59 protein-coding genes (2 of these 59 only partly in view) are annotated in these 56,041 nt (G+C 70.5%); 16 read left to right on the top strand and 43 right to left on the bottom strand.

All coding sequences use genetic code 11. The annotated features are described in order from the left end of the window. The 6 genes from ABEA77_RS03395 to ABEA77_RS03370 form a co-directional block, all read right to left on the bottom strand. Positions 1–1,861: the 5' portion of a hypothetical protein gene (locus ABEA77_RS03395; protein WP_237277130.1), read on the bottom strand. The gene continues 293 nt to the left of window position 1, outside the view; only the first 1,861 of its 2,154 coding nucleotides appear in the window; its start codon is at positions 1,859–1,861; its stop codon lies beyond the left edge, outside the window. 200 nt (positions 1,862–2,061) lie between these two features. Continuing rightward, entirely contained in the window at positions 2,062–2,409 is a 348-nt protein-coding gene (locus ABEA77_RS03390; RefSeq protein WP_019548546.1) for a helix-turn-helix domain-containing protein, read from the bottom strand. Next, complete coding sequence (locus tag ABEA77_RS03385; protein ID WP_256859228.1) at positions 2,406–3,575, bottom strand: tyrosine-type recombinase/integrase; 1,170 nt, start codon at positions 3,573–3,575, stop codon at positions 2,406–2,408. Before ABEA77_RS03385 ends, ABEA77_RS03390 begins: the two co-directional genes overlap by 4 nt. A 75-nt stretch (positions 3,576–3,650) precedes the next feature. Next, a complete protein-coding gene (locus tag ABEA77_RS03380) occupies positions 3,651–4,412 on the bottom strand; it encodes a Mom family adenine methylcarbamoylation protein (protein WP_345640884.1) in 762 nt (253 codons plus the stop codon). After that, the gene (locus ABEA77_RS03375; RefSeq protein WP_345640881.1) at positions 4,409–4,936 is read right to left on the bottom strand and encodes a hypothetical protein; all 528 of its coding nucleotides are present in this window, start codon (positions 4,934–4,936) and stop codon (positions 4,409–4,411) included. The genes ABEA77_RS03380 and ABEA77_RS03375 overlap by 4 nt, the downstream gene beginning before the upstream one ends. Before the next feature lie 314 nt (positions 4,937–5,250). Continuing rightward, positions 5,251–5,958 carry a hypothetical protein gene (locus tag ABEA77_RS03370; protein WP_345640878.1) on the bottom strand — a complete coding sequence of 236 codons (708 nt, stop codon included), beginning with the start codon at positions 5,956–5,958 and terminating at the stop codon, positions 5,251–5,253. Positions 5,959–6,169: 211 nt separating this feature from the next. On the opposite strand from ABEA77_RS03370, the gene ABEA77_RS03365 reads away from it, so the two are divergent. Together ABEA77_RS03365 and ABEA77_RS03360 are read left to right on the top strand one after the other, a co-directional pair. After that, on the top strand, positions 6,170–6,961 hold the full coding sequence (locus tag ABEA77_RS03365; protein WP_345640875.1) for a hypothetical protein: 792 nt from the start codon (positions 6,170–6,172) through the stop codon (positions 6,959–6,961). A 123-nt stretch (positions 6,962–7,084) separates the two neighbouring features. Next, positions 7,085–7,315, top strand: a complete 231-nt coding sequence (locus ABEA77_RS03360; RefSeq protein ID WP_345640872.1) for a P-loop NTPase family protein — start codon at positions 7,085–7,087, stop codon at positions 7,313–7,315. A 37-nt stretch (positions 7,316–7,352) separates the two neighbouring features. Here the strand turns inward: ABEA77_RS03360 and ABEA77_RS03355 are convergent, their stop codons facing one another. The 8 genes from ABEA77_RS03355 to lexA form a co-directional block, all read right to left on the bottom strand. Beyond that, positions 7,353–8,132: a glycosyltransferase gene (locus tag ABEA77_RS03355; RefSeq protein ID WP_345640871.1), complete on the bottom strand. Its 780-nt coding sequence runs from the start codon at positions 8,130–8,132 to the stop codon at positions 7,353–7,355. Between the two features lie 51 nt (positions 8,133–8,183). Further along, positions 8,184–8,618, bottom strand: coding sequence for a hypothetical protein (locus ABEA77_RS03350; protein ID WP_345640868.1), 435 nt, complete (start codon positions 8,616–8,618; stop codon positions 8,184–8,186). A gap of 46 nt (positions 8,619–8,664) precedes the next feature. Beyond that, the gene (locus ABEA77_RS03345; RefSeq protein WP_345640865.1) at positions 8,665–9,924 is read right to left on the bottom strand and encodes a PTS transporter subunit EIIC; all 1,260 of its coding nucleotides are present in this window, start codon (positions 9,922–9,924) and stop codon (positions 8,665–8,667) included. 110 nt (positions 9,925–10,034) lie between these two features. Next, on the bottom strand, positions 10,035–11,294 hold the full coding sequence (locus tag ABEA77_RS03340; RefSeq protein WP_345640863.1) for an ATP-grasp domain-containing protein: 1,260 nt from the start codon (positions 11,292–11,294) through the stop codon (positions 10,035–10,037). 14 nt (positions 11,295–11,308) lie between these two features. Beyond that, positions 11,309–12,565 carry an MFS transporter gene (locus tag ABEA77_RS03335; RefSeq protein ID WP_345640860.1) on the bottom strand — a complete coding sequence of 419 codons (1,257 nt, stop codon included), beginning with the start codon at positions 12,563–12,565 and terminating at the stop codon, positions 11,309–11,311. A gap of 254 nt (positions 12,566–12,819) precedes the next feature. After that, positions 12,820–13,197, bottom strand: coding sequence for an SH3 domain-containing protein (locus tag ABEA77_RS03330; RefSeq protein WP_345640857.1), 378 nt, complete (start codon positions 13,195–13,197; stop codon positions 12,820–12,822). A 532-nt stretch (positions 13,198–13,729) separates the two neighbouring features. Further along, entirely contained in the window at positions 13,730–14,671 is a 942-nt protein-coding gene (locus ABEA77_RS03325; RefSeq protein WP_345640855.1) for a hypothetical protein, read from the bottom strand. 170 nt (positions 14,672–14,841) lie between these two features. Beyond that, positions 14,842–15,528, bottom strand: a complete 687-nt coding sequence (lexA, locus tag ABEA77_RS03320) for a transcriptional repressor LexA (protein ID WP_345640853.1) — start codon at positions 15,526–15,528, stop codon at positions 14,842–14,844. 177 nt (positions 15,529–15,705) lie between these two features. On the opposite strand from lexA, the gene ABEA77_RS03315 reads away from it, so the two are divergent. Next, on the top strand, positions 15,706–16,485 hold the full coding sequence (locus ABEA77_RS03315; protein ID WP_345640851.1) for a hypothetical protein: 780 nt from the start codon (positions 15,706–15,708) through the stop codon (positions 16,483–16,485). Positions 16,486–16,509: 24 nt separating this feature from the next. On the opposite strand, the gene ABEA77_RS03310 is transcribed toward ABEA77_RS03315, so the two are convergent. From ABEA77_RS03310 to ABEA77_RS03285, 6 genes are all read right to left on the bottom strand, one after another. Then, on the bottom strand, positions 16,510–16,689 hold the full coding sequence (locus ABEA77_RS03310) for a hypothetical protein (RefSeq protein ID WP_345640849.1): 180 nt from the start codon (positions 16,687–16,689) through the stop codon (positions 16,510–16,512). An 84-nt stretch (positions 16,690–16,773) separates the two neighbouring features. Next, on the bottom strand, positions 16,774–17,235 hold the full coding sequence (locus ABEA77_RS03305) for a hypothetical protein (RefSeq protein ID WP_345640846.1): 462 nt from the start codon (positions 17,233–17,235) through the stop codon (positions 16,774–16,776). 42 nt (positions 17,236–17,277) lie between these two features. After that, entirely contained in the window at positions 17,278–18,303 is a 1,026-nt protein-coding gene (locus tag ABEA77_RS03300; RefSeq protein ID WP_345641038.1) for a DNA polymerase Y family protein, read from the bottom strand. A gap of 5 nt (positions 18,304–18,308) precedes the next feature. Continuing rightward, positions 18,309–21,731, bottom strand: a complete 3,423-nt coding sequence (locus ABEA77_RS03295) for a DNA polymerase III subunit alpha (protein WP_345641035.1) — start codon at positions 21,729–21,731, stop codon at positions 18,309–18,311. 288 nt (positions 21,732–22,019) lie between these two features. Further along, positions 22,020–23,378: a hypothetical protein gene (locus ABEA77_RS03290; protein ID WP_345640845.1), complete on the bottom strand. Its 1,359-nt coding sequence runs from the start codon at positions 23,376–23,378 to the stop codon at positions 22,020–22,022. A 339-nt stretch (positions 23,379–23,717) separates the two neighbouring features. Further along, a complete protein-coding gene (locus ABEA77_RS03285; protein WP_345640843.1) occupies positions 23,718–24,380 on the bottom strand; it encodes a lysophospholipid acyltransferase family protein in 663 nt (220 codons plus the stop codon). A gap of 196 nt (positions 24,381–24,576) precedes the next feature. On the opposite strand from ABEA77_RS03285, the gene ABEA77_RS03280 reads away from it, so the two are divergent. Both ABEA77_RS03280 and ABEA77_RS03275 read left to right on the top strand, forming a co-directional pair. Then, positions 24,577–25,248 (top strand): 3'-5' exonuclease, encoded by a 672-nt coding sequence (locus ABEA77_RS03280; protein WP_345640841.1) that lies wholly within the window; start codon positions 24,577–24,579, stop codon positions 25,246–25,248. A gap of 94 nt (positions 25,249–25,342) precedes the next feature. Further along, complete coding sequence (locus ABEA77_RS03275) at positions 25,343–26,206, top strand: ATP-dependent DNA ligase (RefSeq protein WP_345640840.1); 864 nt, start codon at positions 25,343–25,345, stop codon at positions 26,204–26,206. 54 nt (positions 26,207–26,260) lie between these two features. Here the strand turns inward: ABEA77_RS03275 and ABEA77_RS03270 are convergent, their stop codons facing one another. Both ABEA77_RS03270 and ABEA77_RS03265 read right to left on the bottom strand, forming a co-directional pair. After that, positions 26,261–27,061: a GNAT family N-acetyltransferase gene (locus tag ABEA77_RS03270; protein ID WP_345640838.1), complete on the bottom strand. Its 801-nt coding sequence runs from the start codon at positions 27,059–27,061 to the stop codon at positions 26,261–26,263. 135 nt (positions 27,062–27,196) lie between these two features. Continuing rightward, positions 27,197–27,535, bottom strand: a complete 339-nt coding sequence (locus ABEA77_RS03265; protein WP_345640835.1) for a hypothetical protein — start codon at positions 27,533–27,535, stop codon at positions 27,197–27,199. A gap of 200 nt (positions 27,536–27,735) precedes the next feature. Between ABEA77_RS03265 and ABEA77_RS03260 the strand changes: the two genes are divergently transcribed. Continuing rightward, on the top strand, positions 27,736–29,535 hold the full coding sequence (locus tag ABEA77_RS03260) for a hypothetical protein (RefSeq protein WP_345640832.1): 1,800 nt from the start codon (positions 27,736–27,738) through the stop codon (positions 29,533–29,535). Positions 29,536–29,553: 18 nt separating this feature from the next. Here ABEA77_RS03260 and ABEA77_RS03255 read toward each other — a convergent pair whose 3' ends face one another. From ABEA77_RS03255 to ABEA77_RS03205, 11 genes are all read right to left on the bottom strand, one after another. Then, complete coding sequence (locus ABEA77_RS03255; protein WP_345640829.1) at positions 29,554–30,177, bottom strand: hypothetical protein; 624 nt, start codon at positions 30,175–30,177, stop codon at positions 29,554–29,556. Positions 30,178–30,238: 61 nt separating this feature from the next. Further along, positions 30,239–31,165 (bottom strand): alpha/beta fold hydrolase, encoded by a 927-nt coding sequence (locus ABEA77_RS03250; protein WP_345640827.1) that lies wholly within the window; start codon positions 31,163–31,165, stop codon positions 30,239–30,241. Between the two features lie 2 nt (positions 31,166–31,167). Then, positions 31,168–31,701, bottom strand: a complete 534-nt coding sequence (locus tag ABEA77_RS03245) for a GNAT family N-acetyltransferase (RefSeq protein ID WP_345640825.1) — start codon at positions 31,699–31,701, stop codon at positions 31,168–31,170. A 118-nt stretch (positions 31,702–31,819) separates the two neighbouring features. Beyond that, positions 31,820–32,014 (bottom strand): hypothetical protein, encoded by a 195-nt coding sequence (locus ABEA77_RS03240; RefSeq protein WP_345640823.1) that lies wholly within the window; start codon positions 32,012–32,014, stop codon positions 31,820–31,822. Positions 32,015–32,034: 20 nt separating this feature from the next. Further along, a complete protein-coding gene (locus ABEA77_RS03235) occupies positions 32,035–32,427 on the bottom strand; it encodes a WhiB family transcriptional regulator (RefSeq protein ID WP_345640820.1) in 393 nt (130 codons plus the stop codon). Continuing rightward, complete coding sequence (locus ABEA77_RS03230) at positions 32,424–32,597, bottom strand: hypothetical protein (protein ID WP_345640817.1); 174 nt, start codon at positions 32,595–32,597, stop codon at positions 32,424–32,426. Before ABEA77_RS03230 ends, ABEA77_RS03235 begins: the two co-directional genes overlap by 4 nt. A gap of 56 nt (positions 32,598–32,653) precedes the next feature. Further along, complete coding sequence (locus tag ABEA77_RS03225; RefSeq protein ID WP_345640814.1) at positions 32,654–33,523, bottom strand: DciA family protein; 870 nt, start codon at positions 33,521–33,523, stop codon at positions 32,654–32,656. Continuing rightward, positions 33,520–34,815: a helix-turn-helix domain-containing protein gene (locus tag ABEA77_RS03220; protein ID WP_345640811.1), complete on the bottom strand. Its 1,296-nt coding sequence runs from the start codon at positions 34,813–34,815 to the stop codon at positions 33,520–33,522. The genes ABEA77_RS03225 and ABEA77_RS03220 overlap by 4 nt, the downstream gene beginning before the upstream one ends. A gap of 183 nt (positions 34,816–34,998) precedes the next feature. After that, positions 34,999–35,451, bottom strand: a complete 453-nt coding sequence (locus ABEA77_RS03215; RefSeq protein WP_345640808.1) for a hypothetical protein — start codon at positions 35,449–35,451, stop codon at positions 34,999–35,001. Continuing rightward, positions 35,451–36,296, bottom strand: coding sequence for a sortase (locus tag ABEA77_RS03210; RefSeq protein WP_345640805.1), 846 nt, complete (start codon positions 36,294–36,296; stop codon positions 35,451–35,453). Before ABEA77_RS03210 ends, ABEA77_RS03215 begins: the two co-directional genes overlap by 1 nt. Positions 36,297–36,408: 112 nt before the next feature. Next, entirely contained in the window at positions 36,409–37,596 is a 1,188-nt protein-coding gene (locus tag ABEA77_RS03205; RefSeq protein ID WP_345640802.1) for a SpaA isopeptide-forming pilin-related protein, read from the bottom strand. Positions 37,597–37,900: 304 nt separating this feature from the next. Here ABEA77_RS03205 and ABEA77_RS03200 point away from each other — a divergent pair, with 304 nt between their 5' ends. Continuing rightward, positions 37,901–38,782 (top strand): helix-turn-helix transcriptional regulator, encoded by an 882-nt coding sequence (locus ABEA77_RS03200; RefSeq protein ID WP_345640799.1) that lies wholly within the window; start codon positions 37,901–37,903, stop codon positions 38,780–38,782. Positions 38,783–38,793: 11 nt separating this feature from the next. Here the strand turns inward: ABEA77_RS03200 and ABEA77_RS03195 are convergent, their stop codons facing one another. From ABEA77_RS03195 to ABEA77_RS03185, 3 genes are read right to left on the bottom strand one after another with little or no spacing between them, the layout of a single operon-like run. Continuing rightward, the gene (locus ABEA77_RS03195) at positions 38,794–39,246 is read right to left on the bottom strand and encodes an NUDIX domain-containing protein (RefSeq protein WP_345640796.1); all 453 of its coding nucleotides are present in this window, start codon (positions 39,244–39,246) and stop codon (positions 38,794–38,796) included. A 35-nt stretch (positions 39,247–39,281) separates the two neighbouring features. Beyond that, positions 39,282–40,562: an MAB_1171c family putative transporter gene (locus ABEA77_RS03190; protein WP_345640793.1), complete on the bottom strand. Its 1,281-nt coding sequence runs from the start codon at positions 40,560–40,562 to the stop codon at positions 39,282–39,284. After that, positions 40,555–41,061 carry a hypothetical protein gene (locus ABEA77_RS03185; RefSeq protein ID WP_060880442.1) on the bottom strand — a complete coding sequence of 169 codons (507 nt, stop codon included), beginning with the start codon at positions 41,059–41,061 and terminating at the stop codon, positions 40,555–40,557. Before ABEA77_RS03185 ends, ABEA77_RS03190 begins: the two co-directional genes overlap by 8 nt. Before the next feature lie 942 nt (positions 41,062–42,003). Here ABEA77_RS03185 and ABEA77_RS03180 point away from each other — a divergent pair. From ABEA77_RS03180 to ABEA77_RS03165, 4 genes are all read left to right on the top strand, one after another. Further along, positions 42,004–42,492, top strand: a complete 489-nt coding sequence (locus tag ABEA77_RS03180; RefSeq protein WP_086755041.1) for a hypothetical protein — start codon at positions 42,004–42,006, stop codon at positions 42,490–42,492. 75 nt (positions 42,493–42,567) lie between these two features. Beyond that, positions 42,568–43,092: a hypothetical protein gene (locus ABEA77_RS03175; protein WP_234374020.1), complete on the top strand. Its 525-nt coding sequence runs from the start codon at positions 42,568–42,570 to the stop codon at positions 43,090–43,092. A 15-nt stretch (positions 43,093–43,107) separates the two neighbouring features. Further along, complete coding sequence (locus ABEA77_RS03170) at positions 43,108–44,328, top strand: MAB_1171c family putative transporter (protein WP_345640782.1); 1,221 nt, start codon at positions 43,108–43,110, stop codon at positions 44,326–44,328. Then, positions 44,325–45,896 carry an amidase family protein gene (locus ABEA77_RS03165; RefSeq protein WP_345640780.1) on the top strand — a complete coding sequence of 524 codons (1,572 nt, stop codon included), beginning with the start codon at positions 44,325–44,327 and terminating at the stop codon, positions 45,894–45,896. Before ABEA77_RS03170 ends, ABEA77_RS03165 begins: the two co-directional genes overlap by 4 nt. A 163-nt stretch (positions 45,897–46,059) precedes the next feature. Here ABEA77_RS03165 and ABEA77_RS03160 read toward each other — a convergent pair whose 3' ends face one another. From ABEA77_RS03160 to ABEA77_RS03150, 3 genes are all read right to left on the bottom strand, one after another. Continuing rightward, on the bottom strand, positions 46,060–46,302 hold the full coding sequence (locus tag ABEA77_RS03160; protein WP_345640777.1) for a DUF397 domain-containing protein: 243 nt from the start codon (positions 46,300–46,302) through the stop codon (positions 46,060–46,062). Next, entirely contained in the window at positions 46,299–47,201 is a 903-nt protein-coding gene (locus tag ABEA77_RS03155) for a helix-turn-helix domain-containing protein (RefSeq protein WP_345640774.1), read from the bottom strand. The genes ABEA77_RS03160 and ABEA77_RS03155 overlap by 4 nt, the downstream gene beginning before the upstream one ends. A 225-nt stretch (positions 47,202–47,426) precedes the next feature. Beyond that, positions 47,427–47,801 (bottom strand): hypothetical protein, encoded by a 375-nt coding sequence (locus ABEA77_RS03150; protein WP_345640771.1) that lies wholly within the window; start codon positions 47,799–47,801, stop codon positions 47,427–47,429. 25 nt (positions 47,802–47,826) lie between these two features. Between ABEA77_RS03150 and ABEA77_RS03145 the strand changes: the two genes are divergently transcribed. From ABEA77_RS03145 to ribD, 4 genes are read left to right on the top strand one after another with little or no spacing between them, the layout of a single operon-like run. After that, positions 47,827–49,176: an NsdA family TPR-like regulatory protein gene (locus ABEA77_RS03145; RefSeq protein ID WP_345640769.1), complete on the top strand. Its 1,350-nt coding sequence runs from the start codon at positions 47,827–47,829 to the stop codon at positions 49,174–49,176. 28 nt (positions 49,177–49,204) lie between these two features. Then, entirely contained in the window at positions 49,205–49,963 is a 759-nt protein-coding gene (locus tag ABEA77_RS03140; protein ID WP_345640767.1) for a 2'-5' RNA ligase family protein, read from the top strand. Positions 49,964–49,998: 35 nt separating this feature from the next. Next, a complete protein-coding gene (locus tag ABEA77_RS03135; protein WP_345640765.1) occupies positions 49,999–51,405 on the top strand; it encodes an NsdA family TPR-like regulatory protein in 1,407 nt (468 codons plus the stop codon). Between the two features lie 10 nt (positions 51,406–51,415). Beyond that, a complete protein-coding gene (gene ribD, locus ABEA77_RS03130; protein WP_345640762.1) occupies positions 51,416–52,303 on the top strand; it encodes a bifunctional diaminohydroxyphosphoribosylaminopyrimidine deaminase/5-amino-6-(5-phosphoribosylamino)uracil reductase RibD in 888 nt (295 codons plus the stop codon). A gap of 505 nt (positions 52,304–52,808) precedes the next feature. Here ribD and ABEA77_RS03125 read toward each other — a convergent pair. The 4 genes from ABEA77_RS03125 to ABEA77_RS03110 all read right to left on the bottom strand — a co-directional run bounded on the left by ABEA77_RS03125 (position 52,809) and on the right by ABEA77_RS03110 (position 55,380). Then, positions 52,809–53,864 (bottom strand): aldo/keto reductase, encoded by a 1,056-nt coding sequence (locus ABEA77_RS03125; protein WP_345640760.1) that lies wholly within the window; start codon positions 53,862–53,864, stop codon positions 52,809–52,811. Further along, positions 53,861–54,349 carry an ATP-binding protein gene (locus ABEA77_RS03120; protein WP_345640758.1) on the bottom strand — a complete coding sequence of 163 codons (489 nt, stop codon included), beginning with the start codon at positions 54,347–54,349 and terminating at the stop codon, positions 53,861–53,863. Before ABEA77_RS03120 ends, ABEA77_RS03125 begins: the two co-directional genes overlap by 4 nt. 249 nt (positions 54,350–54,598) lie before the next feature. Further along, on the bottom strand, positions 54,599–54,739 hold the full coding sequence (locus ABEA77_RS03115; protein ID WP_345640755.1) for a hypothetical protein: 141 nt from the start codon (positions 54,737–54,739) through the stop codon (positions 54,599–54,601). 410 nt (positions 54,740–55,149) lie between these two features. Beyond that, positions 55,150–55,380, bottom strand: a complete 231-nt coding sequence (locus ABEA77_RS03110; protein ID WP_345640752.1) for a hypothetical protein — start codon at positions 55,378–55,380, stop codon at positions 55,150–55,152. Between the two features lie 283 nt (positions 55,381–55,663). Between ABEA77_RS03110 and ABEA77_RS03105 the strand changes: the two genes are divergently transcribed. Continuing rightward, a protein-coding gene (locus tag ABEA77_RS03105) for a sensor histidine kinase (protein ID WP_345640749.1) crosses the window boundary here: on the top strand, positions 55,664–56,041 show its beginning. 1,134 nt of this gene lie beyond the right edge of the window; 378 of the gene's 1,512 nt are visible here — the first part of the coding sequence; it begins with the start codon at positions 55,664–55,666; its stop codon lies off the right edge, out of view.

Here is a 56,041-nt window from a genome sequence, read left to right as displayed (position 1 = left end):
CATCGGCGAGGGCACGGGTGAACTCCTCGATGTAGAGGGTGTGGCGCAGCAGGCCGCGGCGGGCTTCGAGGGTGCCGTGGGCGAGGTTGAGGTCGCAGGTCAGCAGCGTGGGGATCTCGTGACCGGGCAGGGCATGAACGGCGGTCAGGGCGATGACAAGCCGGCCGAGCGGGGTCGTGGCGCGGTCGAGGAGCCCGGCGAGGAGGTCGGAGGGCACGGACTTCGGGATGCCCTTGAGGTCGCCGACGGGAAGGTTGCGGGTGGGGTCGCGGAAGACGACGCGTTCCTGGCGCAGGGCTTTGAACAGGCTGCGCAGGCTGATGGCGAGCTGTCGGCGGGGGCTCCCGGTCAGGTCGTCGATGGCGGTGGTGGCGTGGTCGCTGGTGATCTGCCGCAGCGTGGTGATGCCGCTGCTGGTCCAGGCGGTGAGGATCGGATCGAGGGCGAAGAGGTAGCGGCGGATGCCGTCGTAGCCGCGGGCCTCGTGCTCGCGCCGGCCTTGGCCGCGCAGGACCTGTACCCACAGACGGACCTCGTCAGCGACGGTCGGCGGCAGCGTGCCGATGGTGGCTTCGATCCACACCTGGTCCGTGTCCCGGTGCAGTTCGGGTGCTTCGACCAATAGGCCGCGGGCGGCGAGGAACTGGCAGACCCGCTTGGCCCCGAGGTTGGGGTCGAGCAGGGCGAGGTCGTGGACATCCCGCTCCTGGAAGACCGTCTCGGCACCGAGCCAGTACACCAGGATCGTCAGGGTGCGGATGTCCTTGCGGTACGCGGGGTCCTGCCGGCCGCGGCGCAGCCGGTCCAGTTCCTCAGTCAGTGCACGGGCCGCGGTGGTCAACGGCAGGTCCCTGTAGCTGCGACGGCGCAGGCGGGCCATGACCGGCGACCAGTCGCGCCGCATTGCGAAGAGCGGCTCCTGCCCGCGGGCGGCATGGAGGGCGGACACGGCCTTGTCCTCGTCTTCTGCCGGCGCGGGTTCGGCGGTCGGGATCAACTGGGCCTGGCCGGGAGCCCCGTGCGGAAGGTCGATGACCAGCTGGGTGGCGCGCACTGCGGCGGGGCCCGAGTCGTCCAGGTGCTGGTAGAGGCGGCAGGTGCGGCACCGACTGCCGCGCAGCGGCAGGTCGCTCCGCAGGCACCGTACGCACTGGCCCACGGGGTGCAGCTCGCGCCAGTGACGGCACGGATTGCAGCGGGATCCTCGTTTTCCGCTGGCCATCCAGGCATCGCAGTCGCGGCATGACCGTGCCACCGGCAGCGGCAAAGGCGCCGGAGCGGTGATGTAGGTGGTGGTGGGCTGGTTGGTGGTGGAGAACCGCATCGGCTCCGGTGCCTGGTCGAGCAGACCGGCCCGCAGCAGGACCAGGCGCACCGCGTCCCCGTTGGACGGCAGGTCCCGCAGTATCGCCTCGGGCAGCTGTACGGCGCCCTCCGCCTCCCGCACGGCCAGCGCGAGGCGAACCATCTCGGCGATTGCCCGCTGCCAGCCCACGGACAGGCCGTGCTCGGCCGCCATCACCTCGATCACCAAGCGGCATTCCTCCCACCCGGCGACCGGCCGGCCGACGATCGCGCTGACCGTGGCGTCGGTCAGCAACCTGGGCACCGTGAAGAGCGCAAGCTGACCGCACACCTGCGCCTGCAACACCGGCGGCCCGGCCGGGGCGGCCCGCTGCTTCCGCAGCTTGATCCACCACTGCTGCCCTACCTTGAGCCCGGACTTCGCGGGCCGGCGCAGCGGCCGGGCGTCCGCCGACCGGTCGCCGTACATCCCGCCGACGATCAGCTGGACCGGCTGCGGCCGTGCCTCCTGTAGACCCAGGGCCCACTCGGCGTCCTCCTCGGCCCGAATCGCCATCAGACAGGGCTTGCACAGCCCGTCCGTGTTCAGATGGCCCTCGTGCCGACACCGCGGGCACACCCCGACCTCGGGGTACCTCCTCGCCCAGGGCCGGCACCCGTCGCACACCCGATACCAGTGCACCACCAGCCAACCCAGACACACCGGACAGCTCCGCGCCAACCCCTGACCACGATCCTTCGCCACCGCCCGGCCCCTCAGTTCGGCGGGAGCGAGCGCGGCCCGGCGCCCCGACGGCTGCGCGGCACCGGCCGGACCGGGCCCGCCGTCGGCCCCTCCTCGGCACCGACCGCCCGTTGGCCGGACTCCGGCACCCCCTGGGCATCGGCAAGCGGCTCGGCCTGGAGCAGGTCGGCGACCGTGCAGTTCAGCGCGGCGCACATCTTGTCCAGGTCCTCCAGGCGCACGGTGACCGGCGTACCGCCCCACAGGGCCGCGACCTTGCTCAGCGAGGGGTTGAACCCCACCTGCTGGAAGGCGGCCAGCACCTCGGTCGGCCGCCACAGGTCCCGTTGGGCGGCCACCATCCGAAGGTTCCACTTCACCGTAGGTTCCCCTTGTCCATCACCAGTCGTTGAGCCGCCCGGGAGCTCGCGGTCAGGTTCGCGTGCTCAGGGTCGGCGTGAGCGGTCGCCATATACCGAAGTGTCGTGGTTGCCCAGTCATGTCCGAGGACCTTCTGCACCTCCCACAACGTCATTCCGCGCTCGTAGTTGTGGGTCGCGCAGGCATGACGCAGCAGGTGCGGAAAGAGATCGGAGACCGGGCCGGTCAGGTAGCTCGCGGCCGCCGTGTGCAACGCCTTGCGGAACGTGGACGGCACGATCGCCGGCGCGATCGGCAGGTTCAGCGAGGAGACCGCGGTCGGCTTGCGCTCCGAGGGCCACAGCGGTGCCCGCGGGTGCTCGATGTCGTCGCCGAACTCGCCCCGGATCTCCTCGATGTACCACCACAAGAGGGCGCGGCCCTCCTGGAACATGTACGCCTCGCGCGGCCGCGGCCCCGAACCGTGAGCGCCCTTGCCCAGCACGACGAAGCGACCCCACTGGCCGTGCTCCCAGTGCAGATCGCCCATGCACACGCCGCACAACTCCGCGGCCCGGACGCCGGAGAGGTAGGCCACCTTGGTCATCACGTAGTCGCGGCAGGCGACCAGATACTTCCGCGCGTTGGGCAGGTCCTCGCGCCACCGGCCCAGGAAGTCCCGCATCGCCGCCTGTGACGGCGGGATCCGCAGGCCGAAGTCTCCGCGATGCCGCGGCCGGTTGAACGGGTCGATCGGCGACTCCACGGCCGCCCCGAAGCGCCGCATGATCTCGCCCGCGTATCGCTGCTCGAGGAACGCGAAGTACGCGTCGATCTTGTTGATCTTCCCGCGCAGTGTCGATGGCGCCCGCTTGCCCGGCCCGGCGAAGTAACGGTCGACCTCCCGCGGGGAGAGCTGCCACGGCACGGTGCCGTAGTACTCACAGACTTCCACCACTGGCTTGAGCAGGCCGTCGAGCGTCGTCGGCGCCAGGCCGGCAGCGTCCCGGGCCCACTGGTACTCCGAGAGCGTGTCGAGGAAGAAGCTCTCCTCATCGACGGCGGAGATGCGGGCCTGGCGGCGCCGCTGCAGGGTGACGACGTCCGCCAACCCCGACTCCACCGACACCGCGGCCGGGTCCACCACCGCGCTGGCATCGGCGCCTGGACGCACCAGCGTCAGCACGCGACTTTCGGAATCTGACACGAACCGGGAAATTACAGGGACTACACGCAGAATCTGCGAGTTACTGCCGAGATCTCACACCAACGAGTGAACGCCGCCGAAGGCGCGATCTGCCTGCTGAAATGCCGCTTCACCGGGTCGGGCAGCGGCAGACGAACCCGCACGTACTCCACTAGAGAGCACCGTGGCGTCGGGCAGGACGGTGAGACGTCGGGGACGGGTGCGTCCCAGGTACACGAAGTCCTGGGCCGCGTACACGTGCCCGATATGGCCGGGGCTGAGGAGCTCGGTGCCGCCGTCGGGGGTACGCCGGACCCGCGGGTGCGGGTCGGAATGGGCTACGACGCCGCGTATGCCGTGGCGGGCGGCCGCGGTGAACGCCCGTGCGCAGAACCAGGATTCGGCGTTGGACTCGGCTCTGTCGAGCAGGACGAGCCGGTTGAGTTCGAGGGTCTCGGCGTACCTACGGGTCCCCTCGAACACGTCGAGCACGGCGCCGTTCATCGGGATGCCGAGGGAGAGGACTCCCAGGAGCCGGCCGCCCGGGGGCTCTCCGGGGCCGGGCGGCTCGTCGGTGCGCTGCAGGCCGTAGACGAAGCGAACGGCGGGCCAGGATCCGCTGTAATGATGACGTTCGACGAAGCGGCGCGCGGGCCCCTCCGGGATCGCGATGACTCGGTGCAGATCAGGATTGAACCCGCCCTCACTGGTCCGGCGCCATGTCGGCGTGCGCTCGTGCCACCTCTGGCACTGGTCCTCGGCGCCGGGCAGGTGCAGGGCCTGCTGCTCGGGCGCGGTCAGGGTGAGTGTGCGGGGCCGAGTCTGGAGGGGGGTCACTCCCCCTCCTCACGCTTGGCGGCCGGCAGCGGCGCCCACCAGATGACCGTGCCCCGGCGGCACTGGAAGTGCGTCCTCCCGCCGGTGTCCGGGATGCTCAGGTCGTACAGGCCCTCGGTGTTGTAGATGACGTCCACGAGGGTTTCCTCGGTGGGCTCGGCCGCACCGCGGAGGGCCTTCCCACCGAACATGATCTGCAGGTTCCTGGAACGCGCACTCGCCCCGGTCTCCGCGAGCGGGGTCTTGCGCCACTGGCTCATGTCCGGCTCGGGGGTACGGGCGATGTGCCCCGTGCCGGGGTAGAGCATGACCCAGTTGGAGCGCTCGGGTACGGCCTCCAGCGCGCCGACGTAAACGAGCCAGCCCTCCTGGGTGCCGCTGCCGTGCTGCCCGGTCTTGCGCTGGGGCGCGGCCACCAGATAGCCGGCGCGGGTCACCTGGTGGCCGCGGGTGTCCGCGCCGGCGGCGAGAACGTGGTCGCCCACGGACAGGCTGGCGACTGTGCTCTCCAGGTCGAGGTGCATGGCAGAACTCCTTGGTGGTGAGGGCAGTTGAGATCGCGTGCGTAGGCATCGCCTCGCCGTGGCGTGCACGCGGACAGATCGGTGCCCGGGTCGCGGTGGCGCGGTACATGCCCGGTGCCGCCGGCCGCTGTGCTCGATGCGGCCGGAGGGCTTTCCGCGGGCGGGCGAAGGGGTGCGTGAAATGTCCGGGCTGAGCGTCTTCAGGACGGTGGCGAGCCAGAGCGCCGTCACCAAGGACGGGCAGGTCCCGAGCCGGGTACTGCAAGGCGGCCGCCCAGGCGGTGCCGGACGGCACCGCCTGGGCTGGGCGGGTACTACTGCTGCGGGAGGCTGAAGACCACGATCGTCGGGGTCTTCGACTGCGCCGCCGCGGCGATCGCCGCGGTCACCGCCTCGTGCAGGGTGCTCGGCTCGGTTGCCTGGCTCTGGTCGAGCTGGGTCGCCGTGACGGGGCTGGTCGCCGTCGCGGAGGCGTCGGGCTGGGCGTCGTGGATGACGCGGAGGAGATCGCGGACGAGGCGTTCGGAGTGAGCGCCCAGCTGGGTGGCCGTCCGTCCTGCGGGCCTGATGCGGCGTGCAATGGCCGTCATCTGGCGGGTGGTGAGGCTGTCGATCAGGTCCATGGTCAGGCGCCCGTCGAACTTGTTCCAGAACGCGTCGAAGGCGATCGGGATCGCCTGGCGAAGGTCCTGGGTGAAGTCCGCGACCCACGCGGGCTGGTGAACGCTGCGGCCGCGGCCCGAGGGCTGAGCCGAGTGAAGGACGAGCAGGATCTCGACGATCAGGTCTCCGGTCGGACTGCCGTCGGGCCGCACCGTCGGGGCCTTCTCGTTGATCCGGCGTGCTGCGAGCGCCATGTGCTCGTGGGTGAGGGTGCTGACCTCGCGCGTCGTGATGATGCCGCCGAAGTGGCTGGTCCGCAGTTCCTCGGCAGTGAGGAGTGCCTTGCGTACCCGGTTGTGGAACTCGTGCGGGTTGTGGATCTCCTTGTCGAGATCCTGGGCGAGGGGCAGGTGAATCATGGAACTCCCGGGCTTGGATTGCGAGAGGAAGCCCCCCTCGCGTGACCCTTATAGGTTACGCTACAATGCGCCACTCAGTCAACTTATTAGCGTCGATCGGGAGATGGAAGCCTCCTTGGCCCCTCGGGCGACTGATCATGTTCGACCGCACCGCACCCTGCAGCAGCACTCACTCGTCGGCCCAGCCCGGCACGACCCCACGGGAGTTCCTATGACGTACACGACGCAGCACGCACCCAGGAGAGCGCGCCCGGGATTCTTCATGCTGCCCTTCGCCCTGGCAGCGCGCGTCTTCCGCCCCTCGCGGCCCGGCCGGCTCACCGACGGGGCGATCGAGTCTGCCCAGTTGGCCCGGACGGCCATCGGGATCGCGGCGACAATATGGATGATCTACGCGTACCCGATGCAGGAGTCGATGTCCTCCTTCGCGAAGGACAAGCTCGCCGAGATCCTCATCAGCACCGGCGTGCTGGTCGTCGTCGGACCCCTGACGCTCGTGCTCTTCGTGGCCGCGGCGCGCGCCCCGGGCCGTGCCGTGTACGTACGCCGGCTATCCGCACCGATGACGGGCTTCGGCGCGCTGTTCGCGTCCGTGCTCGTCCTCTTTCTCCTGCTGCAGAACAGCGGAGGAGCCCGCCTCGCTCCGCAGTTCGGAGCCTTCCAGATCGTCTTCCTGCTCGTCGCCCTGGCGGTGGTGCTCTTCGCCGTGCCCTTCGGCCTCGCATCCGCGTTCCTGTGCGTCCACTACGTCTTCCGAACCGGCGACGTCCACGAGGTCCTTCCCCCGCTGCTCTCGCCCCTGCTCGTCTGGGTGATGTTCGGATTCCAGCTCGCAGACGGATCACCCGTGGCGGCGCCGCAAACAGTCCAGTTGCTCTTCCTGGTCGGGCCACCGCTGTCCGTCACCCTGCTCTCGGCGTGGGAACTGCGGCGGCTACGCACGAAGTTCGGCGTCACCATCCTCGGAGCACTGCACCGCGGGCGCCGGCCGACGTACGGATAGGGCCGGCTCGCTGCCGTCGCCTCTGTTGTGCCGACCGGCGGTCGCCGCCACCCTCTGCATGACACAGTGACTCCAGCCGCACAGCTCGAACTCCTCCCTGAAATCCGAATCTGGAGACTGCGCATGTCTGAAGAGCACAGGGCAGGCACCACACCCGCGACGGCCGCTCCCGCCCGCAGGCACATGCCCCTCTTCTTCGGGATCGCCAAGGGCGGCGAGCCGAAGAGGGACCAGCCCGGCGCACCTGGAACGCTCTCCCAGATGCTCGCCCTTCACTTCGCCACCCAGGGGACCCGCGTCCTGGTGGTGGACCACGACGGATCGGATCAGCTCGACCGCTGGGCAGGCCGGTAGCCCACCACCCTTCGTTCTCGCTCCGAAGTGCCGCCGGTCAGGCGACCCGCTGCCACGCGGACTCAGTCTGCAGCTCGCGCTCCGCGCGCCCCTTGAGCCAAGCGTGTGTTCGAGCGTCAAACTCTGCCTGGTTCCTGTAGTCGTCCTCAGCCGTCCACTGACCAGGGTGAACCCTCCGGTGATACACGACCTCGGGAAGTAGTTCCCCGGCCGACCGCGCAACGACGCCCATCACGTACGAGTAGTCCTCCCCCTTGTGAAGGCCGCCGTGCCCGACCGCCTGCGCGAGACGTGTGTCGGTCAGGAGCATGCAATGACCCAGCGGCGGCTTGCTGGCCTGCGGGTCCGGCCAGTGCGTCCAGACGTCGCCGGCCGCGTGCCGCCCGACGGGGGTCGGGCACATCCACGTGGACAGGCTCCCCGCCTCGGGATCCCAGTCGGCAGACCACCCCGCTACCCAGCGCAGACCGGTCGCGAGGGCGCGTTCGTTTCGCACTGCCAACCCCCGGGGCGGGATCCGGTCGTCATCGTCCGCGAAGGCACATCGGGGGGCGCGGACGTAGTTCAAGGCCGTGTTGCGTGCGGGCGCCGGGCCAGGGTCGGGCCGTGCGCAGAGTCTGACCCGCGGATCCCTGGTGATCGACCGAGGGATGAGGCCGGGGTCGGCATTGGGACCGTTGGGCGCCACGATCCATTCCCAGGTCACGTCCTCCTGGGCGCAGAGGCTGTCGTAGAGCTCGACCAGGAAGGGAAGGCGGCTCGGGCTCAGGCCGGTCGGGGTGATCACGGCAACGGCTGGCTGGTCGTTGTGGCTCAAGGACTTCTCCGTACGGGTGGGAAGGGGGCGGTGATGTTCGTGCGGCGGTCTCTACGCGGCGCGGCGCGGCGGGTGGGGCCGGGTGGCGCCGGGCCTTTGTGACCACGGTCCGATGACGTGCCGGGCGGGCAGGTCAATCAGGTGGAGGCCGGGCGGCAGCGACGCCCGGTAGGCCTGGAGCTCGGCGTGGTCGGGCGGGGCGGCGGGCGCTCGGGCGGCTGCGGCCTCGAGGAGCGCCGACGCCTGGGCCTGCTCGCTCGGGGGGCCGGTCCAGCGCAGGACGAGCATGCCGTGGCTCGTGTCGGCCTGCTGCTCGGGCAGGCCCGGAACGGCGGGCCGGAACCACCGGTGGACCGGGTCGAGGACAACGATCGGATAGATCGCGCCGAACCCGTAGCACGCGGCCTGTACTTCAGGCTGGGTCAACTCCTCGCTCCTGGCGGTGCAGGCGAGCGCGGCGGGCGGCAGGTGGCGGGCGGTGTTCATGGTGGTTGCCTCCAGTTCGGGATGACGGGGTTGTGCGGTGGACGGGTCAGGGGCGGAGTCCGGACGGGGTTTCGGTGTGTGTGTCGTCGGGTGGTGCTGGGGTGCGGCCGGGGGTGCGCAGGTCGAAGCGGGTGATGGCGAAGCGGAAGATCGCGTAATAGAGGGCGCCGTAGGCGAGGGCGAGTGGCAGCAGCAGCAACGGGCGTTGCGAGATCGAGTAGTTGAGGACGTAGTCGATCGCGCCGGCGCTGAAGACGAAGCCCGAGTGGATGTCGAGGAGATTGACGATCGCGAGGCTGAGCCCGGTGAGTACGGCGTGCACGATGTAGAGCGGGAAGGCCACGAACGCGAAGGTCAGCTCGATCGGTTCGGTGACGCCGGCGAGGCAGCAGATCGCGGCGGCCGGCAGCAGCAGGGCGCCGACGCGGCGGCGATGTTCGGGGAGGGCGCTGCGCCACATGGCCAGGGCGGCGGCCGGTAGGCCGGCCATGTAGACGGGGAAGAAGCCGCCCATGAACACGCCGGCGTCCGGGTCGTGTTGCTGGATGAAGCAGGGCACATCGCCCTTGATGCCGTCTCCGCAGTCGCCGGTCAGGTACCAGACGACGGCGTTGAGGGGTTGGTGGAGGCCGATGGGTCCCAGGATTCGGTTGAGGAACCCGAAGATGCCTCCGCCGAGGACCGCGTTGTCCGACACGGCGGCCGCAGCTGCGGTGAGCACCCGCTCGACTGCGGGGTAGGCGAGCCCGAGCAGGGATCCGGCGGCGATGGCGGCGACGGCGACGATCCCGTACGCGGCGAACGGAGGCACGCGGCGGCGGCCGGTGGTGACTCGTTTCCAGATCGCCAGGGCGAGCAGAGCACCGACGATGCCCGCCAGAGCGCCGTAGGGCCACCGCGCCGGCGGGGCGTCGAGCTGATCGGCGGGCAGCGGGTTGAGGACGAGGACCACCTTGGCCAGGACCAGGTAGGAGATGAGGCAGGCCAGGACCGGGCCCGCGACGTCCTTGGTGCGGTTCAGGCCCAGGGCGATGCCGACGGCGAACAGCGCCGGGAGGTAGTCGAGGACGGCCGCGCCCGCTCCGGAGATGACCGCGGCTGCGGTGTGCAGGTGCTCGTAGCGCCCGAGAAGGTCGTCTTGTCCCAGGCGTAGCAGGAGTCCGGCGGCGGGCATCGCGGCGATCGGGAGCGCGATGCCCTGTCCCATGCGGCGCAGGCGCGCTACGAGGGTGGTCGGGTCCTTGGGGGTCGCGGCCTCTTCGGACGCAGCGGCGGCCTTGGCCCGGGTGAACGGCAGGGTCACCACGTTGTCGCCCTCCGGTCGGCGGGCGCGGAGCGAAGGCGCCGGGGGGCTGTGGCGGCCTGGGCGCGGGGCATGTCGGCGGCTCCTGGTCCTGTAGCGGGGTCGGTGTCGGGTCAGCGCACGCAGGCGTTGGTGCGGATGGGGGATGCAATGTGGACGGTGAGGTGATTGCGGACGTGGTCGAGCCGGGCCTGGCAGGCGTCGGGGGTGAGGCCGCTGACCACGGCGTGGGCGACGCGGTCGTTGATGGTGCTGTGCGGGGCGGCGTTCACGAGGTCACCCCGGTCGTGTGTCCAGACCAGGCGTTCGAGCCAGTCGGCGCTGAGCGCGTCGGCGTGGGCCGTCTGCACGGGGCCGGTGGCGGTCGGGTAGTGGAATTCGACGGCCGCGCTCTGCCGTACGGAGGCGGTCAACTCCGGGGTGTCTCCGGTGGCCAGTGCGGCCTGGGCCTGCGGGAGGGATACGCCGGTCGCGAGGTGGACGAGGCGGGGTATGAGGTCGCCCCCGAGGCGGGCGTTGAGCTCGATGATGCGCGGGCCCTGGCTGGTGAGGCGTACCTCTACGTGGAGGATGCCGGCGGTGATCCCGACGGCTTTGATCGCTTCGGTGACGACGTGGTGGAGGGCGGGGTCGTCGAGGAGCGGGTCGGTGGCGTCGACGAGGTGGCCGGTCTCCAGGAAGGCCGGTTCGGTGCCGAGCCGTTTGCGGGTGACGGCCGCGAGGTGCACGTCGCCGCGGCTGCGTACCAGGCACTCGACGCTGATTTCGGGCCCGCGGAGGTACTCCTCGACGAGGACTCCGGGGACGGCGCTGTCCTCCAGGCCGATCAGGGTCGCGGCGGCGGCTTCCTCGTAGTAGGCGGTGACATGCTCGCGGTAGTCGGCGCGGCGGACGCCGGCGCTGCCGCCCAGGCCGCGGGGTTTGACGACGACGGGGTAGCCGATGGCGTCGGCGGCGGCGGCCGCCTCCTCGGCGTCGTCGACGAGGACGGAGCGGGCTGAGGGCACGCCGTGCTCGGCGAGGAGTTGGCGAGTGCGGGCCTTGTCCCGGCACGCCGCGACGGCCTCCGGGTCCGCGCCGGGCAGACCGAGTTCCTTGGCCAGCTGGGCCGCGAGCTCGACGTGATGCTCGAGGTAGGTGGTGACACCGGAGATCGGCTGCCGCAGGGCGATCTCCGTGATCACGCGGCTGACCGCTTGGTGATCGTGCAGGTCGACGTGGACCGCGTCGGTGACGTAGGGCCGGGTCCATGCGGGCGGCTGGTGGTCGAGGAGAACGAGATGGTGTCGAGCGGCGAACTCCTGCAGGAGAAAGGAGCGGTAGGCGCGATCGCCGGCGCCCAGGACGAGCAGCACGGGCTGGTGGTGGGACATGCGGTTGCTCCCGGTCAGTCGTGGGTGGGTTCGGGTTGGGTGCGACGGACGAACGCGGCGAGGGGCCAGGACAGGGCGGCGCCGAGGAGGCCGACGGTGAAGGTGGTGATCGCGGCCAGTTGGCCGCCGCCGTGCGTGATGGCCCATCCGGCGAGCGCGGGGGCGATGATGACGGCGCCGGCCAGCGTCGTGCCCCAGATCCCCGCGTACATGCCTCGGGCGTGGGGTGGCGAGAGCCGGTTGAGGAGGTCGGACGCGGCGACGAACACGACGATCTCGCCGGGGACGGCGAGGGCGGCGGTGGCGGAGTAGCCGAGGGTGGTGGAGGCGAATCCGGCGGCGCCCATGCTGGCGCCCAGGACGATGGAGCTCGCGGCGAACAGGCCGGTCATCGGCTTGGGGCCGTCGGCCTGGCGGCTGAGCCAACGGTTGAGGAGCGGGGAGAGCAGCAGGACCGCTCCGGCGTTCGCGGTCTGGGTCCAGCCGTAGTCCGCGGCGGCGAGTCCGTCTTCGGCCATGAGCATCGGCATGGAGGAGAAGAGGCTCGCGGCGCAGGTGAGGGCGCAGAGGCTGGCCAGGAGCAGGATCCACAGGCCCCGGTCGCCCATCGCGGCACGGTAGTTGCCTGATCGGGCTTCGCCGCCGTGGGGGTGGGGTTGATGGTCGGCGGCGGGCAGGAAGCGCCACACGAGGAGGGCGAAGAGTGCGCATGCGGCGGCGTTGATCCAGATCAGGGCCGGGATGCCGATCGGGCCGGCGAGAATGCCGCCGGCGGTTCCGGCGACGGCAGCGCCGACGTTGACAGCGAAGTGACGCCACGCGTTGACGGAGGCGCGTACTCCGTCCTCGGGGAAGGTGTCGGCGATCGCCGCGGTGAAGACCGGGCGGGAGGCGTCGTAGACGATGCCGGCGGTGAAGCTCGCGGCGAACAGCGCGGGGACGGCCTGGGCCTGGGCGAGCAGGGGCAGGGCGGCCGTGGCGAGCAGCATGGCGGTGATGAGGGTGGCACGGTGGCCGATCCGGTCTGCGAGCCAGCCGCACAGGATGGAACCCAGCAGCCAGCCGGCGCCGAAGACGGCCAGGATGGTGCTGACGGTGCGGGTGGACAGGTGCAGGTCGTTGAGGTGGTACGGCAGGAACGGATACGTGAATCCGAGGCCCCGGACGAGGAAGGTTCCGACCATCAGCGTCCAGATCGCCGCCGGCCATCGGCGTGTGGTTCCGTTCCCGGCCTGGTCGGGGCGGCCGACCGGCACGGCAGTGGTGGACACACAGACTCCAGCTGGGGTTGCGGCGCTGATGGGCTGCGCCGTGCAGAGAGAAGGGGCGGGGGTGCCGCCGGCGCGGGTGGCGGCACCCCCTGTTGGCCGGGACGGTCCCGCTCTCTCGGAGGACGGGGCGGGACGGGCGCCGCTTCGGGGGCGTGAAGGGCGGTCCTCGGCCGGTCCCGGCCGGGCAGGGGGTAGTGCCCGGCCGGGAGTTCACGGGCGCGTCGGCTCGGAGCCGTTCGCCGGGGTGGGGTGGGTCAGTCGAGCTGCATGTAGACGCACTGCTCGAGGTAGTTCTTGTGGACCCAGCCGGTGGTGCCCGTCTTGATACCGGTCTTGGACTTGTGGTCGAGCTTGAGCTTGATCCAGGAGCCGCTGCTGGAGAGCTTCGTGCCCGAGTCGGTCCAGCGGTAGAGCAGTCCCTTCGACGCGTACCCGGTGCCCGGTCCGCTGCGGAAGTTGACGGCCTTGCCGGTCACCGACCAGGTCGGGCACGTGTTCTTCGCGGCGAGGGTGGTCGGCGCCTGCGCGGGGGAGCTCGCCAGTGCGGCCGGCGCGGCCGCCAGGGTGGCCGCGGCTCCCATGGCGATCGTGGCGACCGCGATGCCCGCTCGGCCTATGGACTTGGTCTGCATTCGTCGTCTCCTCAGCAGTGGGCTGCATTTCCGAATGCGCAGTCCGAATACGCGAGCAGGACGAGTCACGACGTCCCACCTGCGCGGCGGAAAGCACACGCCCGAAAGCTAGAAGGAATGACCTGTGGATAAGTTCCGGAGATTTCCGACCCCTTGGACGGCGCCTTGAGGGAGGGGGCGGAGGTGCGCATACCTGCTGTACCTGCTGGATATTCTTCATGAACAGGGAGAATTCAGGCATGCTACGGAAGGTGCCGCCCAGCACACGGCGAGAACTGGAACTCAGGGCCCTGGTGGGTCGCGCGTTACGCGCAATCAGGTCCGGGATCTCTCAGAATTCACACTGCGGCTTCCATGCCCACCAGCCGAAGTCATTCCTTTTACGTGTGGGCCGAATCCGGTGCGGCATGCGCGCCGTTCAGTGCTGCTCGCAGTTTGCGGGTGAAGCGGTGCGTGTGTGGGTCGAGGGGCTCGGCGGGCTCGGCGGGGACCTGATCGTCACGGCCTCCCGCGGTCTACGGGCCGCCGGTGATCATGTTGTCGGCGGGTCTCCGGACTCGTAGCGCAGGGCCTCGCGCACGCGTGCGTGCAGGTTCTGCAGGAGTTCGCGCTCAGTCTGCTCGGCTCGGGAGAGCTGGTTCCACGCGGCGACGTCGTCGATCAGGGCCTCGATCGCGTCGCTGAGCCTGCGGCGCAGCAGGCCGGGGCTGAGCGCCTCGACCTCGACCGCGCCCATGGGGTCGATTCTTTCGGCGCGGCATTCGTGCTCGTACCGCTTGAAGTTGACGTCTGCAGTGTTCACGTAGTGGCTGGTGAACTGGCCGGAGCGGACGTCGTCGGCGGTGACTGCGATCTGCCGGAAGTCGAGGTCGAGTTGACCGTTCCCATAGCGCTCCATGCGTTCGACGACCGACCGGGGAACAGAGCGGCCGCTCGGATCCCAGTCGCCGACGAAGCACACGGTCAGAGGCTTCGGCTCTCGCAGATAGTCGACGACCGCTTCGTGGACGTACGTCTTGGAGGACTGCCCCCGACATGAGTAGAGGCCCACGCCCCAGGCCGAGGTGATCGGTAGCAGGACGCCGGCGACCGAGTCGCTCTCACACCAAACTTCGACGCGTCGGCTCTGTGAGGTCCAGAGGTTGCGCCGGTACGTCTCCATGGCGTGCGCGAGGGCGTCCTCGACGCTGTCGAACTGCTCGTCCTGGCGAACGAGGCGAGTTCCATCGGTAATCCACTCCCAGGGAATCGCGCCGTGTTCTCGCATGTGCCCGAGTTCGCGGACGACCACGGCGTAGTTTCGGCGGGTCCGGCCGGCGTCCTTGTCCCACAGGCGCCCGATGCCCAGGTAGTAGATGTGCCGCGCGCTGCAGGGCTGAGCGGCCTCGGCGATGGCGTACAGGTCGGCACGCAGGGCCTCGATCTGGGTGTTCGTGCGTCGTGGGCGTTTTATGGGGCTAGCGCTGTAACCCATGACCTCAGTCAACGCCCCGCCCGTGCCGCTGTCACCCCGTCGCGGCCACCGACCCGAATCAGGGTTATGCGGCGGTGGCGGCGCCCCGGGCGTGCGAGCACCAGCCTCCGGGGCGGGACCGTCACGGTCTTGTCCTCCCGCCCCGGAGGTCGGTCTGCTGTGCCGGGCCGCTACAGGCGGCGCATGACAGCGGTGACCTTGCCGAGGATGGTGGCCTCACGGCCACAGATCGGCTCGTACTCCTTATTCTCCGGCATCAGCCAGACGTCGGTGCCGTTTCGCTTGAACCGCTTCACCGTGGCTTCCCCGTCGATCATCGCGGCGACGATGTCGCCGTTGTTGGCGTCGGGCTGCGAGCGGACGACGACCTGGTCGCCGTCGGTGATCTGTGCGTCGATCATGGAGTTGCCGGACACGGTGAGGACGAAGAGGTCGCCGTCGCCGACGATCCGGCGGGGCAGGGCGAACACGTCGTCCACGTGCTGCTCCGCGGTGATCGGTGTGCCGGCGGCAATGCGGCCGACCAGCGGCGCGTGCACGACGTCAGGGAAGGGGCCGATCGTCGAAGGGTCGGTCGAGGTCGTTGCGGTTCTGGGCACGACGTAGGCCCGGGGGCGGTGCGGGTCTCGCCGCAAGGCGCCCTTGCGTTCCATGGCGGTCAGCTGATGGGCGACGGACGAGGTACTCGACAACCCCACCGCCTGGCCGATCTCGCGCATCGACGGCGGATATCCCCTGGCCTCGGTCGCCTCTGCGATGAAGTTCCGGATGCGCCGCTGGCGATCGGTCAGTCCGTCGTCACCGGTCCGGATGCCCGGTGGGCGCCCGCTGCGGCTCGTTGTGGTGACAGCCTCCATGGCGCCCTCCCCTTGATGATCTACACGTATCGACGGTATCCGCTGCCACTGACAAATGCGTACTGACATTCGATGTCACACGTCTCACTTTGCATAGTGCACCGCACTCTGTCTGCGGTCTGGCTTCGCCTTGGCGGGGAAGGGGCGTGCGCCACGGCCGCCGATACGCTGGCCCCCGTGACTTCGCCCCAGGCCCTCAAGCGCCCGCTCCACGAGATGCCCTGCAGCCCGAGCCGCATCCACGTGGACTACGAGCTGGAAGCGACCTTGGGCAACGACAGCCACGAGGACACCTTGGAGAAGTGGCGGCTGGTCGCGCACCTCGGCGAAGGATTCGGGCTGGAGGACTTCCCGGCGTGCGAGGAGTGCACCGCCCGGTGGGACCGGATCGAGGAGCGTGGCGGGTTCGTCGCCGAGGTCGACGAGTGCGTTCACCGCCTGCAGGTCGGTGTACTCGAACTGGTCAAGGTCCGCTGGGGCGGCTCCCAGAATCCGTTCTGGGCGATGGAAGAGGAGTCCCAGAACCTCTATGAGATCGCCCAGACCATCTTCAACCAGGAACGCACCGGCTTCACCGAGGAGTTCGAAGAGCTCGCTGAGTGGGGCGGCAGCGATGTCCTCGTGCTCGACAAGGCTGAGATCGTCGACTCATGGCGCGGCTTCGGGCTGGGGCCCATGCTCGCTGCCGACGCGTTCCGTCGGCTCGCGCCTGGCTGTGGCGCGGTGATGGTGCACCCGGCCCCGATCGACTCGCGCGGAATGACTGCCGCCGAACGCAACCGTGCCTGCACCCGGTTGCGCGAAACGTGGGCGACGCTCGGGTTCGTCCCCTACAGCGACACGCCGTACATGATCTTCGCGACCTGTTGGGCTGATCCGGAGGAGAAGCAGTACACCCTGCGGAAGGCGAGCCGCGATCTGTACGCCGCCTGGCAGTCGGCGCGATCGGGGGGCTGAGCCACTCTCCCGGGCGCGCGTCGCCTATCCGACCCGTGATCGCGCGATCTGCTCGGCCTCCTGGGCCGGGGCGCCGGCCGTGGCTGCTTCGGGCTCTTCAGCGCCGGAGCTGTCGCCGTAGGTCCCGAAGGGACCGATCTCGCCGGGTGCGTTCGCGCCGAGGAGCGGCGCGCCGCCCTTCTGCCGGTGGTAGTCAGCAATCACGGGGTCACCGTACGACGGCGCACTGACACCAGGCGGCAGGTGGGGTGCACTTTGCAAAGTACGGCCTGATGGCGTCGTGACTGGTCAGAATGTGGCGTCGATGGTGAACGCCCGCGCTGCCGGCCTCTTGCCGGGGGCAGCGGTGTAGATGAACGGCAGGAACGCGCGAGCACCACCGGCCAGGTAGAGGCCGATGCCGGGATGGCGCGCCGAGGAGGCCGAGGAGTATCCGTACGCGCTGGTGATCTCCGGGGCGTGCGCGGCCATGAAGACCGCTACGAGGTACTGCTCGGCGCGGGCTGCCGTGATCTTCCCGGCGTTATCGAAGAGTGTGGGCAGTGGCGGCGCGGCGGCGAGTGCGCTCGTGGAGGGCTCGGAGGCGGTGGCGCCTGCGGTGGTGACTCCGGTCCACAGGCGGGCGCCGCTGCTGAAGGTGATCATGAGGCCGCTCGGGCGGGCGGTGTCTGTCCAGCGCTCCACGGAGGTGATGTCGGGGCCCTTGGCCAGGATCTCGGTGCCCAGTTCCTGTACCTGTTCGGGGCCCACTGCTTCCGCCTTTCCGGTTGTGGTGCGTGCGATCAGATCAGCCTAGGCGGGGGGTCTGACATCGCGGCGGCGCGCGGCGGGCGGCGGGGCGAGGGCGGCCGAGCGTACGGCGGTGGCGCCGAATCGGTTGCGTGCCTGGTCGGCGGCGGCTTCGAGTAGGCGGGCCTTGTGGTCGGCAGGGTCGAAGGTGAGTTGGTGGTGGGCGCCGTCGGCGGGGCCGAGGGCTTCGGCGCGGAGTGCGAAGCCGCGTACCCGGGCTCGTTGGAGGGCGAGGGTGGCGTAGAGGTCGTAGGCGGTGCGGGCGAGCTGCACGGTGTGGTTGGTGGCTTCGGGCAGGGTGCGGGTGCGGTGGGTGCTGGTGTGGTCGGCGTAGCGGACGGTCAGCGCGAGGCGTCGGGTGACCTGGTCTTCGCCGCGCATGCGGAAGCCGAGCTGCTCGGCGAGGTGCAGGACGGCTTGGCGGTGGCGGTCGGGGTCGAGTTCGTCGTGGGGGAAGTCGATGCCGGCGGAGCAGGACTGTTCGGGCTGCTGGCGCAGGACGGGGCGCGGGTCGATGCCGTGGGCGCGCTCGTGCAGGAGGCGGCCGGTGGCGGTGCCGAGGATCTTCTGCACCGTCAGGAGCGGGGTGTCGGCGAGCTGGCCGATGGTGGTGATGCCGTAGCGGATGAGGGTCGCCGCGGTGGCGGGGCCCGCGCCGTACAGGGCGGCGATCGGACGGGGGCGGAGGAATGCGTGGGTGGCGGTGTCGGTGGGGGCGATGCAGGTGAGGGCTCCGGGGGCGGTGACGTCCGCGGCCATGGCCGCGATCATGCGGGATCTGCCGCCGCCGATGGTCACGTTGAGGCCGAGCAGGGCCAGGGTCCGCAGCCGTACGAGCTGGGCGAGTCCGTGAGGGGTGCGGTCGAAGAAGCGCAGGGCGCTGCCGATCTCGATGTCGGCGGCGTCGGGCTGCAGGGCCTGGACGGTGGGGGTGATGGTCTCCAGGAGCTCGAGGAGCTGAGGGCAGAGGTCGACGCCGGTGTTGGGGGGCAGGTGGGCGTGGACGCGCAGGACGTAGGGCGGGTGCATGGTGTTCACCCGGCCGATCCGGGGCTGGCGTAGGCCTTGAGGTTCGCGGTGCGCTCGCCCGCGGGCACCAGGTCGGCCCATGCCTGGAGTTGCGCGCCGTTGGGCAGCTGGAGGACTCGGGCCGGAGGAGCGGGGGCCGAAGACGGGGCCGGTTCGCCGAGGAGTTGATGGACCGCTTCGGGGCCATGGTCGCGGCGGGCGGCGGCCAGGGCTTCGAGGTCCCAGGCTCGCTCGCCGACCACGGTGGCGCGCTGGCCGCGCCGCTGGACCTTGCCGCGGACCAGGAGGAGCGAGCTGTGGAAGACGGTGTGGGCGACCGCGTCGTGGGCGGAGTCGAAGAAGGCGATGTCGGTCATGCCGCTGCCGTCGTCGAGGGACGCGAAGATCACGCGCTTTCCGCTGGCGATCGGGGGCGTTTGCGTGGCGCCTCGGACGCCGGCGACGAGGACCGGCTGGCCGGGGCGGAGGGTGGGCAGGCGGCGGGCGCTGGTGACGGCGAGTTCGCGTAGGAGTTGGTGGTGGTGCTCCATGAGGTGGGCGGAGACGTCGATGCCGAGGACGTCGAGTTCGGCGGCGAGACGTTGGCGGGAGGTCATTTCGGGCAGGCCGGACGGTGCGGCGGTCAGCGGGGCGCCGTGGTCGAGGGGGAGCTGGCCGTCGTCGAGTGGGCGGTGGCGGGTCTGGCGGTGGAGTTCGGCGATCTGCAGTAGCAGGTCGCGGCGGCTGGCGGTGCCGCGCAGGGTGTCCAGGGCCCCGATGTTGACCAGGTTCTCGGCGACCGGGCGGGCGGGGCGGGCGCGCTGCCACAGGTCCTGCACGCTCGCGTAGGGCTGGTTGTCGACGATGCGCTGGATCTGCTCGTCGGTGATGCCGCGGACCTCGGCGAGGGAGAGGCGCACTGCGAAAGTGCCGTCGTCGGCGGGTTCGATGCGGTGGGCGGCGGCGGAGTGGTTGATGTCGACGTTGCGTACCTGGATGCCGTGGCGTCGGGCGTCGGCGACGACGATGCGTTTGGGCCACATGCCCGGGTCGTGCTGGAGGACGCCTGCGTACAGCGCGGCTGGGAAGTGCGCCTTCAAGTAGGCGGATTGCAGGGCGGGTACGGCGAAGGCGACAGCGTGCGCGCGGGCGAATCCGTACGCGCCGAAGGCTTTGAGCTTCTCCCAGACCTGTGTCACCACGCGTTCGTCGTATCCGCGGGCCAGGGCCTGGCGGCGGAACCACTCCCCCACCCGCGGTAGCCGGTCGGCGTCGCCGAGGGCCCGGCGGGCGAGCTCGGCGAGCGCGTCGTCGCAGCCGCACATGAGCGCCACGATCTTGATGATCTGTTCGTGCCAGATCAGGACGCCGTGGGTGTCGGCGAGGACCGGTTCCAGGTCGGGGTGCGGGTAGGCCGGCGGCTCGCCGTGGCGGGCGGCGATGTACTCGGCGGGCATGCCGCCGGCGACCGGGCCGGGGCGGAAAAGGCTGATGTCGGCGATGACGTCCTGGACGTCGCGCGGCTGCAACCGGGACAAGAGATCCATTTGCCCGGGGCTCTCCAGCTGGAAGACGCCGATGGTGCGGGCGTCCTGGATGAGCTTGAAGGCGAAGTAATCGTCCAGCGGGACCTCGTCGAGGTCGAGGTCCTGGCCGGTGGCGCGCTTGATCTCGGCGACAGCGTGGGCCATGGCGGACTGCATTCGCACCCCGAGCACGTCGAGCTTGATCAAGCCGAGATCCTCGACGTCCTCCTTGTCCGCCATCAGCATGTCGTAGTTGCCCCCTGGGGTGGGCTGGACGGGCAGGCGGGTGCGCAGCGTGGCGTCGGAGATCACGACGCCGCAGGGATGCATGGCGATGCCGCGCGGCAGGGCGTCGAGTCGTTCGGCGAGCTCGAACAGCGGCCCGTAGCGGTGCGCCTGGGCGGCGAGGGGCTTGAGCTCGGGCAGTTCGGCGAGTGCGGCGCGGATGTCGCGCGCGCGGATGTGCGGGAAGGCCTTGGCGATGCGGTCGACCTCGCCGGGGGCGATGCCCAGGGCGAGTCCGGTGTCGCGCAGGGCGTGCCGGGCCCGGTAGGTCTCGGGCATGGCGGTGACGCCGACGCGGTCGGTGCCGTATCTCGCGAAGATCTTGTCGTAGACCTCGAGTCGGCGGTCCGCTTCGACGTCGAGGTCGATGTCGGGCAGGTCGGTCCGGCGCATCGAGAGATAGCGGGCGAAGACGAGGTTGTGGTCGAGCGGATTGGCCGCGGCGATGCCGAGTACGTGGTTGGTCATGGAGCCGGCGCCGGAACCGCGGGCCGCGACCCGGATGCCCAGCTCCCGTACGTCGTCGACGACTTGCGCCACGGTGAGGTGGTACGTGTCGTACTGGAGCCGGCCGATGATCTCCAGCTCCTCGTCCAGACGCGCACGGGCCTCCTTGGAGTGGTGGAGGCCGCGGCGGATCAGGCCGGCCTCGCAGCGCTCGCGCAGGAGCCGGGCGGCGTCCGCGGCGTCGGCGGCACCCACGACGTGCGGCTCGGGCAGGTGCGGGCGGCCCAGGCCGAGGTCGGCGCGCGGGTCCAGGGCGCACTGCTGCGCGACGGCGGCCGTGTCGGCGAGCAGCTGGCGGGCGCGCCGGGGGTCCGCGCCGGCGGCGAGCGCGATGTGGTCGGCGGCCGCGGCCATCTGCAGGGGGTCCTTGAGCCAGCGCTGCCCGGAGTCCAGGCGGCGCCGGTCGATGGGGCGGAGCAGGCGGGCGGCGTCGAGGACGTCGGCGAGCCGGTGCTGCTCGGGGCTCGCGTATCTGACGGCGTTGGTGAGGACGGCCGGGATGCCGAGCTCGTCAGCGAGGCCGACGGTGCGGGCGGCCAGCCGCAGCGAGCCCGGCCCGGTCCCGTTCAGGCCGTGCCAGACGGCGGCCAGCCGCAGGCCGGGGCCGAAAACGTCACGCCAAGGGTGAAGCAGCTGCTGGGCGAGGTCCGGGCGGCCGGCCGACAGGGCACGGGCGGGTTCGGAGGCGGGACCGAGCAGGGCGGTCAGACCGTCGCCGGCATGCGCGCGCAGCAGGTCCCAGGTCGCCACGGGGTAGCCGTCGGTCGGCGCGGCGTGCGCGGCGGACAGCAGGCGGCACAGCCGCGTCCAGCCGTCGCGGCTGTGCGCGAGGAGTTGGACGCGCAACTGCGGTTCGCGGACGTGGGCACCGCCGCGCACCGGGGTGCGGCGGCGCTTCTCGCGCTCTTCGGTCAGGGGGGCGACGGCCATGTCGACACCGAGGACGGGCCGGACGCCATGTTGTTCGCAGGCCTTGGCGAAGCGGACGAATCCGGTGACGGTGTCCCGGTCGGTCAGCGCGAGGACCTGCATGCCGCGCTCGGCGGCGGCTTCGACGAGGGCGGCCGGGGACGAGGCGCCGTACCGGGGTGAATAACCGGAGGCGACGTGCAGGTGGGCGTAGCCCTCCATGGCGTCCTCCGATCGTGCCTTGTCCCACTGGTGTGCTCGCACCCCTCCCGGTTATCGAACATTCGTACGATGACTGTAACGCGAGAGTTCGCGTGGCGGAAAAGGGGAAGCCGAGCGTTCACCCGTAAGGCGGCATGCGCTCGCGCCGTCCGTCCTGCCGGCGGCACGCAGGTCCCGCCGAGGGTGGGTGCTCCGCAGGGGCGCAGGGCCCCGGCCCTGCCGGAGGCGGGCAGGGCCGGCCGGGTTCCCGCTGGCTGTGAGGTGGGCGGCGGACCGGGGCCGTACTTCTTACCGGTGCGCCGGCGCCGGGTAGGCCAGCACGGCCGTGTAGGGGTCGAGATGCGGTGGCCGGCTGACCGGGGGCGCCTCTTCTTCCGTGGCGGGCGCCCCCAGTGCCTGCGCGACGGCGCGGGGCTCCGGGACCAGGTCGGCCGGCAGGAGACGCCGGATCGCTCCGAACCCGGTGACCGACCAGCCGCGGTCGCTGAACCACATCATCAGCACGGAGTCCGTCGCGAAGGTGCGGAGCACGGCTTCGCCTCCGAGGACGAAGTGAGCTCCCAGGACGCCTTGCTCGTCGAAGTCGAGTTCGTAGCCATCAGGGGTGTCATTCGCGATGAGGGTGAAGCCGGCGTCATCCACGGCGGCGACGACGTGCTGGATGTAGGCGTCCTGGGGCCCCTCGGCGCACCTGGCTGGGGAGGTTGGCTGGGCGGGCGCGTGAGCGGCGGTCCACTCCAGAATCTCGCTGCGGGACACCTCCGGGCCGGTCCGCGCCTGGAGCCGGCGAAGGAATGTCGCGGTGAACAGGTCCGTAGGAAGCGGGCGCAGGCCCGTGCCCCGGCATCCCCCGCAGACGCAGACATGGCCCCCGTCCGGCCGGTAGGCGGGAGCATGCGCGTCGTGCTCCGGGTCCAGAGCGGTCAGCCAGCCGTTGCCGTGGCACGCTCCGCAGGAGGCGCGGCTGGTCGGCGCGGCGCCGCCGAGTGCGTGTGCGAGGACTGCGCGGGCCAGGTCTTCGCGGCCGTGGGGTGTCTCGCAGGTGAAGTACCCGGTGGTGGTCGGTGTGCTCCAGGGGCGGGGAAATGGGACGTCCTCGATGTGCAGTCCGTCGACGGTGTGGACGGTCACCTGCCGGCGCGACGGGGACTTCGGCGCCTTCCGCGCCCGGTAGGTCACGTCGTCCTGCCGCGGGCGTGATCCGTACGGACGCCGCAGGAGGTGACGGAGCGGGCCCGTGAGCGCGGCGACGACAGCGCACAGGTAGTCGGGGGCGCTCCCCTTGTTCAGCGCGTCACGGAGTTGGTTGAGCGGGAAGTACCGGAGCGCTGGGGGGATGCCCGGCAGGACCTCGTCCGGGGCGGGGACGCCGCTCAGCCGGTAGAGGTCCTCACACAGTGAGATCGCGTCGTTCATGGTGGGCCAGTCGGCGTGGTCCGCGGCGGCCAGATGTCCCTGGAGGCAGTCGCGCCAGGACACGGCGATGTCGTGTGCTTCGGCGAGCGCCCGGAGCGCCTTGCGTGCCTGGTCCGGGTGAAGTTGACGGCTGCGGGCGGCTTGCAGCGCCTGCCCGTACGGGAGGTGGGTTCCGGGAGCGTGCTGGATCTGTCGGGCCCGCTGCTGGGCGGTGGTGCGGTTCTTCGGCATGGCTCGTTCCTCGGCCGCAGCGCGCTGGGCGCCCACATCGTGCCGCGACGGGGAGTGCGAAGGACGGACGGCACCATGACGCAGCACGGGGTCCGGAAACCCTTGCCGTCAGTGAAGCCGCCCGGATGTGGACGAGCGGCGGACGGCCGTGGCGGTACGTGTCTGGCCAGGTCGCCATCGTAGAAGCGTCGCGTCCACCGTGGGGCCCACTGCGCCGTATTCACCTCCGTGCGCCCCCGGCGATCCGCCGCAATCCATCCGTCCAGCGCGACGTCGAGGGTCTCCACCCCGGTCCGAGGCGTGGAGAGGCGGAACTCTGGGCTGCGGGGCCGCCGGTCGCTACGCGGCGAGCGCGGCGGGCTCTCCCAGGTGGGCGGCCGCCGTCCGCCACGCCGTGGTCACCGCGGTCCGGGCCCGCGCCGTCCGTACGGCGCGGTCGCCGGTCAGCGCCAGGGGTGCACCCACATGGACATGCAGTTCCGGCCGGCGCAAGGGCGCGGTGGCAATGCCTGCGAGCTGCTTGATGGTGCTGCCCGAGGTGACCCGGCGGGCCCCGGCCTGGCCGACGGGAACGACGGGGGCACCGGTGCGCTCGGCGAGCCGGGCCAGGCCACTGCGGAAGGTCTCGGGGGCGGCTTCCGCGGCGTCCCGGCGTCGGGGGAGCCCTCCCTCGGCGTAGATGAGGATCATCCGTCCCTGCTCCAGGGCGTCGGCTGCTACATCCAGTGCGTCCGCGGCGCGCCGGTCCCCGCGGATGACGGGGACGTGCCCTTCCCGGGCGAGGGCGCGGCCAAGCAGCGGGACGCGCCACAGCCCGGCGGCGGCCATGATGACTGGCTCGGCGCCGAGGCGGCGAAGCGCGGCGATGACGATGGCGGGGTCGGCGAGGGAGGTGTGGTTCGCGGCGATGATGCTGCCCGGAGCGAGTTCGGCGCGCGGGTCGGCGGTCACTGACAGGCGGCCGACGGCGGGGACCAGAAGGTCGGCGATGCGGCTGAGCATGAGCGGTCTCCCGGCTTCGGCGATGTTGATCTTCATCCTCGGTGGTGGCCGCGGGCCGGGCGTGAGTCGGCGTACTCATCTTCTGGCCGCCGGGCTACCCAGTGCTGCAGGGGCAGAGCCGCCGCCGGCCCCTGCCACACGCCCGACCCGATGAACCGCCCGCGGCAGCGGCCTCGATCGGGCAGGATGCCGCTCGATGACAGTGCTGATGGACAACCTGCGCGGCACGACCTTCGTCGTGATCGACTTCGAGGCGCTCACGCCGACGGGCCGACCGGCCGAACCCACCGAGGTCGCGGCCCTCGCCTTGGTCGTCCGCGACGGCCGACTGGTCGAGGACGGCCGTTTCGAGTCCTTGATCCAGCCGCCGGCGGAAGTGCCGATCACCCCGCGGGACCTGGTCCACGGCATGAGCGAAGCCGCCCTGCGCCGCGCCCCCGGACCAGCCGCGGTACTCGCCAGGCTCGACCAGTGCCTGACCGCTCCGCCCTACCGGCTCGTGGCCCAGCACGCCTCGACCGAGGCAGGGCTGATCGCCCGCCAGCGCCAGCACTGCCCCGTCCTCGGTTCCACCCCGTTCCTGGACACCCTCAAGATGGCCAAGCAGGTCATCCGCGGCATGTCCTCGTACGGGCTGGACGCACTGCTGCGCTACTACGGCATTGCCCAGCCGCCCGGCCGGCACCGGGCAATGCCGGATGTCGAGGTCACCGCCGACCTGTTCCGACGGCTGCTCTGCGACGGAGCTGGCGCTGGCCACTGGTCCACGCTGCTCGACCTCGATGCCGCTGCCGGTCTTCGGCCGAAGCCGGAGACGTCCGTCGACGTCCCGGTACAGGAGAGCCTCTTCGGCGTCCAGGAGGCGTAGTCGCAGTTCCGACGCCAGTCCCCCGCCTCCGCTGCCCGCCGGACCGTGCGGCGCTCGGCGCGCGGCGCAGCGGCGGGGGCCGCAGGCTGGTGGCGTGGAGTTCCCCGTGGCGGTGGCGCTCGCCCAGGCCGTGCCGGAGCTGCCGGCGGGCCTGGGCTGGTGGTTCGAGCCGAAACTGGACGGGCACAGAACGATCTTGTGGTGCGAAGCGGACCGGGTGCGGCTGCAGTCCCGTTCAGGACGGGACGTGAGCGCGGTCTGGGCTGACCTGGCGCGCGCCGGCCAGCAGCTCCCGGTCGGGACGGTCCTGGACGGCGAAGCCGTCGTCTACGTCGACGGCCGCGTCGACTTTGGTGCGGCCCAGGCGCGCGCCGCGTCCTCCCCCGCCCGCGCCGCGCAGCTGGCGGCCCGGCATCCCGCCTCGTTCGCCGCGTGGGACATCCTGGTCCACTCCGAGCTCGGGGACGTCCGGTCCCGCCCCTACGTGGAACGCCGGACGCTGCTCCTGGACGTCCTGCAGGACGTGGGCCCGCCGTTGCAGGCTGTGCCGGCCACGGACGACCGCGAGACCGCGCTGGTCTGGTACGAGGCGCTGCGCGCGCAGGGTGTGGAGGGTCTGGTCGCCAAGCACGCCTCCTCGGCGTACCGGGCGGCGAGGATCTGGCGGAAGGTGCGTCACGCGGAGACGGTGGACGTGGATGTCGTGGGCTTCACCGGTCCTCGGTCGCGGCCGCGGGCCCTGGCGGTGCGGCTGCCCGGCGGGCGGACGGTGTTGTCCCAGACGGTGAGTGCGCCGGTCGGGCGCGAAGTCATGGCGCGGCTGGCGGACGTGGGTCCCGGACGTCTCGCGCGCACCGAGTCCGGGGTGGCGTACGAGGCGGTGGAGACGGGTCTGGTCGCCGAGGTCCTGGCGGGGACCACGCGCCATGGGGTGGTGACGGTGGCCCGGCTGCGGTGACGTGTCCAGGCACCTGGTGGTGCGCGCCCGCCGCGACACGGACCGCGCGGGGCGTCACACAGGAAAGTCTTCCAGCCAGGCGACCCAGCCACCGTCGGACGCCCGGCCGAGATGGAGGGCCGGCATGTGCCCGGCCTCGCGGGCGCAGATCCGGCCGTAGGTCCCGTGGCATGCGGGGCAGAGCAGGGACGCTGCTTCGGCAATGAGGATGGTGAGGTCCTCCGGAAGGCGCTGTCCTGCGGCGGTGGCGCGGGCCTGCGCGCCACGGCGGCGCTCGACCTCGTCCAGGTGTGCGGCGGTCAGGCCGAGCCAGCGCAGGTCGGAGTCGTCCTGATCGCCACCGGGGGTATAGACGCACTGCCGGGATCCGTGCTCGTCGAGCTGGTCGACGAGGATCATGCCGAGCGACTCCAGTAGACGGCGCGAGCGGGCGTTGGTCGCCTGGGTGACGGCGACGACCGGACCGCCGTCGGGCACCGTCGCTGTCCACCAGCTGACGACGGCGCCGACTGCCTCCCGTCCCAGGCCGCCGCCCCAGGCGGAGGGCAGGAGCTGGTAGGAGACTTCGGCCCGGCCTTCGCTCCGCGGATCGGCGCCGATGCTCGCCAGTCCGACCGTCCGGCCGTCGGTGATTCGGACGATGGCCCAGGCACCGGGCGTCTGCGGGTACGCGGCCTGGCGGGCGGCGACGCGCTCGGGGGACGCGGGGCCGCCCAGGTAGGCGCGGACCCTTTCGTCGGTCAGCAGCTCGCGGACGACGTCGGCGTCCTGGGGGGTGACCGGTCGCAGGAGCAGCCGGTCGGTGCGCAGTTCAGCGGGCCAGATGCTGTCCAGGGCGACGTCGACGGGGTTCATGCGCTCAGCCTCGCAGACGAGGGTGCCGCCCCGGCCGGCTCCACAGTACGGTGCTCGGCCGGGAGGGGAGATCGGCTCCGGTCCTTCCGGCGGGGTCGAGCTTCCCGGCCCGCCCGGGCATTGGTCGGCTCGTCTTCATCGGTCGGCGGCGGGAACCGGCAGGGCCCGGCCCTGCCGTGCGCTGCGTTCACACTGAAGAGCGACGTTGAGGTGGTGGAGGGCGACGAGGGGAAGCAGGCCGCCCAGCCGCGCCGCCGCCTGCAGGTGCTCAGCGTCCGCCTCCAGGGCGGCTGCGGCCTCGCCCCGGTTGACGCGATCTTGTGGAACGTGACCTGCCACCTGGGCAAGTTGGTCGGCGAGCTCGGCGATTCCCGGGTCGTCGAGCACGGCACAGCTCCACTTCGCCGTGGCCTCCGCCAGTTCCTCGACTGCTCGGGAGCGGGCGGGCGAGCAGCGGGCGGTCAACGCGTTCATCGAGCCATCGTCACCCGGTTCGCATCGTGACGTGGGAAGTTGACCGAGTCCGCTGCGGGGCGGCGCTGCTGGCGCCGCGGTGTACGGCGAGGTACTGAGCTGCGCGAACGCCCGGTGCCGCCGATACCTCGCTCCCAGTGGCCCCGTACGCCGGTAGCGTGGCGGCGCAACGAACGGCACAGAGCAAGGCGGGTTGAAGTATGAGGCACGGCCAGAGCCGTCTGCCGTCACTGGACCGAGTCGAGTTGCGGCGCCTGGACATCGACCTGCCGGCGGTCGTCGAGGCGAAGGTCCAGCTCGTACGTGCCGGGGCGGGGAAGTGGCACGTCCCGGTTCCGGAGGGCAAGTCCTGGGGGCACTGTCAGCACGCGGCCAGGCTGGCGGGACGAGCCCCGGATCAGGTCGTGGTGCTGGAGGCGCTGGCCGAGCTGTGCTCCGGCTGCGTCGGCGCTGTGGAACTGCCGGAGGGGGCCGGGGTGTTGTGGCAGGCGCTGGAGGAGATTCTGCGGGCCGATGCCCGCGCGACCGAACTGGCCGGCGCGAGCGGACCCCGTACCTGGCCGTCGTACGCCAAGGCGCTGGAACGGGCGGCCCGGCACGACGATGCCGCGGTGCGAGCCCTCCTCAAGCCGGTCCTCGATCATGCCGAGCTCGGCGCCCAAGGGTGGCGGGCACTGCGGGCGTGGACCGCCGTGGTCGAGCGGTCGGACGAGGCGCTGGCCGCGTACCGGGCGGCCGCGCCGTCCGCGACGGCCACGGCATCGGTGACCGCTGCTTGTGACGCGGTCGCGGCTGATCGCAAGGTGCACGCGGAGTCCAGCGCCTTGGGCGCCGTGATCGGCGCCGGCTACGGATACGGGTACGGGCGGCCGTCGCTGGAACTGTGGGCGATGGTCCGCGCGGCCTGGACAAGGGCGCGTGAGCAGGGGCGGGACGCGGGCGGTGCGCTCGACTACGCCTCCGCCGTGGTGACCCAGGAGTGGGGCAGGGCCCGGGTGCGGGATGTGACCGCGCTGCCGCTGCCGGCGATGACCTGCGCGGCGGGGCACGCCTCGCCGGCCGCCTGGGCCGAGGCCGAATTCCACCACCAGTGGCACTCCTTCGTGCAGCGCTGGTGTGCCCGCTTGGAAGCCGAGCTCGCCGGGGCGTCGCAGGGCTCGGACAAACAGCAGTTGCTGCTGGTGTGCGGCTGGCCGCTGACCGGACCGCACGACCGCGATCTTGCCTTCCTGGCCCAGTACGAGCAGATCGGCCCGCGCGTTCCGTGGGGCGGCGCGGAACAGCGCTACAACCCCTACGGCAAGAGCCTGACCGCGGACGCGGTGGTCCTGGCCGTGCCCGAGTTCGCCGCCGAGCGTGCGCTCGCCCACACCGCCGGCCAACGGGACCGTCTGATCGCCGGTGAGCAACTCGCCGAGGACGGGCGCACGCCGCAGGAGCCTGCTCCCGCAGTGCTCAGTGCGGCCCGCGCTCTGCTGCGAACCGCCTTTCCTCTACTGGCCGAGGACGTCGCCGAGGACGGCCGTCGTCCCCGCCCTTCCGAGCAGGTGGGGGAGGCCCGTGCGCTGCTGCGCGGGCGGCGCGGGTCCGAACCTCCGGTGCACTGGGCGCCCCAGCGTCAGGAGGACTCCCGGTGGCGATGGAAGCAGTCGTTCGAGATGGGCCAGTGGATCTGGGTCCCGGACGACACCGCTGGTGGTCCGGCCGGCCAGGAGCTGCGGGAGCTGACCGAGCCGTACCCTCCGCGCGGCGTCATGCGGCTCATCGTCGAGACCGGCGTCCGCGGCGACACGGCGATGCACGTCTTGTACGGGGCCGTCGGCGGCTGGGATCTGCGCCGGCGCGTGCTCACCTTCACCGCCCGCGACACCGGGCACGAGCTGAGTGTGCCCGTGCACCGGATCGTGGGTCTGACCGGCGATCGGGAGCGCCGGTCCCATGACGGCCCACTGTGGGAGGAGTACACGCCGCCCTCTCCTCACCAGTTCCGCTACTGGTGATCTGACCTGCTGACGTCGTCAGCAGCCGTACCGGTCGAGGATCTCGCGGGCGGCGGCGTCGGCGGGGACCAGGTTCTTCAGGCCGCCGTCGACCGCGTGGTCCAGGCGGAGCGCGGGCAGGCCGTCGGCGATGGGGTCGATGACCATCTGGCCGGGTTGTTCATCCGCGTAGGTGGTCCGGGCGCGGTCGAGGTTGTACGGCGTGCCGTGCAGGCACTGTCCCGGCCCGCCGAGCTCCCTTTCGTACCGGTCGTCGGCCCGGGGGAACAGCGCCTGCGCCCAGTCGGGCGCCGATCCCATGATGGCGAGGAGAAGGACGCTGGCGAGGACGCTCTGCCACAGGTAGAGGCCGATGCGGGCGAGCAGGCGGCGGGTGATCGTGTAGACGGCGAGCGCCGGCAGGACGGCGCCGGCGAACACGGCGGCCATGGCGAGGTGCTGGTGGTTGTGCCAGAGCTTGGAGTACAGGGCCAGGTAGAAGCCAGTGAACATGAAGACGAGCGCGGTGCAGGACGCGAGGATCGCCGCGGGCGGCCGGTAGTCGGGTCGGCCGTCGAGGGTGCGTGGCGGATCGAGCCGGCGCAGGAACGCAGGGATCTGGCTGCGTTCCGAAGGCCCGGCGGGACCTGCGGTGTGGTTCACGTGCTCGTCCTGTCGTTGTTCCGGGGCCGCGGTGTCGCGGCGGCCCCGGTCGTGGCGGTGTTCAGCTGGCTCGTGAGTCTGCCGTACGGGCTCCAGTCACCGATGTCGACGGTCGCGCACGTTCCCGGCGGCTGATCCGGCGATGCCAGCGGCCGGCGGGCGGCAGTGCGTCGGCGCAGGCCCGCTCCAGTACGGCAAGGAACTCCTCGGGGTGCTGCGTGGGCAGCCGGTGTCCGCCGCCGGCGACGACGTGGAGCTGCGAAGTGGAGATCTGCGCGGCGAGCCGCAGCGCGTGGATGGGCGGGATGGTCTGGTCGTTCTCTCCGACGAGGATGTGGACCGGGATGCGCCCGAGGGCGTCGAGCTGGGCGGCGACGTCGTGCCGCATGAGGGCCTTGAACCAGCGGGCGGCGTGGTCGATCGGCGGCTGGGCGTAGGGACGCGGACGGACGAGTTCGCGGATGCGGTGGGCCGGCAGCGGGGCGTAGATGCAGACGGCGGCCATGACGTGGCGGGTGAGCCCGACCAGGCGCTTCAGCGGCGGGTGTTGGGGGCCCCAGAGGTCGAGGCCGCCGCCGGTGGTCGCGGCGAGGAGGACGGCGGTGACCTTGTCGCCGATGAGGTGCGGGTGCTGGGCGGCGAGCGTGAGGACGGCCATGCCGCCCATGGAGTGCCCGGCCAGCAGGACGGGCAGCCGGCCGGGGGCGGTGGCGGCGATGACGGCCTTGAGGTCGTCGGCGAGCAGCGGGATGGACGGCAGGGCTCTGCCGCCGGTGGAGTTGCCGTGCCCGCGCTGGTCGTAGCGGACGATGCGGGTGCGCGGCCGCGGGAAGTGGCGGACGTGCTCGTTCCAGACGGATGCGGCTGCCTGCCATCCGTGGGCCATGACCAGGACGAGGTCGGGGTCGCTGGGCCCGTCGACGTAGAGGGCGAGGCGGGCGCCATCGGGTCGGTGGAGCTCGGTGTGGGGCGTGGGAAGCGGTGCCATGGTCAACTCCGTTCGGGCAGGGGAAGGGTGACGTCGATGACGCCGGCGCTGGCGGTGGGGACGGTGACATCGCGGCGGCGCAGGATGCGCAGGGCGCGCCTGTTGGTGGCGCCGAACATCGCCACGACGGCGTCGCAGCGGGGGTCGACCATCGCCGAGTGGAGGGCGTAGTCGGTGAGCCAGGAGCCCAGGCCCCGGCCCTGCCACGGGTCGCCGACCAGGACGGCGAGCTCGAAGACGCCTGGGGTGCGCGTCTTCAGCAGGTGCGTGACGGCGACGGCGGTCTCGCGGTCGTCGCGCAGTGTGGTGATCCAACTGGTGCCTGCGGCGGGGTGGACGAGCCTGGCGAACTCGGACATCTTCAACTCCCGGCGTCCCGAGGCGTATCGGGCATAGCGGGTGTCGAGCGAGCAGCGGTGGTGCAGGGCGTTCACCCGGGCGAGGTCCCCCAGGTCCGCCCGGCGGGTAGTGAACGGCGGCTCGGGCTCCGAGGTCCGCTCAGCCGGGGATGGCGTCATGGTGCTCGGCGTGGACAATCCGCTGCTCCTTCGTCTGATCGGGGGCGCGCCGGGACGGAGGCGTGCCGAAGCAGGGAAAGGGTCCGGGCCGGGTCCTGTGGATAGAGGCCGCGACCGTCCGCTACTGGCGGGTTACCTATCTCTGGGCGGAGTTGCGCTTTCCGCGCTGTTTGCGCGCTATGGCACGGCGGGTTTCCCGGTTCGCCGCCGGGGGCTCCTCGTTCCAGGTGTCGTCGTCGACGACGACCTCCGTGGAGGTCAGGACGGTCTCCCAGCGGGTTCCTCGGGTTCCGGGGCGCTCGCCCCGCGGGGCGCTGCTCGGTCCGTTCACGTCGTGGCTCCTTGTCCGGGTCAGGTGGTCCGGCCGGCCCGGTCGCGGGCGGCTTTGCCTTCGGCGCGGCGGCAGTACTCAGCGGTTTTGCAGGGCCGGCAGGGGTCCTGGCCGGCCCGCAGGTGGCGGCGGTAGGCAGCGGGGGTCCCGCAGGGCTTGAGGTGGGTCTTGTGGCCGCGTCCGCGCCAGCCGGCCGGCGGGTGGCCGGCCGCGGCACGTTCTGCGCTGGTCTCTCCACCCCAGGTCCCCCACTCCCGGTTGTCGCGGGCCTGCGTCCGGCAGTGGGCGGCGAGCGGGCAGCCGGCGCACAGCCTTCTGGCGACGGATGCCTTGGCGTCGTCGTGGAAGATCTCGGGGTCGGCATCCGCGCAGGGGGTGGCGGCTTCCTGGTAGGCGAGGGTCGGGCTGCTCATGCCGCCGCTCCGGCACCTCGGGCGCTGGCCAGCCGGCGCAGCAGCGCGTCGCGCTGGTCGTAGAGGGCGTCGAGTTCGGGGTCGGTGATGGTGGAGGCGGTCTTCCGGCCGCGGCGGTCCACGCCGGAGGCGTCGGCGGGGGCCTGGTGCTCGGTGTTGGTGGACTTCACGGGTGTGCTGCTTTCGTTCGTGCGCGTCGGGTGCGAGAGGGCTCGCGGCGGCGTGGTCATGTGGGACGGGCCCGGCCGCGGCTCTTGCCCTCCAGGAGCGCGCGTCGGGTGAGCTGGAATCCGGTGGAGGCCGTCTCGCGGGTACGGACAGGCGCGTCTGCCGTACCGCGGGCGGGGGCGGGGACGCCGACCTGGGCGAGCGCCTGGCGGTAGCCGTCGCATCCGTCGTCCCGGGTGCGGACCGGCGTCTGGCCGGCGGTGGTGGGAGCGGACGTGCTCTTCAGCAGGGCACGGACCTGCTGGTAGCCGTCGCATCCGTCCTCGCGGGTGCGCACCGGCCCTTCGGGCGTGGCTGCAGGGGTGGTCGCCATCGAGGCCCGCGCGCGCTGGTAGCCGGCCGAGGCGTTCTCCCGGGTGCGGATCTCACCGCTCGGGGCCGCCTCGACGGGCGCGGGGGTGGGCTCGGCGGGCGCCGAAATCCGTGCGGCCCGCGAGCCGATCGGGAGGACCCGGATCTGGCGGACCGCTTCGGTGCCGACCGCGGCGTTGGCCTGGCGAATGAGCTGGGCGCTGATCAGACGGGCCTGCGTCGCCCAGGCGTGGGTGGCCGGGGCGAGGTCTAGCCGTCCGGTGTCCTTGTCGAAGGCCACGGCCCGCAGCTGCTCGGCGACCTCCGGCGTGGCGATCGTCTGCCACTGATCCATCACGGACCCGCCGGCCGCAGGGGTCTCCCAGCCGCGCTCGGCGACGAGCTGGGCCAGGGCGCCGCCGAGCCCCAAGGGGTCGCGGCCGTCGCGGCGGGCGGACGGCCGACGCCTCGGGGTCCGCTTGGGCGACGTGGTGGCGCCGCGCTCCTTGGCGGCCTTCTTCGCAGCGGCCAGGGCGACGCGTGCGAGGTCCACGCCAGTGGGCTCGTCGGTGCTCACGCCGGCCTCCAACCGTGGACGACGGTGCGGCCGAGGCGGGTGAGGCGCTGGACCTGGTCGACGAGGGCGGAGGTGAACAGGCGCCGGGCGTAGGTCTCTCCGCAGGTGCGGACGGTGGCGCGGATGAGGGCGGGGTCCTTGAGCGCGGCGGCGCGCAGTTCGATGACCTCGTCGCGGGTGAGCTGCTCGAGGGCGACCAGACCGTCATCGCCGACGGCGAGTTCACGCTCGTCGGGCCCCGGGGCGTCCGGCTGCTGCAGCTGGGCGAAGACGGCATCGACCTCGCGCGCCACGGCGCGGCTGGCGGGCCGGCGGCAGTCGCCCTCCCACCATTCGACGTGCCGGTCGTGCTCGGCGTGGCGTGAGTCCCGCCAGTGGTCGAGGATCGCGGTCCGCTTGGCGGGCGTGTCGTACAGCAAGTGGGCGCCCTTGAGGCGGTTGGCGAGGAAGCCGGAGGGGCGGTGGACACGGCGGGCCGGGGCTTCGAGGCCGATGACGGCGATGACCTCGGCGGTGCTCCATCCGGCGTCGGCGACGTGCCGCACGATCCAGGCGATCCGCGGGACGGCGGCGCGGTGGAGCCAGCCGACCTGCTGGATGAGCTCGGCGGCGAGCTGGTAGCGGCGGCCGATGGTGTTGAGCTTGCGGCGGGTGGGCTTCTTCGGGGAGGGGGACTTGTGCTGCCCGCTGGCGAGCTTGCTCTCAGAGGGAGAGGAGGTATCACCCGCAGTAGAAGAACTAGAAGTACTAACCACCATTGGGGTGCAAGACGAGGTCGCCGAAGGGGTCCTACCCGAACGGCGGTTGGACCGCTTTGTCCGCTTCTTGCGACGGGGTGGGCGGGCGGCTGCGTGGAGCTCCTGGAGCAGCGGCGTCTTCTCCGGGGAGAAGCCGTGCACGGCGCGGATGAGCTTGTCCGAGGGCCCGGTGCGCAGCCCTGCGGCGTCGTCGAAGACCTGGGGGATGGTGCGTACGAACTCGCTGGCCCGCCCGCCGGAGCCGGAGACGCGGGTGCCCTTGGAGCGATAGGTGAGGAGGCCGCTCTCCCGGAGCATGGCGAGGTGGTACTTGACCGTGCGCTCGGAGATCTTGAGCCACTCGACGAGGTTGCCGACGCTGGGGCGGCACTCGGTGAGGTGAGCGATCGCCTTCGCCATGCGCAGGGTGGTGCCGCCGAACTTCTTCGGCCCGTGGGGGCGCGCGGCCGCGTAGGGGCCGTACTTGTAGAACCAGTAGACGGCTTCGAGCCATGCCTCGCCGTTCGGCGCGATGCGTCCGTCGGTCGTGGACATCCACTGACCGCTGGAGGGCACGCGATGGCCGGCGACGTCGTGCTCCGCAGCCGGCGGCGCCGTGGCCGGCCGGGGTGTTGCAAGGGTCGTGGACAACGGAGTTCCTGGTTTTCGGGTGCGCGAAGTAGGCCCGTGGCGGGACGGGCCTGAAGGACGGGTGGCGCCGTGGTGGGCGGCGCCGGTTCAGCAGTCGATCGAGAAGGTCATCTGGACGGGCTCGGCCGTCTCCTGCCGCTCACGGGGACGGGACGCGTCTGCGGGGGCCGGCTGGCCAGCCGCTCCGGGGAGGTTCTCGGCGCGGGAGGCGAGGCGCTCGCGAGCCTGGGCCGTGGCGTTGGCCCGGGCGGCCTGAGTACGGGCGCGCAGGTCCTGCGCCCGGGCCGGTGTGCGGCACACAATGCGCGGGGCAGCCGGGTTCATCGCCTCTTCGGCGACGAGGTTCTGCAGTCGGCGTACGTTCTTGGGAGACAGGCCGGTGGCGTGGCGGACCCGGAGGTAACTGGCGCCGCGGGTGAGCATCTCGATGGCGATGAGCTCGGCGCGGGCGCGGTCGACGTTGTAGACCGGCCAGGGCCGTGCCGGTAGCACGGTGACCTTCTCGGTCGCCTCCTCTGGCGGGTCGGTGTCTTCGGCCACTAGGCACCGCCCTTGGCGGAGGCGAGGTCGGCTTCGACGACAACCCTCTTGGAGTGGCCGGTGGCCGGCCAGCAGGTGACGAGGGTGAGCTTCGCCTCGGTGGGGGTAGCGTCGGGGCGGCCGGGGACCTGGGCGATCACGTCAACGTCGGTCGGAGCGACGGTGTGCACGCGGGTGACGGTGTAGGTGTAGGTGATCCTGTGCGCCGTGGTCACCTGGATCAGGGCGCCGGCCTTGATGCGGTCGATGTTGCGGAAGGCTGGATCAGCAACGCCGGAGCGGTGGCCGGCCAGCGCGAAGTTCCCGATCTGCCCCGGCTGTTCGGTGGTCGGGAAGTGGCCGACACCGGCGCGCAGCTGCTTGTCGCCGACGCCGTCGTAGACGGGCTGGGCCCAGTCCTTGCCGAGGGCGGGGATGCGCAGAACCTCGCCGATGCGGCCGCCCGGGCCGCTTCCGGCCTTCCCGCCCACCGCATGCTCGCCGGTGGCGGCCGGGTTGTCGGCATTCCACTCCGAGAGAGTGCGGGCGGCGGCCACACGGGACTTGCCGGTGTTGTCCGCCTCCTTCTCATCCCCGTCGTCGGACGTGGCGGAGTCGGTCAGCGGGTCGGGGGTCTGTGCGGCGGCCGAGGACGCGGCGACCGAGGGTGCGGCGGAGGACTTCGAGACGGCCGGAGTGCTGGCGTCGGAGCCCTGACCGTGCTGCGCCCACAGCAGGGCGGCGAACGTGAGGCCCGTGGCGGCCACCGCAGCGATCGTGAGGCGGTGCCGGCCGGAACGGGTGGAGGCGGACTCGCGGGAGGCAGGGGCGTCGTTGGACTCGGAGGTGCTGGTGGTGCGGGGCATCGGTGGTTCCTGCGAGTGAGTGCGGCGCGGGCCGGGCGGCGGGGTGGTGGCCGGCTGAAAGCTGGTCACCACCCCGCCACCGCTCCGCGAGGGACGCGGTGCGCAGCGGCGGTCAGGCGCCGGTCTGCGGCAGGACGGGGATGGTGACCGGGCGCGGCTTCGGCTTCGGCTGCTCGGGGATCTTGACGTCCTTGACTGCGACGTCGGCCGTCTTGCCGTCGGTGACGGTCGCCTTCTGGTCAGGGGCGAGCTGGTAGCCCTCGACGGCCTTCACCTCGTGCACCGTGTACGTGCCGGGGGTCAGGTCGTTAGCCTCCCAGGTGCCCTGGGCGTCGGTCTTGCCCGTGACGACGGTCTTGCCGGCGCTGTTCTTGACCGCGAACTCGACGCCGGACAGCGGCTTCTTGGTGTCTGCCGCGGTCTTGGTGACGACCAGGCCGCCCTTGGGGCTCTCGGTCTTGAGCTGCACCCCGGCCTGGGCGCTCGAGGCGCCGCCGGCCAGCAGGAGACGCTGGGCCTTGCCGTCGTTCGGGGTGAGAGCGCGCAGCTGGGTGGCGGGCAGCGTCTTGGCCTGGGCCTTGAGGTCGACCATGCCGTCCTTGGCGGGAGTGATGGTCGCGGTGGCCACACCGTCGGCGTTGGTCGTGATGCTCCCGGCTCCGGCGGCCGCGCCGGAGACATCGAGGTCGAGCTTGACGCCGGGCACCTTGTGGCCGGAGGCGGAGGTGACGTCGAGGGTGACGGACGTCTTCACCCCGGGCTTGAGCGTGCCGTCGACCGGCTTGATGTTCACCTTGTAGGGGCCGGCGAACATGGCTGCTTCATTGAGGTAGCCGGTGGCCCACTTCTTCACCGACGGCGGGACGTTGGAGTAGCCAAGGCGCTCCAGGGCCCGCTTGCCGTCAGGCAGGGCGTACGTCGAGCCGGGTTCGAGGTAGGAGTAGACGACCGCGTCGACCGCGGCCGCCTGCTCGTCGCTCTTCGTCTGCCCGTACTTGCCGAGCACGTAGGCGGCGCGGGCGAGGTCCTCGGCGGACGCGGTCTTGCCGGTGGCCTTGGAGGTCCAGGAGGTGACGGGCAGCGCCGGCGCGTAGCCGCCGGCCGCGTCAGGGCCGGCGAGCTCGGGGTCTCCGCAGTAGGCCACGCCGTCGACGCCGGGGACGTTGTAGGCCCCGATGTGAGACGAGTCCGGCTTGCCGGAGCTGTCCGGTATCAGGTAGCCGGGTCCCCACTTGTCCGCAGCGGTCGCCTGCGGCGCGAGCAGGATGCCCGCACCCAGCGCCACCGCCGTGCCAAGCACGACCGGATACCGATTTCGGCGGGGGGCCTGCGGGCGGGGGCGGGTTGATGCCACACTCATCCAGATCTCCGTATCGGGGATAATGCACCGGACCCGACCACGTAATGGCCTAGGAACCTCGATGGCCGGGTCCGGTGGACCCGTCCCTCACGGAACGGGTAGTTCAGGGGTCAACAAAGAGGGCATAAGATCCGCGTTGGGATCCAGCCACTCGATCACCAGATGGAAGGTATCTTCTTCCAGTGATCTGATCAAGTGGCTAGAGTGTCCCCGCCCACCCCGAGCACGCTTCTGGAGTCCTCCCATGCCCGAACGAATCTTCAACGCCCAGAAGTTCCGGGCCGCGATTCAGGCAAGTGGGCTCAAACAGTCGGAAGTTGGCGAACCTCCCGTCAGTCTGGGCGAGTCGGTCATCTCCCGGTATGGCAGTGGTGCGGTCACCCCGCCGCCGGAGAAGCTGCCGGCCCTCGCCGCGCGGGTCGGTCTGCCGCTCGACGTCCTGGCCCCGCGCAGAGGGCTTCCCGACCTGAAGGACCTGCGCTGCGACGCCGGCATCCAGCAGAAGGACACTCCGCAGTACACCGGAACGAAGTCGGCGATGCCCGTGCGGGCCGCCGAGAACGGAATGCGCCGGCTGAAGGACGAGTTCGTCGCTCCGCTGGCAGAGGCGTACGGCGTGAGCGTGGAGGAGCTCAGAGCCGCCCAGGAGCGGTCGTTCGGCAATATGGTGCCGGCCGTGCGCAAGCCGGCGCCGCCGCGTTCCGCGGCGCTGGGCGCTCCGCAGACCGTCGCGGAGAAGATCACCTACCTGCTCGAGAGAACGTACGCGCGGCACGAGCGGCCTACCGACGCCGAGTTGGCCGACCGCGGCAACCAGAAGACCGGCCGGCCGATCCTCGATGAAGTCCTGGTGCGCGCGCTGCGGACAGGCAAGGAGAGCACCGGCGACGAGGCGATTCTCGGTGCGCTCGCCGCCGCCCTTGACGCGCCGCTGGTGTTCTTCACCAGCGACAGCCCCGACGAGGCCGCGCGGATCGTCGCCGGCATCCGCACGGTCCAGAACGGCGTCCGGGCCGCCCGGCACGGCGACGGCCCCCTGCCCCCCGAATGGCTCGACTTCATCGAGGCGTCCATCCGGGAAATCACCGGAGGCAAGTCGCCGGACGGTCCGGACAGCCAAGGCTGACCCGCCCCGAGTCAGAGCGTGACCGCGAGTTCTATCGTCTCCGTCCCCGCCCGCGCAGCCAGGGCCGCGTCCCACATGCGGCGGGCGCTCGGCGGGATCTCCTCGTCGGTGATGTCCTCGGGCCGGCTGAAGCGGAAAGCGCCGAGCTCGCTCTCCTGGAGCCGGATCGCCTGCTGCCGAGCCGCGGACAGCACGCCCCCGTCGAAAACGAAGTACTCGCGCGGCTCCCGTCCCGGCACCGACACAGTGGCGTGCACGAGCAGGCGGCCGATCTCCAGGTCGAGCCCCAACTCCTCCAGCACCTCACGGCGGCAGGCGTCCTTCGCGTTCTCCCCCGCCTCCACTCCCCCGCCGGGAAGGTTCCAGTACGGCTTGTAGACCGGGTCGACGATCAGCACCCGTCCCTGCTCATCGCAGATGACGGCGCCTGCGGACACGCTGGGGCGGTCGGTGGACTGGCTCATGCGCTGGCTCCTGGAGGTGGTTCGCGTACGGGTGTTCAGGCCTGGGCCGGGGCGCCGTGCTGGGAAGCGCCTTCGAGGATCTCCCAGCCCTCGTCCGCGCTGGTGCGGGTGTAAGCCGCGGACACGGCACGGAAGTGGGGCACCTCGACGGCAAGGTTCTTGCCGAAGTCGAAGGGGAGCGGGGCCGGCGCGCCCACGGGCTGGGTGAGGTAGGCCGCGCTGGCGGCACGGATCCACAGCGCTTCGGCCGTGATCCTCTTCCGCTCGGGCGTGCTGCCGTCGGCGCGCTGCCGGGCGAGTTCAGCCAGGTCGTGGGGCGCGTGGCGGCTGAGTTCGAGGATGACGTCCAGGATCTCGGTGATGTAGCGGTGCAGGCGAGCGGCCGGCGAGTCGTCGTAGCTGCTGTGCAGGTCACGCATCTTGTTGAGCTGCGCCATCGGGCCGAACCGCTCCAGCAGACGCCGGGGCCTCTGCCTGATGCGGCTCGGCTCGATTTGTGCGAGGTCACGCCACAAAGGGTGGATGGCCGCGAGGTGGGTCATCGTGTGCACGCGGTCGTTGGCGGCGCGGAAAGCCGGGGCGATCGCGCCGAAGCCCCACAGGAGGAAGGTCGTGTAGAGCAAGGTGTCGGTGACTGCTTCCTGGGCGAGGGAGAAATCCTCGGACACCGGGGTGACGGTGATCAGGATGACGTAGGCGATGCGCAGCAGGGCGTACACGACGGCCAGCACCATCGCGACGGCCATCATCCCCATGCCGATCTTCACGGCGCGCTGGGGTATCTGCTTGACCGCGCCGCCCCACTGCACGGCGCACACCGCGGCCGCGGCCGCGGTGTAGAGGTAGAAGAGGGACATGTAGATCGCCAGTCCCGGATCGCCGGCGTGCCGGCCCATGAAGTACGGGACATCGGCGACGACGTCGTCGAGCACGAAGGTGAACACCAGGGCCATCACGATGACGGTGCCCAGGGACGCCCGGGCCGCGATGCGGTGGACCAGCCGGGAGACGCGGACCGTGCGCGGCACGTGTGCGGAGGGCTCGGCGGTGGCGTAGACCGCGGTGATGTAGCGCAGCAGCACGCAGATGCCGGTGATGGCGAGCACGTGCTTGACCAGGTATGCCAGGTCGGGGATACCGAGGTCATTGATGAAGGTGCGTCCCAGAGTGGTCCTGGCGAGCCATGCCGCGGACAGCGCAGCGAAGGCTCCCCACAGCGACCTCTTGCGCCTGCGCCCCTTGAGCGCTGAGGGGGCTCTCATCAGTGCCTGCACCATCAGGAGAGCTGCGATGGCGTAGGCGAACGCGTCAGACATGTTTGTCCCAGGAGTTGCTAGGGCGGCCGAGGGGGTAACCGAAGTCCTCGGCGAGCCGGCGAGCGGTGGTGTCTTCGATGAACTCGGTCGTTCCGACGAGCTCGTGGATGCGGGCGGCCGCAGCCTCGGTGCGGATCTCCTTGTGGCTGCCGTAGTCGCGACGGGCCGACAGCTGGCCGTTCGCGATCATCCGCTCGACCATCTCGACCATTAGGCCGCCGCGGAGTTCGTCCAGCTCTCCGTCGGTGACGCCGTCGGCGTCGTCGACCCAGAGGTGGACGAGCTCGTGAAAGATGATCTGCCGGCCGTGGAACGTTTCGCGGGTTCCCGCGTGGAAAATGATGTCGAACGGCTGCGTCCGGTGCTTGATCCACAGACCGCAGACGCCGATCAGCCCGAGAAGCCGAGCCGGAATGGGTATGAGGTGGATCCGGCGCCCGCGGGCCTGCTCGATGTTGGCGATGAAGACGTCAAGGTCGAACGGGGTGGGGATGGGCATCGATCCGACGATCCGCGCCGTCTCTTGCCTGAGCGCCCGTCGCTGTCGCCTGCCCTGGCCACACGGGAGACCGATATTGCCGGTTCCTGCGGATATCCGTCGTGGAACCCACCTCGTCACCTTTCCTCCTCGCCCCTGCCCCGTTGTGCCGCAGGGCCACCCCGAGCAACCCAAACACGTGTTCTATTTCCGTGTCGAGTCGATAGGTGCGGCACCCGTCGCCCGCCGAGGCGACCCCCTTACCGCCATCGCCGAGAGTGACGATCTGACGGCGACCGTATGCAGTGGGCTGATCGCGCAGCGCACCGAGCGCGCCCACTATGTCCGGCCCTGCCGATCAAACGCAAGCATGAATTTCGTTTTCCCAGACGGAGGCGTCATTCCCGCACAGCTTCTTCCACAACGGCGGAATCCGACATCAGGCTCAACCCGGAAAGGGTGGAGCACCTCGGCGGAAGGGATGAAACAGGGATGTTTCCGCAGGTCATAAGGACCGCGAACATCTGCTGTACACCGTCGGGCCTGTGGGTCGACCGAGACGATGCGCATACTTCTCCCCGCTGCGGAAAGCCGTCCGAGTGGCAGCGGGCGCCCGCTCGTTCGCCGACTGGCGACAAACGCGCGGCGTCTCGACGGATTCTCCTGCGAGGCCTTCCGGAATGTGGACTTTCGCCGAGGACTTGCCCGAGGGATGGGTACTCTGCGTAATATCCCGACCGGCATCGACATCGGATGCCGAAGCGGTACGGGCGGTAGCGTCTGGCGCGACCTGAAGCGGCCGGAGCCATTCGGCCCGCCGTCTGCGCATCACGGTGCACCCCTGAAGTTCATGGCCCGGGGTCCACCTCAAGCGGAGGCTCCCCTTCTTGCCCGGTGAACCTAACCGCCTGCCACCGTTGCGTCAACTATAGTTTAGCTACTTCCGAGAGAGAGCAGCACATCGTGGCCCAAGCAGACGAGACGGCGGAGGGCGAGCCCCCCAAGCCGGCGCCTCCGGTTCCCGTTCCCGGCCCCGGTGCCAGCTTCGCCGACCGTCTGAACTACTTGTTCGACCGGGTGAGGCCCCCGGGGGCAGAAGAGTTCAGCAACGCGCACGTGGCCCGGACGATCTGCTCGTACGGTGAGGCAAGCATCACAGGCGCGTACATCGGGCAGCTCCGCAAAGGAGTCAAACTCCCCGGCTACCCGCTGCTCAAGCCGTTCGCGGATTTCTTCGGGGTCAAACCCTCGTTCTTCGTCGACGACGAGACAACCCGTAGGGTTACTGGCCAGTTCGAGTTGTTGCGTGAGCTCAGTCAGGCGGGCGTGAAGCAGGTCGCACTCCGTGCGATCGGGCTCTCCCCGCAGAGCCTCAACGAGGTGATGAAGAAGATCGAGGCCGTACGAGAGCAGGAAGGTCTGCCTCCCGCCCCGGACGAAGATCTTCCCTGACCTGCCACTACGCTTCGGCTCCAGGGGCTTTCGAGAGGAACACGCATGTGGCATGGCCGCCGTGCGCGCCGAACCGTGAACAAGGCTGCGGAGGTCGAACGGGTCAGCCGGGCCTTCGTGGAGGGCCTGGAGCTGCCGGCCGTCGACAGCGTCCTAGACCTGGCCCCGTTCATGGAGCAGATCACCGGCCGCGAGATCCGGCTCATGCCCTTCACACCGGACCTTTCGGACCCCGACTCCCTGGAGCCAGCCGCAGCCTGCGGCGCCTGGATGGCCACGGCCACGGCGGACTACCTCTTCTACGACGAGGGCGTCAGCCCCGCGTACACGGATGTCGTCGCCGGCCACGAGTTCGGGCACATGCTCCGGCACCGGGGGTCGAAGAAGTCCCTGGACGTCTCCAGCCTCGGCGGCCTCATCACGGACATCGACCCTGCCACTGCCCAGCTGGTCCTCGGCCGCACCCGCTTCACGGAGCCGGACGAGTACGAAGCCGAGATGATCGGCTCCCTCCTGCAGGAGCACGTCCGTAAGTCCCGAGCCGCGGCCGCCCGCGCGGCGAAGGCCGACGACCCCATCGCCCGCACGCTGCTGCGCTGACCGGAACAAGGCACCTTGAAAGACATACTTCACCCGCTGTGTCTGGCCATCGCCGGCACCGGGTTCCTTCTCCTGCTCCGCGACCTGGGCAAGCACCGGCGCAACCCCGCCCTGGTCGCCCTGGCCTTCACCTACGGATTCTCAGCGCTCAGCTACGTCACGTCGATCACCTGGGTGTGGGTACGCATCGACGGCTTCTTCGGCATCACGAACGTGGCCGTCCCAATCGCCCAGGGCTGCGTGGTCCTGGTCTTGGCGCTGCAGGCCAGCGTCCTGGCCCACTGGTCCATGCCCGTCGAAACCGCCCGCCGGCGTACCCGGCACCTGCTCATCGCGGCCGGTGTCGTCATCGCCGCGATGGCGGTGCTCTTCACCCTGCTGACCCCCACAGCGCAGCGCCCCGCGGACTTCTCGCTGTACTACGCCCACGACCCGTACTTCCAGGCCTACCTGCTGCTCTACATGGTGGCGTACAGCGTCGCCGAGGTGTACCTCGCCTGGTCCTGCTGGAAGTACGCCCGCACCACGTCGAACCGCTCCATCTCCACCGGACTGCGGCTCGTCGCGATCGGCGCGACCATCACCCTCGGCTACAGCGGGATCCGCATGGCCGGCGTGTTCGGCGGCATGCTCGACTTCAGCGTGAAGGGCCTCGACCCATACGCCTGGATCTGCGGCGACGTGGGCGCCACCTTGACCCAAATCGGCTATTTTCTGCCGACGCTGGCCCTGCGCCTGTCCTCGCTCCGCAACTGGATCAACACACACCTCACCTACCGGCGGCTGCGGCATCTGTGGGCCGCCCTCACCCAGGCCAATCCGGGCATCGCCCTCCTCCAGCCGGACCGGCAGCACGAAGCCATCCTCCAGGGCCGCAGCGTCAACTTCCCCCTGCTGCGTCGTAGCACCGAGATCCGCCACGGCCAGAAGCTGCTCCGCCGTTACCTGGACCCCGCGGTACTCATTGAGTCCGAAGCCCGGCGTCAGCGTGAAGGGCTCACCGGCGACGAGCTGGCAGCGGCCGTCACCGCCGACCAGATCAGCGCGGCCCTCGTGCGCCTCGCCGAGGACACGGCAGTCGACGCCCCGGCGGACTACGCCGACTCGAACCTGTCCTTGCCCGCCTACGAGGACGAGCTCCACCACCTCGAACGCGTCGCAGAGTTCTTCACCGCGCCCCGGACAGAAGCAACCGCCACCGATCCCACCAGCACCACATCAGGAGCCCGTACGTGATACTCCGCCGGACCGTGCTCGCCGCTGCGACGGCCCTCGCCGCGGCAACCGCCATGACCAGCCCGGCCAGCGCACGTCAGCGCGCCGTCAAAGACGCGCGTACTGCACCACTGCGCACGAGGTCCGCGAACGAGCAGCTTGCCGCTCTGCGTGAGCGCCGGATCACCAGCCGCGAGCTGCTGGAGCAGCACCTCAAACACATCGCCAAGGCGAACCCGCAGGTGAACGCCGTCGTCACCCTCGACGCCGACGGCGCCCGCGCGGCTGCCGACAAGGCCGACCGCCATCTCGCCTCGACCGGCAAGACGCTCGGCCCACTCCACGGCCTGCCGATGACAGTGAAGGACGCCCTCGAGGTCGAAGGGATCCGCACCACCTGCGGATCCCCCGCCCTGACCGACCATGTTCCCGACCGCGACGCGGACGTCATCGCGCTCCTGCGCGACGCCGGCGCGATCATCATCGGCCACACGAATGTGCCGACCATGTGCCAGGACATTCAGACGTCGAACCCCCTATTCGGCACGACCTCGAACCCCTTCGACGCCACCAAGACCGCCGGCGGCTCCTCCGGCGGCCCGGCAGCCGCTGTCGCCGCAGGGTTCACCGGCCTCGAAATCGGCTCCGACCTCGCCGGCTCGCTGCGCCTTCCCGCCGCGTACTGCGGGGTCTACGCCCTGCGCACCTCCCGCGGCGCCAGCCCGATCGTGCCCACCCGCGGTCACATCCCCCGCCTGCCCGGCTGGGCCACCAGCAGCGACATGATCACCCTCGGGCCGATCGCCCGCACCGTCGAGGACCTCGGCCTCCTCCTGGACGTCATCGCCGCCCCCTCTCCCGCGGACCGGGCCGGCTGGAACATCGACCTGCCGGCCCCGGCCAAGACCAAGCTCGGCCAGTTCCGGGTCGGCATCTGGGCCGACGACGCGTACTGCCATGTCGACGCCGAGACCCGCGCTCTCCTCGGCCAGGTCGCCAAGCTCGTACGCGGTCTCTGCGCCACCGTCGACGACTCCACCAGGCCCGTCGACTTCGCCGAGAGCGACAAGCTGTTCCAGCGCCTCATGTACGCCACGGCCTCGGCTACCTCCACCGACGCGGCGTTCGCGGCCGACGTCGCGGCAGCCGCGAAGGTCCCCGCCGACGACCCGAGCGGGCTGTACCTGCACTCCCGGACCATGCGCCACCGCGACTGGTGCGTCGCCGACGAGGCGCGCCAGGAACTCCGAGCGACCTGGGACCGCTACTTCGAGGAGCACGACATCCTCATCACCCCGGCAACGCCCACGGCCGCGGTGCCCGACCAAACCAGCACGCCTGCACCACAGCGGTACATCACCGTCGACGGTCAGAAGCGCTCGTACTACGACCAGACCAGCTGGCTCAACCTGACCAGCCCGGTCGGCTTGCCCTCCCTGGTGCTCCCCGCAGGCAAGACCGATGCCGGACTGCCGCTGGCCATCCAAATCATCGGCCCCTACCTGGGAGACCGCACCGTCCTCGAAGCCGCCAAGCAGCTCGCCCAGCGGCTGCCCCATCCCGCTCAGCCTCCCACGTTCGCCACCTGACCCCGCCCGGACGCCAGCGGTCTCACGTTCACCGAACGCCCCAGAAGCAAGGCTCTTCCCGCGGGTTTCGCCTGCAGTGTCCGTGGAGCGGGACATACAGATAGATGGTCGGCCCCGGCTGCCTTGCGGCCGACCATCTATCTGTCGAACAGGGGTGAGCTGCTCAGCCGAGGCCGGCGAGGTGGTCGAACTGACCGTCCTTCGCTCCGAGGATGGCCGCTTCAAGCTCCTTCTTGGTGAACACCAGCGGAGGGCCGTCAGGGTTGTGCGAGTCGCTGATCAGGATCCACTCCCCTTTGCGCCCGAACCTGATGCAGTTCCCACCACCGCCGCTCTCGAAGGTCGAGACCTGCCAGTCGACATCGCTCAGGTCAAGCGTGGACGGGTCGGGCTTCTTCAGAGTCACTGCAGCTCCTTAATCATCTTCTTGAATAGTCCTCGGGTGTCGTCTGGGTCCAACGCCCGCTCCCAGAGGCTGTTGAAGGCTTGGGTGTACGCATCCGTGTACAGCTCTTCGTCGAAGTACCCCGAGCTGACCATGTTCTCCAACCACACGACTGAGCGTGCCGGCTCGGGGAAGTGCATCACAACGAAGGCCCCAGACGTGCCAGGGTGGCAGTCCACTGACTCGGGCAGCACGCGGATGGAGTTCCTGGGCTTCTCGGACTCCACCAGCAGTCGTTCGAGCTGCCCCTTCAGGATTTCCTCGTCCTTGACCGTCTTCCGCAGGCCTTCCTCGTCGAGCAGGGCTCGGAACTCGCGCAGGGCGCCGTCGGCGATACGGCTCTGGCGGTCCATCCGGATGTCCACGAGTCCCTTGACGTCGGCAGGGCGGAGCCCGTCGCGCATCTTCGTGATGACGTACTCGGCGTATGGACGCGTCTGAAGAATGCCCGGCACCACCTTCGGCTCGTAATTGTCCTCGCCTCGGGCCCGCAGTTCGAGAGCGAGGAACCCTTCGAAGCGCATCGGCCCGAGCAGGTCGGCGTTCCGTCGCCACAGGGCCGGCCGTGGGCTGTTGGGGGTCGTTTCCGCCTGCAGGAGCGCCATCACCTCGCGCCGCTCGGCCGACTCGGCGTCCAGGCAGTTGAGAAGGGCTGCTGCGAGTTCCGGTGCTACGCGCTTCCGGCGGCCCCGCTCGAGCCTACTCACCGCGGAGCTGTCCAGGGAGAAGGGAGGATCGTGCCGTGCGAGGAGTTCGGCGACCTCGCCCTGCGTCAGGTCTCGTCGCTCACGCAACTGCCGGAAGAGTTCGCCGACTTCGCGGAGCATCAGCGACCCAGGAGCTTCGTTCCCATGCGACATGTTGCCCAGTGTGGCGGCTCGGCGAGATCCCTACAACCAATCTCTTCAGCAATTTGCTCAACCATGTTGCTTGGGGTGAGGTGTTGGGCCATCCTGGCCAGGGTCACGATCCGTGTCGGCACTGTCGCTCGTCACGGAACATGCCGCCGGCTGTGCGGACGCTGCTGGCTCCACCGCTGTCCGAGGAGGGCTACGAGGATGCCCCGTCCCACGCTGTTCCGCGTGTTAGTCCAGGAGCGCCAGTGGGACAACTGGGGTGTCTTTGCCTGCCATCTGGATCGGGCGGCGCGTGACCTGGCACGGAAGATCGACTCTCCCCACCTCTCCGGGGTCTTTGTTGCCCGGCGCACGTTCGACCGGTGGATGGCGGGCGAGTTGAAGGATACGCCCCAGCGTGACCACCAGGCGGTCCTGGAACACCTTTTGGGGTTCCCCTGCGTCGAGCTGTTCAGTCCGCCCCCTGCCGCTACCGGCCTGGCACGCGACGAAAGCGATGGCGGCCGGTCGTGCACCGATCAAGGTGGAGACGAACTCACCGCTCATCGACCCCGACGAGCGAGCCAGTACGACGTAGCCATGCTCGCGCTCGACGAGCGTCACGGAGGTTGATGTGCATACGACACGGATGACGCTGTTTCGTCAGCTTGTTCAGGAGCGCCACTGGACTACGGTTCAGACGTTCAATGCGCATTTCACCAACGCAGCGAAGGAGCTGGCCGATCGTACCGGCGAACGTCACCTCACGGGTGTGAGCGTCGCGCGCCGCACTTTCGACCGGTGGATGGCCGGTGAACTGCGGGGAATGCCCCAGCGGCACACCCGGGCCATCCTCGAGCACCTCTTCCAGCAGCCCGTCGCGCTCTTGTTCGCCACCGCGGAGGGCGTGGAACTGAAGGAACAGAAGGCCGCCGCCGAAGTCGAGCCGGCAGGTGCGCCGCGCTCGCAGGCTGCCGTCGCTCGCAGCGAGGGCACCTTCGACGACCCGCTGGCTGTGATCACCCAGACCGAGTTACTGACGCAGTCCAGCACAGGCACGGCCGTGCTGGACCACTTCAGGGGAGAAATCCAGGAAATCGTCGACCGCTACGAGACGCAGGGCCCACAGGCATTGGCCGGCCAGACCCGGTCCCTGCACGGGCAACTCAGCACCCGTTTGCACGGCCAACACCTGCCGACGGTGCAAACCGAGCTGTTCAGGCTCACCGGACAGGCAGCGGGCCTCCTGGCGTACATGGCCGTCAACGCCGGAGCTAAGCCGGCCGTCGCGGAAGCGTACTGCGCGCAGGCCGAGACCTTGGCCGAGCACGTCGGGGACACACAGCTGCAGATGTGGGCCGCCGGTACCCGGTCGCTGAGCCTGTACTACCAGCAGCGATACGCCGAGGCCGACGCGGCCGCGGCCGCGGGAGTCGACCTGGCGCCCAACAACGACCAGGCCATCAGGCTTCTGGTCAACGGACGAGCACGGGCTCTGGCTCGTCTCGGCAACCGACGGGGCGCGGAGCGGGCCATCGGCAGAGCGCTGGACCTCTCCGAACAGCAGCCGTCCCTGCCCACCGGAATCACGTCGTGTATCTCCTTCGCCCCCTACAGCCTGGCCCGGACCTTGGCCAACGAGATCACCGCGCGGTTGTCCCTCGGCGACACCGGCGAGGTCTTCTCCTGCGCGGAGCAGATCGACGGACTGATCGAGGAATCGGACTCCGAGTGGAGCCGGGCGCTGGTCCGGCTCGATGTCGCCGCGGCGCTCCTGGAGCACAGGCAGCCGGAGGTGGAGCACGCCATGGCGCTTGGGCGGAGCGCGCTCCACGCCGGCACCACCGCGCCCATCACGTCCGTGTGGCAGAGGGCGAACGAGCTGTACGAGAAGGCCGGGCGCTGGCACACCGAGCCTGATGTCGGTGACTATGCCGAGGAACTTCGGACCTGGCGCTCTCGTCCCCAGGCCAAATCGATCGTCAGCGGCTCGGCGTAGAGCTCGCACCGCACGAGTTAGGAGAGCCGTGACGCCCGAGCTGGACGTCTTCCCCGGGGCGTTTCCACCCCTCCCGCCGCCCGACCTCGACAGCCCCGACCTGCTCGTCGACCACGACTGGCGAGCGTTCACCGCTGTCGAGCGGATGAAGAACCACTGGGCACGCCCGGGGTGGCCGGAGGGGTTCCGCGCCTACTACTGGATGTTGACGTTCCCCGATGCCGACGAGCTGACGAGCCGCGCGCGACAGTGCCAGGACGCGCTCGCGCACCTGGGCATGGACCGCGTCCCCGATGACGGGCTGCATGTGACGTTGACCCGCGTCGGTAGTGCCGACCAGGTGTCCAACGACCAGCTGCAGCTCCTTGCCGACCTGGCCGAAGAGGTGCCGCTGACGGCCTTCGAGGTCGTTGCCCATCCGATGGCTGGATCCAAGGGAGCCGTCCGGTTCACCCTCGCGCCGTGGTCACCGCTGGTCCGTCTCCATGCGGCGCTCAGCGAGGTCGGACGACGCGCGAACGTCCCCGGGGGCAAGCCCACCTCGGCCTTCCGGCCACACCTGGGCGTGCAGTACAGCAACCGGGAGCGTCCCGCCGCTCCCGTCATCGAGAGCGTGGCTCGCCTGCGCACGCTTGAGCCGGTGTCCTTGGAGATCGACCGCGTAGATCTCGTCGAACTCTGGCGTACGACCGAGCCCTTGCCTGCCTATCGATGGCGGGTCGTTCGCAGCGTCCCTCTGTCTCCGCGGTCGACCTCGCGTGCCCTCTCCGGGCCGCAGCCGGGCTGACCGAGGACCACGTAGATCGAGACCAGGTGCACGCGATGCGGATGACGTTGTTCCGTCAGTTGGTTCAGGAGCGGGACTGGACCACCATCGAGACGTTCAGCACTCATTTCGTCAGAGCCCGAGGGGAACTAGCGCAACTGCCCGGGAACAGCCGTTTTGCGGGCGTCTCCGTCGCACGCCGCACCTTCGACCGGTGGATGGCCGGTGAACTGAAGGGCCTGCCGCAGCGGGACACCCGGGCCATCCTCGAGCACCTCTTCCAGCAGCCCGTGACACGGCTCTTCGGCGCTGCCGATGATGGTGGTGAGCACGGGGCCGCCGAGCTCGATGGAGCGGACGTTCCCGCTGCTTCCCAGTGCCTCCTCGGGTCGGGACCGGTGCAGGGGGGAATCCTCCCCCCAAGCCCGTTCCTCCCGCAGGAAGGCGCAGACGTGCACCGACGCCAGCTGCTCCGGGTGGGGAGCGCCGTAGCGGCACTGCCTCTCCTCCCCGGGCCCGCCAAGGGCTCCGTGAGTCCGCGCCTCGGGCGGATGACGCCGGACCAGTCAGAAGCCCTGCTCGTACATCTGCGCGAGATGTGGCATCTGCTCGTCCAGAGCGACAATCTCCTGGGGCCTCTCCACGCTCTCACCGGCGTTCATCAGAACCTCGGCGTACTCCAGGAGCTTCTCGAGCACGCCGGTCCTCACCTGCGCGGCGAAGCGCTGCTCCTGGCCTCCCGCTATGCCGAGTCCGCGGCCTGGCTGCATGAGGACTGCGCCGCCGACGACTCGGACACCGCACAAGCCGAATACTGGACCAACCAGGCGATGGCCTGGGCTGTCGAGGCCGGCGACGACGTGATGACCGCGTGGACCCTGTTCCGACGGGCCCAGCAGGCGACCGCCAGCGGCCACGCCGCCCCGAGCATCAGCCTGTCCCGCGCCGTCCAACGCTACGACCATGTCCTCACTCCGCAGATGCGCGCCGCCGCTCTCCAGCAGGAGGCCCACGGATACGCCCTCGCCGGTGAGGAAGTCGCCTGCCACCGGCTGATTGATCAAGCCGAGGCCTTCGCCGCACAGCCCCAAGGCGCGGGGGACGGCCGCAGTGGGCACGGCGACTTCGCGACCCCGGCGTACCTGGAGGGGCAGCGCGCGAACTGCTGGCTGCTCCTGGGGCGCTCGGATCGCGCCGTCCCGATCCTGTCGAACGCTCTCGCCGCCATGCCCCATGTCTACCGGCGCGACCGCGGTCTACTGCACGCCCGCCTTGCTACCGCTCATGCGCGGACCGGCGACGTGGACCAGGGCGTCGACCATGCCCGCCAGGCGCTCGTCGTCGCCCGAAGCGGAGGTTCGACGCGAATCCTCCATGAGACGATCGCAGCCGTCGACGCGATGCGCTCCGCCTCTGACACCCCCGGGGTGGCCGAGTTGATCCGGGCCGTCGCACAGAGCTGAGGGAGGGGCAGTGCCCACGTCGGTGGAGCTGGCGGCGATGCGTCGCGCCATCATCATCTCAGCGAGCGGCCTTGGCGCCACCAGTCCGAACCCGGCCGTCGGCTGCGTGATCCTTGATGACGCTGGGCGCACGGTGGGCGAGGGGTACCACCCGCGCAAGGGGGACCCGCACGCCGAGGTCAACGCGCTCGCTGCCGCCGGGGCCCGCGCCGCAGGTGGCACGGCGGTAGTGACGTTGGAGCCGTGCAACCACGACGGCCTCACGCCGGCCTGTCACCAAGCCCTCCTGGACGCCAAGATCGCGCGCGTGCTGATCGCGGTCATGGACCCCACTTCCCGCGGTGCGGGCGGAGCCGCGCGCCTGCGCCAGGCCGGCGTCGACGTCCAGACGCACGTCCTAGAGGAGGAAGCCCTGGTCGTGCTCGGCCCTTGGCGCACCTCCTTGTCGCACCAGCGTCCCTTTTTGCACCTGATGATCCAGACGGATCCTGCGGGCTACCCCGCCGCTCTCACTGCTGAAGCGCACGCCGAGATCGAGCTCGAGCGCCAGGCACACGATCTACTGATCTCCCTCGACGGCTCGGCCGAGGAAGGCCAGATCGGCAGTCACGGGAGCCGGTTCTCGGTGCCCGCCCAGCTGGTGCCCGACGAGCCAGCAGACGCGGTTGCCGCGCTGACCGAGGCCGGAGCCCGCTCCGTTCTGCTAGTCGGGCCCTCGAAGCTGGGCGAGCGCCTGCTGTGTAAGGCGTTGGTGGACCGCCTCACGCTCTTGGTGCCGGTTCTGGAGCCAGCGCAGGCCGCGGCCACGACTCTCGCCCCGCTGCTCCCTGACGGCTATGTCCTGTCCCGCATCACGCGCGCGGGCAGCCAGCTCGTGGTCTCCGCCGAGCGCGGCTGACCGCCGCTGGTCATCGCCGGCGGTGTCATCGCGGCACGGTGTTGTCGGGAATGAGCGCCCGGACGGGCTTTGCCTTATCCGCGGGAAGAGCCGGATCGGCGCCCCCACACGTGCTGGCACCTGATGCCGCGCTCGACGTCCTGGAGCGAGGGCTTGCGCGGTGCGCCGCAGGTGCTGCATTCGCTCGGCCAGGGCATGGAGCGGGCGCCGGGAAACCGGGTCTTGGGCTCGTACCCCGCTGCACGCATCGTTTCCTCGTGCTCACGCTCTTCGGCGGTCAACGGGGCACGGTCCACCGGCGGAATCGGCTGGCTGCTCGCCGCGGACGGGGGCGACAAAGACTCGTTACTCGGGGGGAACCCACCGATCAGCAGTCCCAGGCTTATCCAGCGCTTCGGCTCTTTCTCGTGCATCTCGGGTCCTGTCTGTGACGGCGCGGTCAGGGTCTCGGTGCGGCGTCCCACTTGGTGATCCAGGGGGACGACTCCGCCGGCAAGAGCGATGCTCAGGGCTGCAGTTCCTTGACGGGCTGACGTGACGCCGCTTCTCTGACCTGTGTCCGGAGGCCGGCGTAGACGTCGTCGACGATGCCGAGCTCCAACTCTGTAAGCGGATCGCCCAGGCAGTTGAAGTTCTCCTCCACCTGCTCCCCGGTGCTGAATCCGGCAACGACCACGCACTGATCTCCGCGTTGCAGGCTCGAGCGCAGGGCCAGACGCCCGAGGGTGCCGGGAGCGTCCCCGAAGTGATGGCGGAGGACATGCAGCTGCTCGTCGACCCGCTCCCTGAGCCAGGGCATCAGCCCGGCACGTCGAGGAGGAACGGACGCGGGTGAAGACTTGCTCACGGTTTCATTTCCGACGAGCACGCCATGGGCCAGCGGAGCCGCCAGCACCAGGCCGACGCCGTTTCGCGCCGCGAACGTGAACAGGTCCTGGCCGTCGAGTGAGACCGCTGGGGTGAACGCGTTGAACCGCGTCCAGACCACGTCCGGCTTGATCAGCCGGAACAGGTACAGGAACCGGTCCGCCTGGGCCGCCCACTCCTCGGGGGAAGCCGCGTAGTGCGTGAAGGGTCCGCGCATCCCGATCGCCCTGATCGCCTTCACTTCCCGAAGCGTGCGCATCGCGTCGATGGCGTTGCCCAGGTAGCGGTCCCCCGGACCGAAGTCGAAGCTGTCCAACGTGTAGAGGTGGAGCTCCTCGGCGTACAGGTTCTCCAGGGTCTGTTCAAGCTGGTGGTGGATGTGCCGGCCCGCGTACGGATGCTCTGCGCTGCCGCGTATCTGTCCGACCTTGCTGCTCAGTTGTAGGGCCAGGTCCGGGTTCTGTCGCGAGAACTGGCCGAGTACGCGCTCCGAGTGCCCGGAGCCGTAGGAGTCGGCCGTGTCGAAGAACGTGGCACCCCGCTCGACCGCGCGGTGGAGCCCCGCAAGGAACCGGCCGGCCCTCACCGATCCGTCCGGGAGCGTGTGATCTGTGGGGACGTCACAGTGGAGTCCGAGCGGGTGGGTGAGAATGCCGCGGCACAGGTGGCGGACTCCAAGGTCATGAGCGGTCACGCGGCACTCCCTGCCAGGCAGAAAGCGGCGGTCACGACCTTGCCCTCGTGAGCGGGTTCGACCCCCCAGCCGTTGGCGAATGCGTCGATCAGGAACAGGCCCCGGCCGCTCTCCGACAGGTCCGCTCCACCGGTCGTGGCACTCACCTCGTCCTGCAGGTCAGCCAGGAGACTGCCAGGAGCGGTGGGAATGGCAGTGGTGTCCCTTCCGCGGTCAACGACGCCCACGATGACGCCCCTCTCGTAGAGGTCAAGCGTGAGACATACAGGCCCACCCGCATGCCGGATCGCGTTGGTGAGGAGCTCGATGACGACCAGCACGGCATCGTCGATCCGCCCCTGGTCGGTCCGCCCGGTGAGCACCCGGCGGACCGTCTTGCGAGCCCACACCAGCGGTTCCTCCCTGGCGGTCAGCGCGAAGGCATGGTGGTCGACCAGTGGCCCCAGGGGCAGTTCCCGGATCAAGTCGGCTGCTGTCGGCGGCACCTTCGTCTCCTTGCGTGTCGAGACGCCTTGTGGCGCGGGCCGGAATCCCGACCCGCCCCCAACCCTGGCCGACCGGCTGCGGCACCGGTACGCCAAACCTTGGCCACGTTGTGGCCATCTCTCCCGTCGGCGATTCAGCTCGTCGTGTCCGCGAGGGCCAGAGCTCCCCTTCACCACCCCTCCGCAGGGCCCGTCGGCGTGGCGACGCTCTGGACTTCGGGGGCTGGCGACCTGCCAGGACGCGGGGATTCACGCGCCCGCCTGCGCACCAGTTCGGATCTGGCCGTCGAGTCTGGCGGTCAACGGGTGCGGCTCCTCCAGGCAGGCGGTGCGGTCCAGGACGAGCGCGGCGGCGCCTTCGACACCGTTCCCGCCATCTGACGCGCGCACCGTGCCGAAACTCTCCCAAATCGCCCACGCTGATCACCCGCGCCATAGGGTGCTCCCCGCGCTCCAGGCGGCTTGGCGGCCTGAAGCCTGCAGGCGCCCCCGTTGCCATAGCGCCTATAAGCACGCGAAACGTCAGCTTCGTGAGTCTGCTCAGCCGGGCGATGTCAAGCGGTTCCGGGAAGGTGGCCGCGAGATGGCCACGCACCGATCTCGCTCCGTCGTCAGCCCATCGGATGGGCAATTCGACCCCCTTTGCGCCCCGGGCGGAGGCAGAGGAAGGGGTACGGCGCAGCCCTCACGTGCTCGATATGGCCATGAGGTGGCCACGCTTTGGCGTACCGGTGCCGCGGCGAGGCGATCACGCTTAGTTCCGGATGAGTTCCGCACCCGAAACCGCCGCCCGTACCCCTTCAGGAGTCTCGATGAGCCTCACCGCCTTCGCCCCTCGGCGGGCGCGGCCTGCCGTGGAAGTCCCCTACCTGTGGTGGGGGCCACGGATGGCGGACAAAGACGCCTCTCTGGAGGTCAGTTCCCTCGTCGCCGGCGCGCACCGAGACGTCCACCTGGTACTGGGCGATGACAGGCCTCTCCCGGCTCTGCAGGCCGATGTCGACCAGCTTCTCGTCAGCTTCGCCGTTCATCTCGAGAGCCTGCTCCGGATCGTGGACGTGCGTGCCGAGACGACCTCACGGATCGCTCGGATGCAGCTTCTGGGGCGGCTGCCCCGACCCCTGGGTCACATGGAGTCGCGGATCCGCCTGGTGATGGCTGCCGAATGCGTCCAGGACGTTCTTGCTCATCTCCGTCCCGAGGGTGCGCCTCGGGCACGACCTGAGCCCCGCCGTTGGCGTTGGCGGTTGCTCGCCCGACGACTCTCCCGCCCAGCCGTGAATTCCCGCTGGGCCCGTGACCGTGAGGAAGCGCATGTCTGAGCACCGCCGGCCGACTCAACTCCGCCGTCGCGCACCCGGATCGGTAGCACTGACCCAGTCCTCGCTGCGTGGGCTGGTCCTGCGGCCGATGCTGGGGGCCAGTGTCGCTGCCGTCGCCGCCGGGGCGGCTTACCAGACAGGACAGCTTCCTCTCCCGGTGGCGGCTTCCAGCGCGGCCGCGGTCTGGCTCGGCATGACCTTCTACGGCGTGCGCCGCGCCGACGCCGCCCTCGCGGGTGCCAACCTGCACCTGGAGAACGTGGTGATCGGCCTCGAAGATCTGCGCACAGCGGTGAGCGAGGCCATGGAGCGGGCGGGGACGGGAACCTCCAACGGCACCCCGGCCGCAGCACCGTCGCTGTTCAGCGGC

The sequence above is a fragment of the Streptomyces tremellae genome (genome assembly GCF_039540215.1).
In the GTDB taxonomy this organism is placed as follows: domain Bacteria; phylum Actinomycetota; class Actinomycetes; order Streptomycetales; family Streptomycetaceae; genus Streptomyces; species Streptomyces tremellae.
Note: the sequence above shows the minus strand (reverse complement) of the source record. Positions and strands in the feature narration are given on the sequence as shown.

Coding starts and splice junctions, on each gene's coding strand:
- ABEA77_RS03185 (WP_060880442.1), bottom strand. CDS start 41,061: ATGCCCATCCCCACCCCGTTCGACCTTGACGTCTTCATCGCCAACATC.
- ABEA77_RS03360 (WP_345640872.1), top strand. CDS start 7,085: ATGTCTGAAGAGCACAGGGCAGGCACCACACCCGCGACGGCCGCTCCC.
- ABEA77_RS03330 (WP_345640857.1), bottom strand. CDS start 13,197: ATGCAGACCAAGTCCATAGGCCGAGCGGGCATCGCGGTCGCCACGATC.
- ABEA77_RS03300 (WP_345641038.1), bottom strand. CDS start 18,303: ATGCACCCGCCCTACGTCCTGCGCGTCCACGCCCACCTGCCCCCCAAC.
- ABEA77_RS03155 (WP_345640774.1), bottom strand. CDS start 47,201: ATGTCGCATGGGAACGAAGCTCCTGGGTCGCTGATGCTCCGCGAAGTC.
- ABEA77_RS03110 (WP_345640752.1), bottom strand. CDS start 55,380: ATGAACGGCGAAGCTGACGAGAAGCTGGTCGACATCGGCCTGCAGAGC.
- lexA (WP_345640853.1), bottom strand. CDS start 15,528: ATGGAGGCTGTCACCACAACGAGCCGCAGCGGGCGCCCACCGGGCATC.
- ABEA77_RS03375 (WP_345640881.1), bottom strand. CDS start 4,936: ATGCACCTCGACCTGGAGAGCACAGTCGCCAGCCTGTCCGTGGGCGAC.
- ABEA77_RS03135 (WP_345640765.1), top strand. CDS start 49,999: ATGCGGATGACGTTGTTCCGTCAGTTGGTTCAGGAGCGGGACTGGACC.
- ABEA77_RS03370 (WP_345640878.1), bottom strand. CDS start 5,958: ATGATTCACCTGCCCCTCGCCCAGGATCTCGACAAGGAGATCCACAAC.
- ABEA77_RS03250 (WP_345640827.1), bottom strand. CDS start 31,165: ATGGCACCGCTTCCCACGCCCCACACCGAGCTCCACCGACCCGATGGC.
- ABEA77_RS03220 (WP_345640811.1), bottom strand. CDS start 34,815: ATGTCCACGACCGACGGACGCATCGCGCCGAACGGCGAGGCATGGCTC.
- ABEA77_RS03190 (WP_345640793.1), bottom strand. CDS start 40,562: ATGTCTGACGCGTTCGCCTACGCCATCGCAGCTCTCCTGATGGTGCAG.
- ABEA77_RS03265 (WP_345640835.1), bottom strand. CDS start 27,535: ATGAACGCGTTGACCGCCCGCTGCTCGCCCGCCCGCTCCCGAGCAGTC.
- ABEA77_RS03210 (WP_345640805.1), bottom strand. CDS start 36,296: ATGCCCCGCACCACCAGCACCTCCGAGTCCAACGACGCCCCTGCCTCC.
- ABEA77_RS03235 (WP_345640820.1), bottom strand. CDS start 32,427: ATGAGCAGCCCGACCCTCGCCTACCAGGAAGCCGCCACCCCCTGCGCG.
- ABEA77_RS03325 (WP_345640855.1), bottom strand. CDS start 14,671: ATGGGTTACAGCGCTAGCCCCATAAAACGCCCACGACGCACGAACACC.
- ABEA77_RS03280 (WP_345640841.1), top strand. CDS start 24,577: ATGACAGTGCTGATGGACAACCTGCGCGGCACGACCTTCGTCGTGATC.
- ABEA77_RS03290 (WP_345640845.1), bottom strand. CDS start 23,378: ATGCCGAAGAACCGCACCACCGCCCAGCAGCGGGCCCGACAGATCCAG.
- ABEA77_RS03260 (WP_345640832.1), top strand. CDS start 27,736: ATGAGGCACGGCCAGAGCCGTCTGCCGTCACTGGACCGAGTCGAGTTG.
- ABEA77_RS03200 (WP_345640799.1), top strand. CDS start 37,901: ATGCCCGAACGAATCTTCAACGCCCAGAAGTTCCGGGCCGCGATTCAG.
- ABEA77_RS03145 (WP_345640769.1), top strand. CDS start 47,827: ATGACGCTGTTTCGTCAGCTTGTTCAGGAGCGCCACTGGACTACGGTT.
- ABEA77_RS03295 (WP_345641035.1), bottom strand. CDS start 21,731: ATGGAGGGCTACGCCCACCTGCACGTCGCCTCCGGTTATTCACCCCGG.
- ABEA77_RS03270 (WP_345640838.1), bottom strand. CDS start 27,061: ATGAACCCCGTCGACGTCGCCCTGGACAGCATCTGGCCCGCTGAACTG.
- ABEA77_RS03350 (WP_345640868.1), bottom strand. CDS start 8,618: ATGAACACCGCCCGCCACCTGCCGCCCGCCGCGCTCGCCTGCACCGCC.
- ABEA77_RS03365 (WP_345640875.1), top strand. CDS start 6,170: ATGACGTACACGACGCAGCACGCACCCAGGAGAGCGCGCCCGGGATTC.
- ABEA77_RS03340 (WP_345640863.1), bottom strand. CDS start 11,294: ATGTCCCACCACCAGCCCGTGCTGCTCGTCCTGGGCGCCGGCGATCGC.
- ABEA77_RS03285 (WP_345640843.1), bottom strand. CDS start 24,380: ATGCTCAGCCGCATCGCCGACCTTCTGGTCCCCGCCGTCGGCCGCCTG.
- ABEA77_RS03195 (WP_345640796.1), bottom strand. CDS start 39,246: ATGAGCCAGTCCACCGACCGCCCCAGCGTGTCCGCAGGCGCCGTCATC.